Annotated in this window: 39 protein-coding genes (1 of these 39 cut by a window edge); 38 read left to right on the top strand and 1 reads right to left on the bottom strand. The window is 61.5% G+C overall.

Translation table 11 applies throughout. The features are described 5' to 3' along the window. Positions 1-342: 342 nt before the first annotated feature. On the bottom strand, positions 343-522 hold the full coding sequence (locus EC919_RS18915; protein WP_133775922.1) for a hypothetical protein: 180 nt from the start codon (positions 520-522) through the stop codon (positions 343-345). A 271-nt stretch (positions 523-793) separates the two neighbouring features. Here EC919_RS18915 and EC919_RS18910 point away from each other — a divergent pair, with 271 nt between their 5' ends. The 38 genes from EC919_RS18910 to fliM all read left to right on the top strand — a co-directional run. After that, positions 794-1,534 carry a flagellar basal body rod protein FlgF gene (locus tag EC919_RS18910; protein ID WP_133775921.1) on the top strand — a complete coding sequence of 247 codons (741 nt, stop codon included), beginning with the start codon at positions 794-796 and terminating at the stop codon, positions 1,532-1,534. A 47-nt stretch (positions 1,535-1,581) separates the two neighbouring features. Further along, entirely contained in the window at positions 1,582-2,370 is a 789-nt protein-coding gene (flgG, locus tag EC919_RS18905; protein ID WP_133775920.1) for a flagellar basal-body rod protein FlgG, read from the top strand. A gap of 97 nt (positions 2,371-2,467) precedes the next feature. Further along, on the top strand, positions 2,468-3,181 hold the full coding sequence (gene flgH, locus EC919_RS18900; RefSeq protein WP_065987267.1) for a flagellar basal body L-ring protein FlgH: 714 nt from the start codon (positions 2,468-2,470) through the stop codon (positions 3,179-3,181). 13 nt (positions 3,182-3,194) lie between these two features. Continuing rightward, a complete protein-coding gene (locus EC919_RS18895; protein WP_133775919.1) occupies positions 3,195-4,304 on the top strand; it encodes a flagellar basal body P-ring protein FlgI in 1,110 nt (369 codons plus the stop codon). Positions 4,305-4,316: 12 nt separating this feature from the next. After that, entirely contained in the window at positions 4,317-5,615 is a 1,299-nt protein-coding gene (gene flgJ / locus EC919_RS18890; protein ID WP_133775918.1) for a flagellar assembly peptidoglycan hydrolase FlgJ, read from the top strand. Positions 5,616-5,625: 10 nt separating this feature from the next. After that, a complete protein-coding gene (gene flgK / locus EC919_RS18885; RefSeq protein WP_133775917.1) occupies positions 5,626-7,668 on the top strand; it encodes a flagellar hook-associated protein FlgK in 2,043 nt (680 codons plus the stop codon). 13 nt (positions 7,669-7,681) lie between these two features. Next, a complete protein-coding gene (locus EC919_RS18880) occupies positions 7,682-9,271 on the top strand; it encodes a flagellar hook-associated protein 3 (protein ID WP_133775916.1) in 1,590 nt (529 codons plus the stop codon). Positions 9,272-9,392: 121 nt separating this feature from the next. Continuing rightward, positions 9,393-12,968 (top strand): glycosyltransferase, encoded by a 3,576-nt coding sequence (locus EC919_RS18875; RefSeq protein WP_133775915.1) that lies wholly within the window; start codon positions 9,393-9,395, stop codon positions 12,966-12,968. Positions 12,969-13,998: 1,030 nt separating this feature from the next. Continuing rightward, positions 13,999-16,893, top strand: coding sequence for a glycosyltransferase family 2 protein (locus EC919_RS18870; protein ID WP_243842291.1), 2,895 nt, complete (start codon positions 13,999-14,001; stop codon positions 16,891-16,893). Positions 16,894-16,918: 25 nt separating this feature from the next. Next, positions 16,919-17,920, top strand: coding sequence for a UDP-N-acetylglucosamine 4,6-dehydratase (inverting) (gene pseB, locus EC919_RS18865; RefSeq protein ID WP_133775913.1), 1,002 nt, complete (start codon positions 16,919-16,921; stop codon positions 17,918-17,920). Beyond that, a complete protein-coding gene (gene pseC / locus EC919_RS18860; protein ID WP_133775912.1) occupies positions 17,917-19,095 on the top strand; it encodes a UDP-4-amino-4,6-dideoxy-N-acetyl-beta-L-altrosamine transaminase in 1,179 nt (392 codons plus the stop codon). Before pseB ends, pseC begins: the two co-directional genes overlap by 4 nt. A 30-nt stretch (positions 19,096-19,125) precedes the next feature. Beyond that, positions 19,126-19,833: a pseudaminic acid cytidylyltransferase gene (pseF, locus tag EC919_RS18855; RefSeq protein WP_133775911.1), complete on the top strand. Its 708-nt coding sequence runs from the start codon at positions 19,126-19,128 to the stop codon at positions 19,831-19,833. Beyond that, positions 19,830-20,951 carry a UDP-2,4-diacetamido-2,4,6-trideoxy-beta-L-altropyranose hydrolase gene (gene pseG / locus EC919_RS18850; protein WP_243842290.1) on the top strand — a complete coding sequence of 374 codons (1,122 nt, stop codon included), beginning with the start codon at positions 19,830-19,832 and terminating at the stop codon, positions 20,949-20,951. The genes pseF and pseG overlap by 4 nt, the downstream gene beginning before the upstream one ends. A 70-nt stretch (positions 20,952-21,021) precedes the next feature. After that, positions 21,022-22,074, top strand: coding sequence for a pseudaminic acid synthase (gene pseI, locus EC919_RS18845; protein ID WP_133775910.1), 1,053 nt, complete (start codon positions 21,022-21,024; stop codon positions 22,072-22,074). Between the two features lie 1,205 nt (positions 22,075-23,279). Next, a complete protein-coding gene (locus EC919_RS18840) occupies positions 23,280-24,212 on the top strand; it encodes a ketoacyl-ACP synthase III (protein WP_133775909.1) in 933 nt (310 codons plus the stop codon). A 94-nt stretch (positions 24,213-24,306) separates the two neighbouring features. Further along, the gene (locus tag EC919_RS18835; protein ID WP_133775908.1) at positions 24,307-25,602 is read left to right on the top strand and encodes a motility associated factor glycosyltransferase family protein; all 1,296 of its coding nucleotides are present in this window, start codon (positions 24,307-24,309) and stop codon (positions 25,600-25,602) included. Further along, positions 25,599-25,847: a hypothetical protein gene (locus EC919_RS18830; RefSeq protein WP_133775907.1), complete on the top strand. Its 249-nt coding sequence runs from the start codon at positions 25,599-25,601 to the stop codon at positions 25,845-25,847. The genes EC919_RS18835 and EC919_RS18830 overlap by 4 nt, the downstream gene beginning before the upstream one ends. A gap of 170 nt (positions 25,848-26,017) precedes the next feature. After that, the gene (locus EC919_RS18825) at positions 26,018-27,265 is read left to right on the top strand and encodes a flagellin (RefSeq protein WP_243842289.1); all 1,248 of its coding nucleotides are present in this window, start codon (positions 26,018-26,020) and stop codon (positions 27,263-27,265) included. A 298-nt stretch (positions 27,266-27,563) separates the two neighbouring features. Further along, positions 27,564-28,415, top strand: a complete 852-nt coding sequence (locus EC919_RS18820) for a flagellin domain-containing protein (protein ID WP_133775906.1) — start codon at positions 27,564-27,566, stop codon at positions 28,413-28,415. A 73-nt stretch (positions 28,416-28,488) separates the two neighbouring features. Continuing rightward, positions 28,489-28,878: a flagellar protein FlaG gene (locus EC919_RS18815; protein ID WP_133775905.1), complete on the top strand. Its 390-nt coding sequence runs from the start codon at positions 28,489-28,491 to the stop codon at positions 28,876-28,878. A gap of 77 nt (positions 28,879-28,955) precedes the next feature. After that, the gene (gene fliD, locus EC919_RS18810) at positions 28,956-30,386 is read left to right on the top strand and encodes a flagellar filament capping protein FliD (RefSeq protein ID WP_133775904.1); all 1,431 of its coding nucleotides are present in this window, start codon (positions 28,956-28,958) and stop codon (positions 30,384-30,386) included. 120 nt (positions 30,387-30,506) lie between these two features. Continuing rightward, complete coding sequence (gene fliS / locus EC919_RS18805) at positions 30,507-30,902, top strand: flagellar export chaperone FliS (protein WP_133775903.1); 396 nt, start codon at positions 30,507-30,509, stop codon at positions 30,900-30,902. 11 nt (positions 30,903-30,913) lie between these two features. Then, the gene (gene fliT / locus EC919_RS18800) at positions 30,914-31,210 is read left to right on the top strand and encodes a flagellar protein FliT (RefSeq protein ID WP_133775902.1); all 297 of its coding nucleotides are present in this window, start codon (positions 30,914-30,916) and stop codon (positions 31,208-31,210) included. 169 nt (positions 31,211-31,379) lie between these two features. Then, entirely contained in the window at positions 31,380-32,855 is a 1,476-nt protein-coding gene (locus EC919_RS18795) for a sigma-54 dependent transcriptional regulator (protein WP_133775901.1), read from the top strand. 139 nt (positions 32,856-32,994) lie between these two features. Continuing rightward, positions 32,995-34,242, top strand: a complete 1,248-nt coding sequence (locus EC919_RS18790; protein ID WP_243842288.1) for a sensor histidine kinase — start codon at positions 32,995-32,997, stop codon at positions 34,240-34,242. Further along, positions 34,239-35,645 carry a sigma-54-dependent transcriptional regulator gene (locus tag EC919_RS18785; RefSeq protein WP_133775899.1) on the top strand — a complete coding sequence of 469 codons (1,407 nt, stop codon included), beginning with the start codon at positions 34,239-34,241 and terminating at the stop codon, positions 35,643-35,645. The genes EC919_RS18790 and EC919_RS18785 overlap by 4 nt, the downstream gene beginning before the upstream one ends. Positions 35,646-35,893: 248 nt before the next feature. After that, the gene (gene fliE / locus EC919_RS18780; RefSeq protein WP_133775898.1) at positions 35,894-36,223 is read left to right on the top strand and encodes a flagellar hook-basal body complex protein FliE; all 330 of its coding nucleotides are present in this window, start codon (positions 35,894-35,896) and stop codon (positions 36,221-36,223) included. Positions 36,224-36,237: 14 nt separating this feature from the next. Then, positions 36,238-38,016, top strand: a complete 1,779-nt coding sequence (fliF, locus tag EC919_RS18775) for a flagellar basal-body MS-ring/collar protein FliF (RefSeq protein WP_133775897.1) — start codon at positions 36,238-36,240, stop codon at positions 38,014-38,016. Then, on the top strand, positions 38,009-39,025 hold the full coding sequence (fliG, locus tag EC919_RS18770; RefSeq protein ID WP_065987292.1) for a flagellar motor switch protein FliG: 1,017 nt from the start codon (positions 38,009-38,011) through the stop codon (positions 39,023-39,025). Before fliF ends, fliG begins: the two co-directional genes overlap by 8 nt. Before the next feature lie 15 nt (positions 39,026-39,040). Beyond that, positions 39,041-39,856 carry a flagellar assembly protein FliH gene (gene fliH, locus EC919_RS18765; protein ID WP_133775896.1) on the top strand — a complete coding sequence of 272 codons (816 nt, stop codon included), beginning with the start codon at positions 39,041-39,043 and terminating at the stop codon, positions 39,854-39,856. After that, the gene (gene fliI / locus EC919_RS18760) at positions 39,846-41,204 is read left to right on the top strand and encodes a flagellar protein export ATPase FliI (RefSeq protein WP_133775895.1); all 1,359 of its coding nucleotides are present in this window, start codon (positions 39,846-39,848) and stop codon (positions 41,202-41,204) included. Before fliH ends, fliI begins: the two co-directional genes overlap by 11 nt. Before the next feature lie 6 nt (positions 41,205-41,210). Then, positions 41,211-41,660, top strand: coding sequence for a flagellar export protein FliJ (gene fliJ, locus EC919_RS18755; RefSeq protein WP_133775894.1), 450 nt, complete (start codon positions 41,211-41,213; stop codon positions 41,658-41,660). Positions 41,661-42,640: 980 nt separating this feature from the next. Beyond that, positions 42,641-42,943: an STAS domain-containing protein gene (locus EC919_RS18750; protein WP_133775893.1), complete on the top strand. Its 303-nt coding sequence runs from the start codon at positions 42,641-42,643 to the stop codon at positions 42,941-42,943. Continuing rightward, positions 42,943-44,652 (top strand): ATP-binding SpoIIE family protein phosphatase, encoded by a 1,710-nt coding sequence (locus tag EC919_RS18745; protein ID WP_133775892.1) that lies wholly within the window; start codon positions 42,943-42,945, stop codon positions 44,650-44,652. The genes EC919_RS18750 and EC919_RS18745 overlap by 1 nt, the downstream gene beginning before the upstream one ends. Before the next feature lie 29 nt (positions 44,653-44,681). Continuing rightward, positions 44,682-45,074 carry an Hpt domain-containing protein gene (locus EC919_RS18740; RefSeq protein ID WP_243842287.1) on the top strand — a complete coding sequence of 131 codons (393 nt, stop codon included), beginning with the start codon at positions 44,682-44,684 and terminating at the stop codon, positions 45,072-45,074. A 127-nt stretch (positions 45,075-45,201) separates the two neighbouring features. Continuing rightward, on the top strand, positions 45,202-46,638 hold the full coding sequence (locus tag EC919_RS18735) for a flagellar hook-length control protein FliK (protein ID WP_133775891.1): 1,437 nt from the start codon (positions 45,202-45,204) through the stop codon (positions 46,636-46,638). A 330-nt stretch (positions 46,639-46,968) separates the two neighbouring features. Beyond that, the gene (gene fliL, locus EC919_RS18730; protein ID WP_074892978.1) at positions 46,969-47,475 is read left to right on the top strand and encodes a flagellar basal body-associated protein FliL; all 507 of its coding nucleotides are present in this window, start codon (positions 46,969-46,971) and stop codon (positions 47,473-47,475) included. Between the two features lie 9 nt (positions 47,476-47,484). Then, a protein-coding gene (gene fliM, locus EC919_RS18725; RefSeq protein ID WP_133775890.1) for a flagellar motor switch protein FliM crosses the window boundary here: on the top strand, positions 47,485-48,218 show its 5' portion. 235 nt of this gene lie beyond the right edge of the window; only the first 734 of its 969 coding nucleotides appear in the window; its start codon is at positions 47,485-47,487; the stop codon falls past the right edge of the window.

Below are 48,218 nucleotides of genomic sequence, written 5' to 3'. Positions count from 1 at the left end.
TCCAGAATCCGTAGGAGCCGGCTTGCTGGCGAATGCGGCGTGTCAGGCGATTGATACGTGACAGGCACACCGCCTTCGCGGGCAAGCGCGCTCCTACAGTGGATCTCGGCAAGCCACAAATTTTGTGGAGGATACAGAATCCGTAGGAGCCGGCTTGCTGGCGAATGCTGAGTGTCAGGCGATTGATTCGTGTCAGGCATACCGCGTTCGCGAGCAAGCTCACTCCTACAGGTTTTGCGTCGAGCAGGGATATCCGGTTATGCCGAGATCATTGTAGGACCGGCTTTAGCCGGGAAGGCGGCGTGTCAGGCGATCAATCCGTCACAGGCGAAACGAAACAACTCAAATCGAACAATCCGACTTCACATACGCGGCGCTGATCCGCGTCCAGCCTTCGCCCGGGCTGGTCTGGGCGCAGACCGTTCGGTGGGCGCCCTGCCAGAGGAAATACGGGGCCTGTGCCGCCCAAGCGGCAAACGAGCCGGCAATCAATGTGAGGAGCAGGGCAATGCGCAGACCCATGACAGTTTTCCGTAGCGACTGAAGCGAATTCACAAAACGCTGCAAGTTTCGCACCCCATGGAGAGTTTTCTGGCGCTCGCTGCCGTCGGCTTGCAGGAAACCGGCAGTCTGCTGTCGCGCGGCGACGAAAACCGGACTCACGTCCATGGAAAGCGGCCGGAATCATTGAAGAATCAACGCTTTGTATCACCGTTGAAAAACTGGTTCGATTATTGCTATGACCTGTTCAGTACAGCTACAGGCGGCAAGCGTCTGTCGGAGGAGGAAGACTGTGGACAAGTTGCTATACGTGGCCATGAGCGGAGCGTCGGAAAACGCCATCGCCCAAAAGGCCCATGCCAACAACCTGGCAAACGTTTCGACCAACGGGTTTCAGCGCGACCTTGAGCAGGCGCGCTCGATGCCGGTGTTCGGTGAGGTCAACCCGTCCCGGGCGTACGCCATGAGCGAACGTCCCGGCACTGACTTCAGTCAGGGTGCGATGGTCGACACCGGCCGCGATCTGGACGTCGCCGTCAAAGGCAACGGCTGGATGGCGGTGCAGACAGCGGATGGCGGCGAAGCCTACACCCGCACCTCCAGCATGAACATCGACGCCCTCGGCGTGTTGCGTGATGGCAATGGTTTGCCGGTCATGGGCAACAGCGGGCCGATCGCCGTGCCTCCGCAGCAGCAGATCGAGATCGGCGCCGACGGCACGATCAGTGTTCGCTCGCTGGGCGAGAGCCCGCAGGTCATGGCCCAGATCGACCGCATCAAGCTGGTCAAGGGCGACCAGACGACCATGGAAAAAGGCCCCGACGGTCTGATGCACACCAAAAGCGGCAAGCCGGCCCAGGCCGATGCCGATGTGCAGGTCGAATCCGGGTTTCTGCAGGCCAGCAACGTCAACGCCGTTGACGAGATGACGTCGGTGCTGGCGCTGTCCCGCCAGTTCGAACTGCACATCAAGATGATGAAGACCGCCGAGCAGGATGACGAGTCGATGGCTCGCGTCTTGCAAATGGGCTAATGACTGACAGCTTGCGCCGATAAACAGGCGCTCGAGGAGATTCAAACATGCTTCCGGCACTCTATGTTGCTAAAACCGGTCTGGCCGCCCAGGACACCAACCTGACGACCATTTCCAACAACCTGGCCAACGTTTCGACCACCGGTTTCAAAAGCGACCGTGCGGAATTCCAGGACCTGCTCTACCAGATCAAACGTCAGCCAGGCGCTCAGTCCACTCAGGACAGCCAGCTGCCATCGGGCCTGCAGCTGGGTACTGGTGTGCGCATCGTCGGCACCCAGAAAAACTTCACCGCCGGCAGCCTGCAGACCACCAACCAGCCGCTGGACATGGCGGTCAACGGCCGCGGTTTCTTCCAGATCCGTCAGCCTGACGGCACCGTGGCCTACACCCGCGACGGCACGTTCCACCTGGACAGCAACGGCCAGATCGTGACCGCCAACGGCTACGCGCTGGAGCCTGCGATCGTCGTTCCGCAGGATTCGCAGACCTTCACCGTCGGCGAAGACGGCACTGTGTCGATTACTACGTCGGCAAACGCCGCGACGCCGCAGGTCATCGGGAATATTCAGACCGCCGATTTCATCAACCCGGCCGGGCTGCAATCCCAGGGCGGCAACCTGTACCTGGAAACCGCTTCCAGCGGCGCGCCGCAAGTGGGTACTCCGGGCCTGACGGGGCTGGGCGTGGTCAAGCAGAACACCCTGGAAAACTCCAACGTCAGCACCGTTGAAGAACTGGTGAACATGATCACCACCCAGCGCGCCTACGAGATGAACTCCAAAGTGATCTCCACCGCTGACTCGATGCTCCAGTACGTCACGCAGAACCTGTAAGCCGGTCTTGAAACACCTGATGTCCTGCTGCGAAACACCTGATCAATTACAAGGGGCGCCTGAAAAACGCCTGTTACACCGCGAGGTTTTAAGTGTCATGAAACGGCTCTCTGTATTGCGGCTTTCCCTGTTGGCAGCTCCTGTGTGCGGTATCGCGCTGCTGACCGGCTGCGTTGCGCCTGCGGCCAAACCCAATGACCCTTATTACGCGCCGGTGTTGCCGCGCACGCCGCTGCCATCAGCGGCCAGCAACGGTTCGATTTATCAGGCCGGTTTCGAGCAGAACCTGTACGGCGACCGCAAGGCCTACCGGGTCGGCGACATCATCACTATCACGCTTTCCGAGAAGATGGCCGCCAGCAAAGCCGCGAGCTCGGGGATCAGCAAGACCAGCAAAACCAGTCTGGGCCTGACCTCGCTGTTTGGCGCGGGCGTGAGCACCAACAACCCGGTCGGTGGCGGCAACCTCAGCCTGGACGCCGGCTACACCGGCGACCGCGCCACCAAGGGTGACGGCAAGGCAGCGCAGAGCAACAGCCTGACCGGCTCGATCACCGTGACCGTCGCGGACGTGATGCCCAACGGCATTTTGCTGGTGCGCGGCGAGAAGTGGATGACCCTGAACACCGGTGACGAACTGGTGCGCATCGCCGGCCTGATTCGCGCCGACGACATCGCCACCGACAACACTGTGTCGTCGACCCGCATTGCCGATGCACGCATTACTTATTCCGGTACAGGCGCGTTTGCCGATTCCAGTCAGCCAGGCTGGTTCGACCGATTCTTCCTCAGCCCGTTGTTCCCTTTCTGATAGCGGGATAGCCATGATCACGTTCAAGCAACTGATAGCGGCAGCGCTGCTGTTCACCACCGCACTCGGCGCCCACGCCGAGCGCCTGAAGGACATCGCCAGCATTTCCGGCGTACGGACCAACCAGTTGATCGGTTACGGTCTGGTGGTGGGGCTCAACGGCACGGGTGACCAGACCACCCAGACGCCGTTCACCCTGCAGACCTTTAACAACATGCTCTCGCAGTTCGGCATCAAGGTCCCGTCGGGTTCCGGCACCGTGCAGTTGAAAAACGTCGCGGCTGTGGCCGTGTACGCCGACCTGCCGCCGTTCGCCAAACCGGGTCAGCAGATCGACATCACCGTGTCGTCCATCGGTAACTCGAAAAGCCTGCGCGGCGGCGCGCTGTTGATGACCCCCATGAAGGGTATCGACGGCAACGTCTATGCCGTGGCCCAGGGCAACCTGGTGGTCGGCGGCTTCGATGCCGAAGGCCGCGACGGTTCGAAGATCACCGTCAACGTTCCGTCTTCCGGGCGTATCCCCGGCGGCGCATCGGTTGAACGTGCCGTGCCGAGTGGTTTCAACCAGGGCAACTCGCTGACCCTGAACCTCAATCGCAACGACTTCACCACCGCCAAGCGCATCGTCGACAAGATCAACGACATGCTCGGCCCTGGCGTTGCTCAGGCGCTGGACGGCGGCTCTGTGCGGGTCACCGCGCCGCTGGACCCCAACCAGCGTGTTGATTACCTGTCGGTGCTGGAAAACCTGGAAATCGATCCAGGCCAGACGTCGGCCAAAGTCATCATCAACTCGCGGACCGGCACCATTGTCATCGGCCAGAACGTCAAGGTCTCGCCGGCAGCCGTTACCCACGGCAGCCTGACGGTGACCATCACCGAAGACCCGATCGTCAGCCAGCCGGGTGCGTTCTCCAACGGCCAGACCGCTGTGGTCCCGCGTTCGAAGATCAACGCCCAGCAGGAAATGCACCCGATGTTCAAGTTCGGCCCGGGCACCACGCTGGATGAAATTGTCCGCGCGGTTAACCAGGTGGGTGCAGCCCCAGGCGACTTGATGGCGATTCTCGAAGCACTGAAACAGGCTGGCGCGTTGCAAGCCGACTTGATCGTGATTTAAGAGGCAGACTCAATGAGCATTCCAAGCGGCGGCGTTTCGTCAGGTGATTCAGGTGCGTACACCGACCTCAATCGTCTGACGGCCATGAAAACCGGTGATCGCGACAGCGAGGGCAACCTCAAGAAAGTCGCGCAGGAATTCGAGTCGCTGTTCGTCAGTCAGATGCTCAAGGCCATGCGTTCGGCCAACGAAGTGCTGGCCAAGGACAACCCGATGAACACCGCGGCGACGCGGCAGTATCAGGACATGTATGACCAGCAGCTGTCGGTGAGCATGTCTCGCGAAGGCGGCGGTATTGGTCTGCAGGACGTGCTCATGCGTCAGCTGTCGAAAAACAAGGGCACTGAAGTTGCACCGGCCAGCACCGGGCTTGTGTCCGGCGGCAAAACGGAAGCGAAGGTCGACGGCAAAGCCGATGCGCCTGCGCAGACCGGCCTGGCCACGCGCATCGCTCAGCGTCCGCTGTGGGCCACCCGTTCGGTCGCCGCGCCCGCCGCAGCCGATGGCACCGTGCACAACGACGTCGCCGCGCTGAATTCCCGTCGCCTGTCGCTGCCGAGCAAACTCAGCGACCGCATCCTGGCCGGCATCGTGCCGACCACTGCCACAACCCCTGCTGCAGGCCAGGACGCGAGCGCCGGCGCCACCACACTGAAGAACCGCATTGCCGTTTCCAATGCCGTGGCCGCCGCGAAGAGCGCAGGTTCTCAGAACAATGGCGACTGGACTGTCGGGCCGCAGTACGCCGCTGACGCCGACGCTTATGTGCGCAGCCGCGTGCAGACGCCGCTGGCGCCGGGCAAGAGCGCCTTCGCCAACCGTGATGATTTCGTCGCCACGATGATGCCCCTGGCCAAGGACGCTGCCGCCCGTATCGGCGTCGATCCGAGCGTGCTGGTGGCCCAGGCTGCGCTGGAAACCGGCTGGGGCAAATCGATCATGCGTCAGTCCGATGGCGGCAGCAGCCACAACCTGTTCGGCATCAAGGCCCAGGGCGGCTGGAAAGGGCCGGAAGCCCGCGCCATCACCAGCGAGTTCCGCGACGGCAAGATGGTCAAGGAGACCGCGGACTTCCGCGCCTACGACTCGTACGCCAGCAGCTTCCACGACTTGGTGAGCTTCCTGCAGAACAACAATCGCTATCAAGAAACCCTGAAATCCGCCGATAACCCGGAACAGTTTGTGAAAGAGCTGCAGAAGGCCGGCTACGCAACCGACCCGTCCTATGCCAGCAAGATTTCTCAGATAGCGAAACAGATGAAGAGTTACCAGACCTACGCATCCGCCTCGGGCTCTTCCACGACTTTATAAGGTTTGAACCATGTCACTGATCTCAATCGGGCTTTCGGGACTCACCGCCAGCAGCGCAGCATTGACGACGATCGGCAACAACACTGCCAACGTCGACACGCAGGGCTACTCGCGTCAGCAAGTGATGACCACCGCCGGGGCTCAGCAGAATATCGGTGTCGGTTTCATCGGCACCGGTACGACGTTGTCCGACGTGCGCCGCATCTACAACGGCTACCTCGATAACCAATTGCAGACCAGCACATCGCTCAACGCCGACGCCACCGCGTACCTGGGCCAGGCCAGCAAGCTCGACTCGATCCTGTCGGACAGCTCCACCGGCGTCAGCACCGTGCTGGCGAAGTTTTTCACCGACCTGAGCGCCCTGGCCTCCAAGCCGACTGACACAGCTGCCCGTACGACGTTTCTGACCAGTGCATCGGCGCTGGCCGGTCAGTTCAACACCATCTCGGCGCAGATGAAGGACCAGAACGCCAGCATCAATACCCAGCTGACCACGGCAACAGGGCAAGTGAACGCCCTGGCATCGTCCATTGCCACCCTTAACAAGCAGATCACCGAGGCGCAGTCTTCCGGCGGTCAGCCCAATACGCTGCTTGATTCGCGCACCGAGGCGGTACGCCAGCTCAACGAACTGGTCGGCGCCAAGGTCGTTGAAACCAACGGCAGCTATGACGTTTATATCGGCACCGGCCAGCCGCTGGTCACCGGCACCACCGCCAACACACTGAGCGCAGCGCCCAGTGACAGCGACCCCAGCGTGTATGCGCTGAAACTGAAATATCAGAATAGCGTCGTCGACGTTTCAAGCGTGGTGACCGGCGGCTCGCTGGGCGGGCTGCTGCGTTATCGCAGCGACGTGCTGCAGCCAGCCGCCAGCGAACTGGGCCGTCTGGCGGTGGTCGCTTCCGATCAGATCAACACCCAGCTCAACCAGGGCGTGGACGCCAACGGCGACTTCGGCATTAACCTGTTCGCCAGCGTCAATGACCCCAGCCTGACCAGCCAGCGCAGCCTTGCCAACACGACCAACGATCAGTCTTCGGGCAACTTCGCGGTGTCCATTGCCAACAGCGGCGCGCTGCAGACCAACGACTATCAGGTGACCTTCACCGATGCCAGCGGTCAGTACAGCGTCAAGCGTCTGCCGGACGGCAAGGACATGGGTTCGTACAACACCAGCGCCACCACCGCGCCGGTCATCGACGGGTTCTCGCTGAAATTCAACGGCACCTCTACCGAGGGTGACAGCTTCAAGATCAGCCCGACCAAGACCGGTGCCGACGGCATCAAGGTCGTGATGACCGACCCGAAAGACATCGCCTCGGCCAGTCCGCTGACCGGTAGCGCTCTCGTGAGTAAAGGCTCGGGGACGTTCACCCAGCCCGTGTTGTCGACCCAGGCCGACATCTATAACCCGACCGCGACGGCCGATCTGCGTAACGCGCTCACCGCCTCGACGCCGATGCGTTTGCTCATGGGCGATGTCACCAATGGTGCTCAAGCCTATTCGCTGGTCGATGCGCAGGGCGCGGCGGTCAAAGACAAATCCGGGAATGCGATCACCGGCTCGGTGGTGCAGGGCCAGTCCAACGACATCAGTCTGGAAGTGGGTTACACCGACTCTTCGGGTGCTGCGCAGTCGTTCAAGTTCGGCATGACCCTCGCCGGAAAGGCCAACAGCGGCGACACCTACAGCATCGCCATGACCGGCGCCGGCTCTTCGGACAACCGCAACGCGACCTCGGTCGGTACCCTGCAGACCAAACAGACCCTGGACAGCGCCGCCGGCAACGGCACGGGCATGAGCCTGAGCGGTGCCAACGCCAACATGATCACCACGGTGGGCAGCAAGGCGGCCCAGGCCAAGAATGACACCACGGCGACCACTGCCGTGCTGACCCAGGCCAAGAGCGCACGCGACAGCGTTTCCGGTGTGTCGCTGGACGAAGAAGCCGCCAACCTGGTCAAGTATCAGCAGTACTACACCGCGTCGTCGCAGATCATCAAAGCCGCTCAAGCCATTTTCAGCACGCTGATCAACAGTCTTTAAGGAATCGTAATCCATGCGTATCTCAACGACCCAGTTTTACGAAACCAGCGCCTCGAACTACTCGCGCAGTTACGCCAACGTCACCAAAACCGGTGACGAAGTGGCCAGCCAGGTCAAGCTCAACACCGCCGGTGATGATCCGGTCGGCGCGGGCCGTGTGCTGCAGTTGCAGCAGCAGGGCACGATGCTCAATCAGTACAAATCCAACATCGATACGATCAATACCACCGTTGTGCAGACCGAGACGGCCTTGACGTCGATCACCTCGGCGATTCAGCGCGCACAGGAGCTGGTACTGGGGGCGGCGAACACCTCGTTCACCGACAAGGATCGCCAGGCCAACGCCTCCGAGCTCAAGGAGTTGCAGGGGCAGATTCTCGGCCTGATGAACAGTCAGGATGCCGACGGCAGCTATCTGTTCTCCGGGTCCAAGGGCACCACCGCGCCATATTCCGTGAGTTCCGACGGTACCTACAGCTATCAGGGCGACCAGACGCGCAATCTGCTGGCTGTTGGCAGCGGCATTTCCATGGCCAGCAACACCACCGGCTGGGATGCATTCGAACAAGCGACCAACACCACGCGCACCTCGACGACCCTGGTCGCAGGCGCTGATGACGGCGTGATCTCGTTGTCCGGCGGCAGCGTCAGCAATGCCGCCACCTACGACACCAGTTTCACCGCCGGCCAGCCGTACAAGATCTCTTTCACCAGCAGCACGGCGTACACGATCCTCGACAAGAACAACCAGGATGTGACGGGCGAGGCGACGTCTACCGGCAAGTTTGCGTCCACCAGTTCGGCCAACCAGCCCATCACCTTCCGGGGTCTGGAACTGAACCTGAACATCAACCTGACCAAGGATCAGTACGCAGACTCCACGGCTGCAGACGCAGCCGTGAAGGGTCACACCTTCGAGCTCGGCGTCTCCCCCAGCACCGTGAGCACCTCGCGGCTGCCGGCCAACACCTCGACCGATGTGATCACCAGCTCCGTGGTGACCGACCAGGCCGCGTTCGACAAAACCTTCCCGTCGGGCGGCGCTGTCGTGCGCTTCACGGATGCCACCAACTTCAGTCTGTACGCGGCGCCCTATGACCCGGCGACCAGCAAAGCGGTGTCCACCGGCACGCTGAGCGGCAACACGGCAACGGCCTCCGGCGTGACCTTCACCTTCAGCGGCACGCCGCCGGCGCTGGCTGCGGGTGACCAGTTCACCGCGCAGTCCTCGACCCAACAAAGCCAGAACGTGCTGAACACCTTGTCCAAGGTCATCACGGCGCTCAACGGCAAGGTCGATGGCGATCCGATTGCCCAGCAGAAACTGCAGGCGACCATGACGTCCACCATCGGTAACCTGAAAAGTGCGGCCGAGCAGATCATCAATGCCACCAGCGAAGGCGGTGCCCGGGCCAAAACGGCGACCGAACAGGGCGTGACCAACCAGACCATGATCGACAACGGCACCACCGAATCGGGCACGATCACCGCGTCCGACCCGGTCGATGCCATCGCCCGTCTGACCCTGCAGAAAACCATGTTACAGGCGTCGCAGCTGGTGTTTACCCAGCTGTCTGCGCTGAACCTGTTCAGCAAGTTGTAATCGGCCCAGCGGCGGGCGGCACCTGATCAACAGGGGTCGCCACCGTTGAGCGTCAACCGTATTGTCAGCGGTTAATGCCGATCCTTTCCCCGGGGAACGGCGCCGCTCGTGAGTCCCGCCCGTGAATTCAGTTCCCCTCGTCAGCCTCGTCATTCCCGCCTACAACCCGCGCTTTTTTCAGCGAGCCCTGCTGGATGCCTTGGCCCAGACCTATCGGCCCTTTGAAGTGGTGGTCTGCGACGATAGCCAGACCGACGAGATCCAGCGCTTCGTTGAACAGCACCTCGACTCAAGCCCGGTCAAGCTGCGTTACGTGCGCAACCCCAAGCGTCAGGGTTTCGTCGGCAACCTGCTGGTGTGTCTGCACGAAGCGCGGGGCGAATTCATCAAGTTTTTCTGCGATGACGACCGGCTGTTTCCCGCGGCCGTCGCGCGTCAGGCCAGCATTCTGGTGGAGCATGACGACGTCAGCCTGGTGCTGGCCCAGCGTTACTTCTGCGATCCCCAGGACATTCAGTTGCCGGTGCGCATCGAGAATGCCCCGCTGGCCGAGTCCAGTTCGGTGTTCTACGGGGCGGATCTGCTTTCCGTATTTGATATTTCGCCGACCAACTTTCTCGGCGGATTCAGCAGCTCATTGATGCGCCGCAGCGACGTGCAGGTGATTTTGCCGGCGCTCAGGGAAGTCGGCGAGGGCTTCACCGCGCTGGTGGATTTCGTGCTCTACGTGTGCCTGCTCAAGCGCGGCAACATGGTCATGCTCAACGACGTACTCAGCGCCGAGCGCCTGCACCCTGACCGTTTGAGCCGCCAGCAGTGGGTCAAGGACCTGATCACCGACGAGCGTCAGTGGCTGGGCAAGATGCTCAAGGCGCGGACCGGCGAAAACGCTCCCGAATATGGCTGGGTGCGCTTTGTGCCGCTGACCGAGGCGCTGGAGCAGCCCCGTGTCTGGCAAGAGCTGCCCCTCAGCCGCATGCTCGGTGATCGTCAAGCGTCATTGCCGTGGCGAGTCGGCACCGACAGCGAAAGTTTTGCCGAGCTGTACCAGCAGTGGTTGAGTTTCCGCACCCTGTTTGGCGCAGATCGCCTGCGGGTTGCCGATAACGTCGCGACCTGGCCGTTGCAGCCGAAGATGGTCGCAGTGGTGCTCGACGAGCATGCCAGCGCCGCCGGTGTGGCCCTGACCCTGGCCAGTCTTGACGCGCAGTTGTATGCCGCCGAACTGACCCTGGTGCTGTCCAGCGCCTGTGAAGCGCCCGTGCTGGATGGCCGCGTGTTCACTTTGCCGCTGCAGCCCGACTGGCTGGCGCAACTCAATGATCTGCTGCCCCAGCTCGAGCGCGGCGACTGGTGTTACCTGCTGCGGGCGGGGGATCGGCTGACCGATTGTGCGTTGCTGATCCTCGCCGAACGCGTTGCCCATTCGCCGGACGTGCTGTGCCTGTACGGCGACGAAGGCGCATTGCATGAAGGCGAATCGGCCGAGCCGGTGTTTCGCCCTGACTTCAACCTCGACCTGCTGCGCAGTTATCCCTACGTCGGCCGGGTGCTGGCGTTTCAGATCGACGCGCTGGTCAGGGTTGGCGGTTTCGATTCCGGGTACGGCGAACTCGCGCCCCACGACGCCATCTGGCGCCTGACCGAAACCCACGGCGTGGTGGTTGAGCACGTTTCGGAAATCCTCGTCGAGTCGCAGTTTTCGTTTCAGGCGTGGCTGGCGCAGGATGAGCTCATGGCGCAAAACGCCCCGGTGCTCGGCGCGCATCTGCAACGCATGGGCATCGCCCATCAGCTGCGCGAAGTGGAAGGGCAGTGGGTCAATCACATTGATTATTTGAGCGACGCGCGTCCGCTGGTGTCGATCATCATCGTCCATCAGGACCAGCTGGCGGCGTTACAGCGCTGCGTTGAGTCGCTGTTGTCGAAGACCACTTACGGTCACTTCGAAGTGCTGATTGTCGACTGCGCCAGCCAAAATCCGGAGGCCAGGTCCTGGCTGGCGGACATGCAGCAGATCGGCGGCGACACGCTGCGCGTGCTGCATTACGAAGGGCAGGGCAACGGCGCCGATGTGCGCAACTTCGCCGCCGACCATGCCCGCGGCGAGCACTTGCTGATGCTCAGTGTCTATGCGGTCATCGCTGACTCCGCGTGGCTGGGCGAGCTGGTCAATCATGGCCGGCGTGAGGAAGTGGGCGTGGTCGGCGCCAAGCTGTTTACCCCGGAAGGCCACATTCTCCAGGCCGGTCTGATTCTGGGTTACCACGGCGCGGCCGGCCCTGCGTTTTTTGGCGAGCCACTGCACGCGCCCGGTCATCTGCTGAGATTGCAGGCGGCCCAGGACCTGAGCGCGGTGGGCGGCCATTGCCTGCTGGTGCGCCGCGCCTTGTTCGAGCAGCTCGGCGGCCTGAACAGCACCGAGTTCAGCGGCAGCCTGAGCGAAGTGGATTTTTGCCTGCGCGTGCGGGAGTCCGGCCATTTGGTGGTCTGGGCACCGCGTGCCGTGCTGGCGATCGGTGCCTCGACACCGGCGGAACAGGTGCGCGATAAACAATCCCAGGTCGACGATCAACACGCCTTCTACAAACGCTGGCTGCCGATCCTCGCCCGTGACCCGGCCTACAACCCCAACCTGCGCCTGACCGGTTCGTTCTACAGCCTGGAACCGGGCCTGAAAAAAGGCTGGAACCCCTATTCATCGCGGCGTTTGCCCAATGTGCTGGCGATCCCGGTCAACAGCACGGCGGTGGGTCACTACCGCGTGTCCCAACCGTTTCTGGAGCTGGAAGCCGACGGCCGCATCGAAGGGCGGATGAGCTATGACCTGCCGTCGATCATCGACCTGGAGCGTCAGTCGCCGGACGTGATCATCGTGCAGTGCCGCTACAGTCAGAATTCCATCGATCAGGTCGCCAGCCTCAAGGCGTACTCCAACGCCCGGCGCATTTACGAGCTGGACGACTACGTGATCAGCGTGCCGAAAAAGAACGGCCATCTGCGCAGCATGCCGTCGAACATGGAAGCGATGGTGCGTCTGGGCACCAGCCTGTGTGATCGGGTGGTGGTCTCGACCGTGACGCTGGCCGATGCGCTGTCGGGAATGCACCACGACATCCGCGTTGTTCCGAACATGCTGGCTTCACAGCTCTGGACCGGCCTGCGCAGCCAGCGCCGCACCTCGAAAAAACCTCGGGTCGGTTGGGGTGGCGGGACCAGCCATGGCGGTGATCTGGAGATTATCGCCGAGGTCGTGCGCGAGCTGGCCGATCAGGTCGAGTGGGTGTTCTTCGGCATGTGCCCCGAGTCGCTGCGCCCCTATGTGCACGAGTTTCATCCGTCGGTAGGCTTGCTGGCCTATCCGGCGAAGCTGGCGGCGTTGAACCTCGACCTCGCGCTGGCACCGCTTGAGCACCACATCTTCAACGACTGCAAAAGCAACCTGCGCCTGTTGGAATACGGGGCCTGCGGCTATCCGGTGATCTGCACCGACACCCGGGCTTACGACGGTTACCTGCCGTGCACCCGCGTGATGACCAACAGCACCGCCGAGTGGCTGGAAGCGATCCGCATGCACCTGGCCGACCCGGACGCCAGCTACCGCATGGGCGACGAGCTGAAAGAAGTGGTCATGCGCGACTACGTCCTGCGCGGCGACAACCTTCAGCACTGGGTCAACGGCTGGCTGGCAGAATAAACGCGGTGCGACGCCCGGCGCCTTCCCGGCTAAAGCCGGTCCCACTGAACCCGCGCTCACCCCAATCCCACTGACTGCACACGCTGCTTTAGTGGGACCGGCTTTAGCCGGGAATAGGCCAGCATGTGCACCCTCAATCCTGCGGTGTGACGAATGACCGGTGGGAGCGTGCATTTGCGTTGATTGGCGCTGGCATGATCTCACTGGACGGATGCATCTCTCTGTAGGAGCCGGCTTGCTGGCGAACGCGGTTGATCGGTCACTGCCGCTTCGGCTGGTCCCACGCATTCGCCAGCAAGCCGGCTTCTACAGACCTCATACCCGCCGCCCATTCTCCGTGTCTGCTTCCCGGCTAAAGCCGGTCCTACATCCGCGTTCACCCAAACTGGCTGCACACGCTGCTTTCGTGGGACCGGCTTTAGCCGGGATGGGGCGAGTGCGTGCGACGCAAGAATTCATGATGCGGCGCTAATCGGTGTAGGAGCGCGCTTGCCCGCGAAGAGGCCATTACATCCGACGCATATTGATCGTCTTTGCCTACGCCTTCGCGGGCAAGCGCGCTCCTACATTGGGTTTGCAGCGTCTCACTACTCACGGTTGTCTGCACGATCCGTCGGAGCCGGCTTGCTGGCGAACGCGGTTGATCAGTCACTGCCGCGCTGTCTGGTCCAACGCATTCGCCAGCAAGCCGGCTCCTACAGACCTCATACCCGCCGCCCATTCTCCGTGTCTGCTTCCCGGCTAAAGCCGGTGCTACATCCGCATTCACCCAATATCACTGCTGCACACGCTGCTTTAGTGGGACCGGCTTCAGCCGGGAAGGGGCCCGCATCTGCACCCTCGATTTTATGGTGTGACGAATAACGCGGACTCGGCCAAAGCCAGCCCTACCCATGGCGCGCTGTCCCGCCATCCAGAGTTGGCGTGCTTCCTGCTTCGTCTCCCCGATATCGCCATTGATCATCTTTTTGACGCTTGGCCGCATCACAGGGAAAACGTAATGCACTGTCCTCCATCTTCGGGAAACACCATGCCGCTCGATGCCCAATTGACTCTTGTGGTCCTCACCCATGATCGGCCCGCCCTGCTGCGCCGGACATTGCAGTACTACAGTTCGTCTTCGGCCCATGTGCTGGTGCTGGATGCTTCTTTGCAGTCAGCCGCCGACATCGCCGCGCTGTTCCCGCAGGTGGATTACCGCCACGTGCCGCAGTTCGCCGAGACCGGGGTCCAGAGCAGGATCGCCCATGGCGTGACCCAGGTGACCACGCCGTTCATGGCGTTTGTGGGCGACGAAGATTTTCTGATGCATGACGCGTTGGCCCGGTCGGTGGAGTTCCTTGCCGCCAACCCGGACTACGGCCTGTGCCACGGGTATTGCCTGATGTACCAGGCCCACGGCGACAAAGTCGAATACTTGCGCCGCGACAAAAAGGGCCAGGAAGATTTCGCCGCCGACAACAGCGGCGAGCGCGTCCTGAGCTTCATGGACCACTATATTCCGCCGTTCTACGCCGTCACCCGCACGGCGTTGCTGCAACAGTGGTTTGGCGCACTGCCCCAAGGCATCAGCGGCGAACTGCAAGAGTTCGGTCACGCGTATTTCCTGCTCTCGGCCGCCAAGGCGCGGACCTTGCCGATTCCTTACGTGGTCCGCGAACTCCACCACCGGCTCTCCGACCGCCCGACCCATATGCTGAAAAAGCTGAGTGACAGCGATCCGTCAGCCGTGCTCGAACGCCATGAATTCGCCGGTTTTCTGGCAGATCTGACCACGGTCGCCGGCGAGCTGAATGCAGACGCCGGCATCGAGCACGTCAAAAAAGCCTACGCCGCCCTGCAGGCCTGCCTTGAGGATCAGCGCTCCCTGGGTTTGACCAGCATCGTGGTGTCGCGCTGGAACGACGTGTTCAAACCGGCGGACCGCCAGTTCGGTCCTCGTCAGTTCGTTGAAATGCCGTTTTACAACCAGGCCTTTTTCGACGTGCTGACCGAGATCGAGTTTCTGATCCACGCCCTGCCAGCCGGCAAACTGCAGATGGAACAGCTCGAAGGCACTTGGGTTCAGCAAGAACTGCTGCTGCGCACCCACGGCAACGACAATCCCGAAACCATCGCCAACCGGATGTGGGAAGCGATGGCCCTGAACATCTTCAACCCGCACATCGTCGAGCCGCTCGCCGGCCTCATGGCGCGCCAGGGTGACCCTGAAGAAGCGCTGGAAATGTCGCGCTGGTTGCAGCGCCTGAATTCAGTCCACCGCGAAGACCATCGCGTGACCCTGGCCAACATGCCGTCGGGCCAGTTGTTGAAGTGGCTGGACGCACGCCAGCCAAGCCCCGGTGACGCACAGGCCATCCTCAGCCGCATCGACAGCCTGGGCAGCGGGCCGCAGTTCGGCATTCTGTTGCTGGACCTCGACGATGACATGAACAAACTGCAGGTCACCCTGGACAGCCTGGTGGAAGGCCACTGCAAGACCTTCAAGGTCGTGGTGTTCACCAGCGGCGAGCCACCGGCGGCGACCAGTGCGCAAAACACCCTGCACTTCGTCAAGGTCAGCAAGAGCAACTGGGTCGATAAGGTCAATCAGATCGCCCGCCAATCGACCTGCAACTGGCTGATGCTGGCCGAAGCCGGTGATGCCTTCACATCGGGCGGCCTGTTACGCGCCTCGCTGGAACTGCAGGCCGCGCCTGACTGCCGCGCGGTGTTCGCCGATGAAGTCCAACGCGAGGCCAGCGGTGCGCTGGTCCATGTCATGCGCCCTGGCTTCAACCTCGACCTGCTGCTGAGCAACCCGACGCTGATGTCCCGTCACTGGCTGGTCCGCCGCGATGTGCTGGTCGAGGCCGGCGGTTACTCCGCCGACTTCGCCCAGGCCGCCGAATTCGAACTGCTGCTGCGCATCATCGAGCAGGGCGGCATGGGCTGGCTGGCGCATCTGGACGAACCGCTGCTGGTCACCGACGCGCAACCGCTGGAAGAAAACCCTCAGCAACGTCTGGCCCTGACCCGGCACCTGAACAATCGCGGTTTCAAGGCCCAGATCAGTCCGGCGGCACCCGGCACCTGGCGCATCGACTACCGCCATATTCAGCGCCCGCTGGTGTCGATCCTCGTCCATGGCGTTGACGACCTGCCGGTGCTGCAGCGTTGCCTGGCCAGTGTCCTGCTGCGCACGCGCTACGCGAATTACGAAGTGCTGATCGCGGACGACCACAGCGTGTCGGCAGAGCTCAGCGAATGGCTGGGTCGCCAGCACAAAGGTCGCGTGCGCGTGATTGCCATGGATCAACCGTTAAGTCGGTCCGCGCTGATCAACGCGCTGCGCGAGCAGGCTACTGGCGAATACCTGGCGCTGCTCTCGGCCCACGGCGAAGTCATCAGCCCGAACTGGATCGACGCCTTGCTCAATCAGGCGATGCGCCCGGAAGTCGGCGTGGTCGGCGCCAAGCTGATTGAACGCAACGGCACGGTCAGTCAGGCGGGTTTGATTCTCGGCATGAACGGCGGCGTGGGTTCAGCCTTCATCGGCGAAGCGAAAGACGCGGCCGGCTACATGAGCCGTTTGCTGCTCGACCAGAATTATTCGGCGGTGTCCGACGCCTGCCTGATGGTCCGCTCGGCGCTGTTCGACGACGTTGGCGGCCTGGATCAAGGGCATTTCGCCGACGCCTTCGCCGATGTGGACCTGTGCCTGAAGGTGGCCGAGGCCGGGTACCTGACGGTGTGGACGCCTCACGTGCAGTTCGTGCATTCGGGCGCATTGCCCGACGCGCCCCAGACGCTGGCGGCGCTGCAGGACAAATGGTCAGGGGCGTTTGCCCAGGACCTGGCGTACAACAAGAATCTGCAACTGACCGGCAAGGGCTTCACCCTCGCTCAGGCCGACGGTGCCAGTTGGGCCGAGCTGCTCGCTTAAGGCCTTCGGGTTAAAGGACTACGTCATGTTCAACGGCAAATCAGTGTTCATCTCTGGCGCGACCGGCTCGTTCGGTCGCATGTTCATCCGCTCGCTGCTGGCGCGTTATCAGCCCCGGCGCGTGGTGGTGTTCTCTCGCGATGAACTCAAGCAGTACGAAATGCAGCAGGAATTCAACGCCCCCTGCATGCGCTATTTCCTCGGCGACGTGCGCGATGCCGACCGCTTGCAGCAGGGCATGCGCGGTATCGACTACGTGGTCCACGCGGCGGCGCTCAAGCATGTGCCGGCGGCGGAATACAACCCGACCGAGTTCATCCGCACCAACGTCAATGGCGCGGAAAACATCATCTCGGCGGCCATCGCCAACGGCGTGAAGAAAGTCGTCGCCCTGTCCACCGACAAGGCCGCCAGCCCGATCAACCTGTACGGCGCCACCAAGCTGCTGTCGGACAAACTGTTCGTCGCCGCCAACAACATCGGTGGCGAAGAGCAGACGCGGTTTTCCGTGGTGCGCTACGGCAACGTCGCCGGCTCCCGGGGGTCGATCGTGCCGTTCTTCAACAAGCTGCTGGCCGGTGGCGCGGCTGAGTTGCCGATCACCGATCCGCGCATGACGCGGTTCTGGATCACCCTCGACCACGGCGTGGATTTCGTCATGCAGAGTTTCGAGCGCATGCACGGCGGCGAAGTGTTCGTGCCGAAGATTCCGTCGGTGCGCATCGTCGATCTGGCCCAGGCCATGGCCCCCGACCTGCCGCACAAGATCGTCGGCATCCGTCCCGGGGAAAAACTGCACGAGTTGATGGTGCCCCAGGACGACGCGCGCATGACCCTGGAATTCGACGATCACTACACCATCGTGCCGTCGATCCGCTTCAACAACGTCGATACCGACTTCGCTGTTGACGCAACGGGCGCGCAGGGCAAGGCGGTTCACGACGAGTTCGAATACCGTTCCGACACCAACCCGGACTTCCTGTCGATCCGCCAGATCGGCGAGCTGCACGCTGACGTACAGCCATGATTCCGTACGGCAGGCAGAGCGTTGATCAGGCCGATATCGACGCCGTCGTCGAGGTGCTCAAGTCCGACTGGCTGACCCAGGGCCCGACCCTCGAGCGCTTCGAATCCGCCATGGCCGCGCGCTGTGAAGCAGGCTTTGCGGTGGCGGTGTGCAACGCCACGGCGGCGCTGCACGTTGCCTGTCTGGCGGCCGGACTGGGGCAGTGCGACTGGCTGTGGACCAGCCCGAATACGTTTCTCGCGTCGGCCAACTGCGGGCGCTATTGCGGCGCCGATGTGGATTTTGTCGACATCGATCCGCTGACTTGGAACCTCGACACCAACGCCCTGGCGCGCAAGCTTGAAGCCGCCGAATCAACCGGCAGGCTGCCCAAGGTGCTGGTCGCGGTGGCGTTTTCCGGCCAGAGCTGCGACATGCGCGCTATCAGCGAATTGGCTCGACGTTACGGCTTTGTCGTCATCGAAGACGCCTCCCACGCGGTCGGTGCCCACTACGCAGGGCGGCCAGTAGGCTGTGGCGAATACGCCGACATGACGGTGTTCAGCTTTCATCCGGTAAAGATCGTGACCACCGGCGAAGGCGGCATGGTGCTGACCAATCGCCCTGAGCTGGCCGAACATTTGCGCCGCCTGCGCAGCCACGGCATGACCCGTGATCCGGCGCAGATGGACGAGCCGAGCCACGGTCCCTGGTATTACCAGCAAGTTGAACTGGGCTTCAATTACCGCATGACCGACATGCAGGCGGCGCTGGGGCTTTCGCAGATGAACAAGCTGGACGGCTTTCTTGAGCGGCGGCGGGAGCTGGTGGCGCGTTATCAGACGCTGCTGGCCGACCTGCCGCTGACCTTGCCGACTACTCAGGCCGAGGCCGAGTCGGCCTGGCACCTGTATGTCGTGCGCGTGCAGACCGACCTGCTTGCGGTGAGCCATCTTCAGGTGTTCGAAGGGCTGCGCGCGGCGGGCATCGGCGTGAACGTGCATTACATCCCGGTTCATCTGCAGCCCTATTACCGCGACCTGGGCTTCAAACCGGGTGACTTCCCCGAGGCCGAAGCCTATTACGCCCAGGCCATCAGCCTGCCGCTGTACCCGGCGATGACCGACGCGCAGCAGGATTACGTCGTCGATCAGCTTCGCCGTTTGCTCGGCGAAACGCGCCCGGCGGCCACTTGATGCGAACGAACCCATGACAGACCCAAAGGCATGAGCGCCGTCGCCATCATCCCCGCACGGGGTGGCAGCCAGCGCATCCCGCGCAAGAACATCAAGCTGTTCAACGGCGAGCCGATGATCGCGTATTCCATTCGCGCCGCGCTGGCGAGCGGGGTGTTCGATCAGGTTGTCGTCAGTACCGACGATGAAGAGATCGCCGACGTCGCCCGCAGCTATGGCGCTGACGTGCCGTTCATGCGCCCGGCGGACCTGGCCGATGCTTTCACCGGAACGGCGGCGGTGATTCAGCATGCGCTTTGTAACCTGGACGCCCTTGATCAGCGCTTCGATTACGCCTGCTGCATTTACGCCACCGCGCCGTTGTTGCAGCCGCGTTATCTGCGTCAGGGCCTGGAAGCGCTCGACGCGGCGCCGGAAAAATCCTATGGGTTTTCGGTGTGCAGCTTTGGTTTCCCGGTGCAGCGTGCACTGTTGATCAACCGCGACGGCAGCCTGAGCGCGATGCACCCGGAGTTTCGCAGCGTGCGTTCCCAGGACCTGCCCGTCGCCTATCAGGACGCCGGCCAGTTCTACTGGGGCCGCAGCGAGGCCTGGCGGCGCGGCGACACGGTGTTTTCCGAACTGAGCCTGCCGGTGATCCTGCCCCGGCATCTGGTGCAGGACATCGACAGCCCGGAAGACTGGCTGCGCGCGGAATACCTGTACGCCGCCCTCAAGGCCGGCGGGGAACTGCAATGATGCGCGCGCTGATCCGCGCCGACGCCTCGGTGACCATCGGCAGCGGCCACATCGCCCGCTGCCTGACCCTGGCCAATACGCTGCGCAACGACGGCGCCGATGTGCGCTTTGCCTGCCGCGAATTGCCGGGGCATTTGCTGCAGCGGCTGGCGGATCAGGGCTATGTCACCTATGCGCTGCCCGCACGCTATAACGCTGAAGAAGATCAGGACATCGAAGCCGCATTGCCCTGGCAGGCGGACCTGTCTGCCTTGGCCGAAGAGCTTGAGGATGAGCCACAGTTTGACTGGCTGATCGTTGATCATTACGGGCTGGATGCGCGCTGGGAAAAGGCGGCGCGCGGTCTCGCCGATCGGGTCATGGCGATCGACGATCTGGCCAACCGGCCCCATTCGGTCGAAGTGTTGCTCGACCAGAATTACAGCGCCCAGGTGCTGGATCAGGCCTACGCCTCTTGGGTCGGGCCTGAGTGCCAGACCTTTCTGGGGCCGCGCTTTGCCTTACTGCGTGACGAGTTTCAGTGCGAAGCCATCGCGATCAAGCCGCGGGTCGAGCGAGTGCTGGTCAACTTCGGCGGCTTCGATGCGGCCGGGCAGGTGTACGCCACGATGCTGGCGCTTCAGCCCTTCGAGGATCTCCAGGTGGATTTCGTCGCCGGTCTGCATAACCCGAATTGGCAGGCGATGAGCGAGCTGGCGGCCTCCCGACCTGAATGGCGGTTACACACGCTGACGGGGGATTTTTTTGCGCTGATGCAGGCGGCCGATCTGTTTATCGGCGCTGGCGGCGGCACCACCTGGGAGCGCGCGGCGTTGGGGTTGCCGACGATCTGTATTTCGGTGGCGAACAATCAGCAGCTCAATGCGCAATTGCTGGCCGGAGCGGGGGTGCATCTGTATCTCGGGCCCCATGTGCAGCTTGAGGCCGGGCGTTTGCGTGATGCGATCGGGCAGCTTTGCGGTGATGCGGTTTTACGCCGGTCGTTTGCCGAACAATCGAGGTTGTTGGTGGATGGCCGAGGTGCCCGGCGTATCGCTGATGTCTTGGCGGCACCGATTAACGCAGACAGCCCCGACACAGTCAGTCTCGACACAGTCGCAACGGGGCAGGGCGTATGAGCCGCTGCCCGTTCCTATTTTTATCGTTTGGCCTTGTGCCGACCGACGTCAATGCAGCGAGTGAGCAACGATGAATTCTTTCAAGATCGGTTCGCGAACCATCGGCCCCGACGCGCCGCCGTTCATCATTGCCGAGATGAGCGGCAACCATAATCAGTCGCTGGATCAGGCGTTGCGCATCGTTGAGGCGGCGGCCAAGGCGGGCGCCCATGCCCTCAAGCTACAGACCTACACCGCCGACACCATGACCCTGGACATCGCCGAGGGCGAGTTCTTCATCAAAGACCCCAACAGCTTGTGGGCGGGCACCTCGCTGTATGCGCTGTATGAACAGGCGCATACGCCGTGGGAGTGGCACGCGCCGATCTTCGCCCGGGCCAAAGAACTGGGGTTGCTGGCGTTTTCCACGCCCTTCGACGAGACCGCCGTGGACTTTCTCGAAAGCCTCGACGTGCCGGCCTACAAGATCGCCAGCTTTGAAAACACCGACATCCCGCTGATTCGCAAAGTGGCGACCACCGGCAAACCGATGATCATTTCCACCGGCATGGCCAGCATCGCCGAGCTGGACGAAAGCGTACGCGCGGCGCGGGCCGCCGGCTGCAAGGATCTGGTGCTGCTGAAATGCACCAGCACCTACCCGGCAACACCGGCCAACAGCCACGTGCGCACGATTCCACATATGGCCGGGTTGTTTGGCTGTCAGGTGGGCTTGTCCGATCACACCATGGGCGTCGGCGTGTCGGTGGCGGCGGTGGCCATGGGTGCGACAGTCATCGAGAAACACTTCACCCTGGACCGCGCCGATGGCGGGGTCGACGCCAGTTTTTCCCTGGAACCGGCAGAAATGGCCAGCCTGGTCATCGAAACCGAGCGGGCCTGGCAAGGCATGGGCCACGTCCAATACGGCGCCACCGAAGCCGAACAGAAATCGCTGCAATACCGCCGCTCGTTGTACGTGGTGCGAGATATCGCCGAGGGCGAAGCTTTCAGCGCAGACAATATCCGCGCCATCCGCCCCGGCCTCGGCCTGGCGCCGAAACACATCGATGCCGTGCTCGGGCGCACAGCCCGGCACACGCTGAAACGCGGTTCAGCGTTGAGTTGGGATGTAGTCGGTTAGGCAGATTCGACCACGTCGCCCACCAATCCCCTGTAGGAGCGCGCTTGCCCGCGAAGAGGCCGTTACATCCGCTGCATCTCCAGCGACTGGAATACCGTCTTCGCGGGCAAGCGCGCTCCTACAGGATCTTCGTCGCATCCAGCTGCCATGGCTGACGTTCAGTCCGTAGGAGCCGGCTTGCTGGCGAAGACGCCGGTACATCCGCTGCATCTCCAGCGACTGGAGTACCGTTTTCGCGGGCAAGCGCGCTCCTGCAGGATCTTCGTCGCATCTAGCTGCCATGGCTGACGTTCAGTCCGTAGGAGCCGGCTTGCTGGCGAAGACGGCGGTACATCCGCTGCATCTCCAGCGACTGGAGTACCGTTTTCGCGGGCAAGCGCGCTCCTGCAGGATCTTCGTCGCATCCAGCTGCCATGGCTGGCGTGGAATCCGTAGGAGCCGGCTTGCTGGCGAAGAAGCCGGTACATCCGCTGCATCTCCAGCGACTGGAATACCGTCTTCGCGGGCAAGCGCGCTCCTGCAGGATCTTCGTCGAACCTTGCTGCCATGGCTGGCGTGGAGTCCGTAGGCGCCGGCTTGCTGGCGAAGAAGCCGGTACATCCGCTGCATCTCAAGCGACTGGAATACCGTCTTCGCGGGCAAGCGCGCTCCTACAGGATGTTCGTCGCATCCAGCTGCCATGGCTGACGTTCAGTCCGTAGGAGCCGGCTTGCTGGCGAAGGCGTCTGGGCAGTCACCTTGGCGGTGGATGATAGAACGGGTTCGCCAGCAAGCCGGCTCCTACAAATGTGACGCGTCGCTCCCCGGATTTGCGCCTGACACCGAATCGATGTAATTGGCACTACCCTCCCGGACGACTGGCATACACACCTTGCAGGAGCGCGCTTGCCCGCGAAGAAGCCCGTTACCCGCCACAATCCCGTGACATCTTCATGTCAATTACCTGTCTGAGCAGCGATCTGATATTGCACAGCACCCGTCGGTCAGCTAAAAGCTTGTAAAACTTTTGGTGACCTGTGGGTCATAACGGGCATCTTCACTGTATCGTGTTGGCGGGCCGTGACGTCGTCGGGCTGATGCCAGAGCGATTCTGGTGTCGCTTTGGCGTGTACGCCGCCTTTTTTTCAGGCCGCAAGCCCCGGATTTTCAACGCCCCGCCTAACCGCGCCGGGTGATGTTCAGCAGTTTTTTATTGGGAAGCCATGATGATTGGCATCAAGAGCATAGCGAGTTATGTGCCCACAGCCGGCGTCGACAATTACGCCCAGGGTGCCAAATTCGGAAAGGATGAAGACTTCATCCTTGGCAAGATCGGTTCTGCTTTTCTGCCGCGCAAAGACGACAGCCAGGAAACCTCGGACCTGTGCGTCGAAGCAGTCAACCAGCTGTTCGCCAACAACCCCGGGCTGTCACGGGATGCCATCGACGCACTGATCGTCGTCACCCAGAACGGCGACGAGGAAGGCCTGCCGCACACGGCCGCCATCGTCCAACACAAACTCGGCCTGCCGACACACATCGCCGCGTTCGACATTTCCCTCGGCTGCTCGGGTTACGTCTACGGCATCTATGCGCTGAAAGGCTTCATGGAAGCGACCGGTTTGAAAAACGGCCTGCTGGTCACCGCCGACCCGTATTCGAAGATCGTCGATCCGGAAGACCGCAACACCACCATGCTCTTCGGCGACGCCGCCACGGCGACCTGGATGAGTGACGACGCGCCATGGCAGCTGGGCAAATCCAAATTCGGCACCGACGGCTCGGGCGCAGAGTTCCTCAAGACCACCGACGGCGCGTTCTACATGAACGGGCGTCAGGTCTTCAACTTCGCGCTGGTCAAAGTGCCTGCGCACCTCAACGAATTGCTCGAAGAGTCCGGCCTGCAATCCTCCGACGTCGATGCGTTCTGCATCCACCAGGGCAGCGCGGCCATCGTCGATGCGGTCGCTCGCCGGTTCGAAGACGGCAAGTCGCCGGAGAAATTCGTCAAGGACATGCTCGAGACCGGCAACACCGTGTCTTCCAGCATCCCGCTGCTGCTGGAAAAACACGTCATGAACGCCACGTGGAAACGCATCGCGGTCAGTGGTTTCGGCGTGGGCTTGTCGTGGGGCTCGGCGATCCTTTATCGTCCCTGACAACGAGTCACCACCCAGCCTGCACAACGGCGACGCTGATTTCTCAGGTCGCCGTTGTGCTTTCTGCACTTCTCAGGGAACAAGGACTGTCGTCATGAGCGAGTCTTTCCAGCGCAACCTCGCCGTGATCGAACAGCGCTGGCCCGACGTAGCCCAGCGATTGCGGGCTGAAAACATCGAATCCATTCCTGCGCAGCTGATCGAAGGCCGACAAACGACCCTCAGCATCGGCGGCATCCAGCTCACCAGCCGCCATGATCGCCTCGCCGAAGCGCAAACCCAGGCACAAAGCCTCCCCGCCAATATCCCCGTCGTGCACCTTTACGGTACCGCCCTCGGCGATCTGCAGCGGGTAATGCTGGCCGACGCTTCCCTGCAGACGCTGCACGTCCACATCCTCAATGGCGCGCTGTTCGCCCTGGTGCTGCAACTGCTGGAGCACGACGACTGGCTGTCCGACCCGCGGGTGCACCTCGCGTACGCCGATGCCCAGAGCGAAATTTATCTGCCCTTCTTCGCGCTGCCCGCCGAGCTGGTGCTGGCCGACGACAGCAGCGCACGGATCCGCGATCGGCTGGTCAGCGAAGTGCATGTCGAGTTCAACAATCAGGCCTTCGCCGGCGATACCCCCGACAACGCGCGCCTGCTGGAGCAGGGCAGAGCGCTGCTGCAACGGGACACTGATGTCGCCGCGTTGTTCGGCACTCAATCCGGGTGCGAGGTGTTCGTCATCGCCACGGGGCCGAGTCTGCAACAGCATTTGCCACGCCTGTTGAGCACGTCTAACAGCGCCAATCGGCCGCTAATCATTTGTGTCGACACCGCCTACGTGCCGCTGCGCAATCAGGGCATCAGGCCGGACGTGGTGGTGAGCATCGACCACCGCATCACCCCGCGGCATCTACCCGCCGAGGATTCGGCGCACATCGCGCTGGTCTATGTGCCGGGCCAGGACGCCGAGATGCTGCAAAGCTGGCAAGGCCCGCGCTACGTCGGCTATTCCAGCAGCCCGCTGTATGCCCGGCTGCGCGAGCAGATTCCCAAGGCCACCCTGCACGTAGGCGGCAGCGTCATTCATCCGGCCGTGGATCTTGCCGTCAAAATGGGCGCCGCGCGAATCACCCTGTTCGGCGCCGACTTCGCCTTCCCCGGCGGCAAGACCCACACTGGCTGGCAGGACGGCGACCTGGGCCCTGCGCTGGGGATCGCCAAACACTGGGTCCGCGACGGTCGCGGCAACAAGGTCAAGACCCAGCTGAATTTCCGCAGTTACCTCATCGAACTCGAACGCTTCATCGCCCGCCACCCGCAGGTCACGTTCCTCAACACCAGCCGCGACGGTGCCTTGATCACCGGCGCCGACTTCGACCCGGACTGGACCGCGCCATGACCCTGCCTCAGCACGTTGTAGAAGAAGCCCGCAACTGCGCGAAGCTGTTCCGCCTGGGCCGGGATATTGAAGGGGCCTTGAAAATGGTCGACCTGATTGATCGGTCGCTGCCGTTGATGGACGGGGCTACTCCCGAAAGACAGGCTGAATGGGGGAGGATGCTGAGTGCGATTCTGGCGTGTCAGGAGCGGCAGGATTGGTTGGGGGTGGCGGATTGGCTTGAAGTCGAGTTTCTTAAAGTCTGACACTTTCCCATCGTCGGGAGGTTAAAGAAAACTCCTACATTAGTTTCGGTTTAATCTGAATTAAGCGGCCCGCAGAGGCCGTTTTTTTATGTTTTTTTAATATTCAGTCTGCTTAATGACTTAGCAATTTTATTCCCCTTCAACTGTCGTGATGGCTCGGCCTTTGCGCCATGTTTGTCGTTAAAGCCAATGTGCAGATCGTCGATAGCTGGACTGTAGGTTCTCCGGGAGAAATGGACTTCCCCGAAGTTAGAGAACCCTCCGTTTCTATCAACGAGGAATTCAAAATGGCTTTAACCGTAAATACCAATATTGCGTCGCTGTCTGTTCAGCGGAACTTGAACCGGTCTTCCGATTCGCTGAGTACCGCCATGACACGTTTGTCTTCCGGGCTGCGGATCAATACCGCCAAGGACGATGCCGCTGGGTTGCAACTTGCCACTCGACTCACCACCCAGATTCGTGGCATGACAGTCGCCACCCGTAATGCCGGGGCGGCTATATCCATTATTCAAACGGCTGAAGGCGCGCTGGATCAGTCCTTGAATAACTTGCAGCGGATGCGCGACCTCGCGGTGCAAGCTGCCAACGGTGATAAAGGGCCGAAAGAAAGAGATGCCCTGAATGCCGAGTTTCTTAAACTGACAGCCGAAGTGTCCAGGACTGCCAAAGGTACAACGTTCGGCGCTGAGTTAAATTTGCTGGATGGTAGTGCGGGGGAGCTCAGCTTCCAGATTGGCGCCAATGTGGGCGCTACCGAGAAGATTAGCCTTACTCTCAGTGATGATTTTTCATCCGAATCAATCTTTGTTGCGACTGAAGATCGGGCGGCTGTTGCTGCAACTGCCACACACTCGGGGTCGGCGGCGATTGTCAAAGGTGCTTACACGCCGCTATCAATCGACGGCAGCGGGTCGAGAAACATAGTCAATACCGTCACGCCCCAGATGGCGACTGACATTGAGACGGCGAAGACCGGGCTCATTGCAGCCGAGGCCACGTTTGCCGGCATCCAGACGCCGACACAAGCCGATGTCGACACCCTCAACCTTGCCAAAAAGGCAGTGACTGACGCTGAGAAAATCCTTGGTGATGCGAAATCAGCAGATGAAGCTCTCAACAAACCCGCTCGCACCGAAAACATCGAATACACCATCAAGGCCATTGACGCCGCGATCGGCAAGATCAATTCCGCGCGCGCCGATCTGGGCGCCAATCAGAACCGCATGATGAGCGCCATTGAAAACCTCCAGAACATGACCAAGAACGCCACCGCGTCCCGAGGCCAGATCGAAGATGTCGACTTCGCTGCTGAAACCGCGGAGATGACCAAACAACAAACCCTGCAACAAGCCTCCACGGCAGTCCTGGCCCAAGCCAACCAACTACCGGCAGCCGTCCTGAAGCTCCTCCAATAACCAACGGCCTCTATAGATAAGGCCCACCAAAACCCGGGCGCGCCGCAGGGGGCGCCCGGGTTTTTGAGAACTGGTTAACAAATCGCCGGGTCAGGTTAAAGCTTCCAGGGGTTGCGCCGAAACGTTGTGTATCCCCGGACAACAAACTGCGGGGGTGGCGCTCTGGTGGCAAATAAATTTGAAAAAGCCCTCAAGCTCCTGGCAACCGCGACGATAAACATTACGTAGGTTCTCTAGGCCACACCCGGCGCTTGCCAGGGCCGGATAGCCGCAGCAAACAACTCACGAGGAATTCATCATGGCTTTAGGCGTAAACACCAACGTAGCTTCCCTGGCTGTTCAGAAGAACCTGTCCAAAGCTTCCGATGCACTGTCGACTTCGATGACTCGTCTGTCTTCCGGTCTGAAAATCAACAGCGCTAAAGACGACGCAGCCGGCCTGCAGATCGCAACTCGCGAAACTTCGCAAATCCGCGGCCAGACTGTTGCCATCAAGAACGCCAACGACGGTATCTCGATCGCTCAGACCGCTGAAGGCGCTCTGCAAGAATCGACCAACATTCTGCAGCGTATGCGTGAACTGGCTGTTCAGTCCCGAAACGACACGAACGGTACTGCTGACCGTACCTCGCTGAACGCCGAATACGGCCAGATGTCTGACGAACTGACCCGTATCGCTGATTCGACCAACCTGAACGGCAAGAACCTGCTGGACGGCTCGGCTAGCACCGTGACTCTGCAAGTCGGTTCCAACACCGGTACTTCGAACCACATCGACCTGGTCCTGACCGGCAGCTTCACTGCTTCGGCTCTGGGCGTTTCGAGCGGTACAAGTTCGATCAGCGGCGGCGACAACACCACTGCCCACACCAACGTTGACGCCGCTATCTCGGCAATCGACGCTGCACTGGCACAGATCAACAGCACCCGTTCGAGCCTGGGTGCTTCGCAGAACCGTCTGACCAGCACCATCTCCAACCTGCAAAACGTTAACGAAAACGCCACTGCTGCACTGGGCCGTATTCAAGACACCGACTTCGCTGCTGAAACCGCTAACCTGACCAAACAACAGACTCTGCAACAAGCTTCCACCTCTGTTCTGGCCCAGGCTAACCAGCTGCCATCCGCTGTTCTGAAACTGCTTCAGTAATAACGGCTAGAGTTTTGGCGGGGGAGTATGCTTGCGTGCTCTCCCGCTTTTTACTTTCAAGAGGTGAGTGGACATGGACATAAGTAACAGGATGAATGTGTCTTATCCAGTGATCCAGTCGTTGCCCGCGGTGCCTGTGGTTGCTGACAAGCCAGCCGTGGCGCCTCAAGTCGTTCCTGCTCCGGCCGCTTCATCGCCGTCAGGCACATCGACAAGTAAAGACTCAGATCCGGAAAAGAAAACCGAAGAGCTGCAAGCGGCCGTCAAGCAAATGGAAAAGTTTTTTCAGTCCGTTCATCGCAACCTGGAATTCTCCATCGACGACAAGTCCGGCAAAGTGGTAGTGAAAGTGATCGCCACGGAAACCGGTGAAGTGGTGCGGCAATTGCCGTCTGCTGAGGCGTTGAAACTCGCCGACAGTCTGAAGAACGCAAACAGCCTGTTGTTCGAAGCAAAAGTTTAAATGGCATGAAACGTGAACGCGGCACTTCGGTGTGGCGTGCTCGTCAAAATGCCGACTACAACTGAAAGGAGACTCACATGGCTAGTCCAATTACCCCCTCCACCGGCCTCGGCTCGGGCCTGGCAATCGGTTCTATCGTCGAGGCGCTGGTCAACTCCGACAAGCTGGCCAAGCAGACCCAGATCACCACCCAGACCAAGCTGGTCACCACCAAAATCTCCGGCATCGGCACGCTGCAGAGCGCGATGACTGCGTTTCAGACCGCGCTTACCAATCTTGGCAAAACCGACACGCCTGCCTTCGCCGGCTATGCGGCAAAAGCTTCTGACGCGACCATGCTGACCGTTACGTCCGATAACTCGGCCGTGCCCGGTACTTACACCATCAAAGTAGGCAACCTCGCCACAAGCTCCAGTGTCGCCAGCGCTTCGTTCTCAGGCGGGTCCACCAGTGCTATTCCGAGTGGCGATTTGACCCTCACTCAAAATGGCATTGACACCAAGATCACCATCCCGACCGGCGCTACCCTGGCGTCGGTGGCCAAGCAGATCAACGCACAAAGCTCGACGTCGAACATCAGCGCCAACATCATCACCGATGACAATGGCTCACGGCTGGTGTTCAGCTCGACAGTGACGGGTAAAGGCACCGACATTACGGCCTCCAGCACGACGTCCAGTGAATTCAACATTGTTGCCGGCGCTGCGCTTGACCCGAAAAGCACCACCAGCGCCGGCTACATCGATAAGCAAGCTGTCGACGCCAGCCTGACGGTCAACGGCCTGAGCATCACCAGTGCCAGCAACACCATCGACAAGAGCCTCGGCGGCGTGTCCATGACACTGGTGGGGGGAACGGGTACTTCGACTGTGACGGTGTCGGCGAACAACGATGGCCTTAAAGCCTCGCTGCAAACCTTCGTCGATGCCTACAACACAGTCGTCAAAGCCGTGGGCACTGTCACCAAGGCGACGGTAAGCGATACCCCCGACAAAACCACCGGAGCAACGGTCACTCCGGCTGCGTTGACCGGCGATGCGATGCCACGCTCGATTCTTGCAGCAATCCGCGATCAGTTGGTGACGACCGGTGCCCCAGGTGGCGTTTCCGTACTCTCGCAGTTGGGCATCACCACCGGTCAATCCGACGGTACGCTCAGCCTTGATGCTACGAAGTTCACTGCCGCGATGAATCAGGGTCTGGCGGGCGACGTGCAGCAACTGTTCAGCGGCACGGACAGCACCAACGGCTTGCTCTCGCGGATGCAGGCTGCCATCACGCCTTACACCCAGACCGGCGGTATTTTCGACACGCGCACCACCAGCCTCAACAAGCAGCAGACCGATCTGACAAACCAACAGGCTGCCCTCGACCTGCGCGTGACGACGCTGACCGCCACCCTGACCGCCAAATACAACGCGATGGACTTGCTGGTGGGGCAGTTGAAAGCCTCGGCGACGAGCATCACCTCGTTCTTTGACTCGCTCAATGCCCAGCAAAGTGGCTGACCGTTGACGAGTTGATCAAGACCCGGCCTCCAGTGCCGGGTTTTTGGCATCTGGCCTTAAAGTTTTTCCGGCCCGTGTCGATACCCTCACTATAGAAACTTCGTTGCGCGAGGTAAGACAATGAACCGTATGGCAGCCCTTCGTCAGTATCAGAAGGTCAACTCACATGCCCAGACCGCAGTGGCCACGCCGCACCGTCTGGTACAGATGCTGATGGAAGCCGGCCTGGACCGTATCGCCCAGGCCAAGGGTGCCATCGAGCGTAAAGACATCCCCGCCAAAGGGCTGTTGATTGGCAAGGCGATTGAAATCATCGGTGGCCTGCGCGAAGGTCTGGACATGGAAAAACAGGCTGAAGCCCTGGCCCATGTCGACAACCTGTACGTCTACCTGATGAAGCGTCTGGCGGAAGCGAACATCAAATCCGATCCGAAGATCCTCGACGAAGTCAGCGGCCTGCTGACCACGGTCAAGGAAGGCTGGGATGCGATCGGCGATCAGCAACCCGTGCTCTGAAGGAGAAACCCATGAGCGCTGCACTCAAGCGAATCGAAGAAACCCGTGAAGCCTTGGTCGATGCCCTCGAGCAGCGTGACTGGGAGGCAATCGGCCAGCTCGATATGGCCTGCCGGGCCTGCGTCGATGAGGTCATCAGCCAGGCGAGCAACGATGAGCCTGAACTGCGCAACAATCTGGAAGAGCTGCTAGGCGTCTATCGCAAGCTTATTGACGTTGCTGTGGGCGAACGTCAAGCGATCGTCGACGAAATGTCGCAGATCCAGCGAGCGAAAAGCGCGGCAAAGGTTTACCATCTGTTCGGTTGACACTTGGTCCATAGCCAAAATAAGTACGCCATAAATTTGACTGTGTACGGTTTTTTGACTTAACTAGTGAAGTTCACTAATTTCGGTGATTGACACGTCTCAACGGACGATACGAAAGCCAAGCTTGCCCGTGATCGGGCATCGAGTTGACTAGGGAAGTTGCTATTGCATGTGGCGTGAAATCAAAATCCTGCTGATCGATGACGATAGCCAGCGCCGCCGTGACATGGCGGTGATCCTGAATTTTCTGGGTGATGAGAACCTGTCCTGCTCCAGCACAGACTGGCAGCAAGTCGTGGGTTCGTTGACATCCACCCGAGAAGTGCTTTGCGTGCTGGTCGGCAGCGTGAACGCCCCGGGCAGCCTTCAAGGCCTGCTCAAAACCGTGGCCGCGTGGGACGAGTTCCTCCCGGTCCTGCTGATGGGCGAGAATTCCTCGGCCGAACTGGCGGACGATCTGCGCCGCCGGGTCCTCTCCACCGTCGAGATGCCGCCCAGCTACAGCAAACTGCTGGATTCCCTGCACCGCGCCCAGGTCTATCGCGAGATGTACGACCAGGCCCGTGAACGTGGGCGTCAGCGCGAACCCAATCTTTTCCGCAGCCTCGTCGGCACCAGCCGTGCGATTCAGCACGTTCGCCAGATGATGCAGCAGGTCGCCGACACCGACGCCAGTGTGCTGATTCTCGGTGAATCCGGGACCGGCAAGGAAGTTGTCGCACGGAACCTGCATTACCATTCCAAGCGCCGCGATGCGCCGTTCGTGCCGGTCAACTGCGGCGCGATCCCGGCCGAGTTGCTCGAAAGCGAATTGTTCGGCCACGAGAAGGGCGCTTTCACCGGCGCCATCACCAGCCGCGCAGGGCGCTTCGAACTGGCCAACGGCGGCACGCTGTTTCTCGATGAAATCGGCGACATGCCGCTGCCGATGCAGGTCAAGCTGCTGCGCGTCCTGCAGGAACGCACCTTCGAGCGCGTGGGCAGCAACAAGACCCAGAGCGTGGACGTGCGCATCATCGCCGCGACGCATAAAAATCTTGAAGACATGATCGTGATCGGCAGTTTCCGCGAGGATCTCTACTACCGCCTGAACGTGTTCCCGATCGAAATGGCGCCGTTGCGTGAGCGGGTGGAAGACATTCCGCTGCTGATGAACGAGCTGATTTCGCGCATGGAGCATGAGAAGCGCGGTTCGATCCGCTTCAACTCCGCCGCCATCATGTCCCTGTGCCGTCACGGCTGGCCGGGCAACGTCCGTGAGCTTGCCAACCTCGTCGAGCGCATGGCGATCATGCACCCGTACGGTGTCATCGGCGTCTCTGAGCTGCCGAAGAAATTTCGCTACGTCGACGACGAAGACGAGCAACTGGTGGACAGCCTGCGCAGCGATCTCGAAGAGCGCGTTGCCATCAACGGCCATGCGCCGAACTTCGCCAACAGCGCGTTGCTGCCGCCTGAAGGTCTGGACCTGAAGGACTACCTTGGTGGTCTGGAGCAGGGGTTGATTCAGCAGGCGCTGGACGATGCCAACGGGATCGTGGCACGCGCCGCCGAACGTCTGCGTATCCGCCGCACCACGCTGGTGGAGAAAATGCGCAAGTACGGCATGAGCCGTCGCGAAGGCGACGAACAGGTCGAAGACTGACTGTCGATTGACGCGTCAAAAATAAACCGCTGATTTTTCAGCGGTTTTTTTTCGGCACGGGGATTGCTATGTCTCTTGGAACATACCGTTTACTGACGGTTCGCTACCCGAGAGATCAACTATGCCCCAGGCCGCTCAGATGTCTTCCGAACCCTCTTTAGCCATTGGTTCGTTAGTGCAGCAGTCCCCGGAAGTGGCAAGCAGGCAAGGGCTTGAACAGGCCTTCGCGCTGTTCAGCCAGATGTCGACTCAATTGACCGATTCCTACGGCCTGCTGGAAGCGCGGGTCACCGAGCTCAAAGGCGAACTGGCCGTGGTCAGCGCCCAGCGCATGCAGGAGCTGGCGGAGAAGGAACGTCTGGCCAACCGCTTGCAGCATCTGCTCGATCTGCTGCCCGGCGGCGTCATTGTGATCGATGGCACCGGCATGGTTCGCGAGGCCAATCCCGCGGCGCTCGATCTGCTGGGCGAGCCGTTGATCGGCATGCTCTGGCGCAACGTCATCGCCCGCTGCTTTGCGCCCCGTGAGGATGACGGCCACGAAATCTCCCTGAAGGACGGGCGCCGGTTGTCCATTGCCACTCGTTCTCTGGACGCCGAACCAGGTCAGCTTGTGCTGCTCAACGACCTGACCGAAACCCGTCATCTGCAAAGTCAGCTGGCGCGTCATGAGCGTTTGTCATCGCTGGGCCGCATGGTTGCCTCCCTTGCCCATCAGATACGCACGCCGCTGTCCGCTGCCATGATTTACGCCAGCCATCTGGCTGAACAGGCGTTGAACGTCGAGACCCAACAGCGCTTCGCCGGGCGGCTCAAGGAGCGCCTGCACGAGCTCGAGCATCAGGTCCGCGACATGCTGGTGTTTGCCCGTGGGGAGCTGCCCCTGACGGACCGGGTGACGCCGGCCGCGCTGGTCGCCGCCCTCGAATCCGCCGCCCAGACCCATGTGCGTGACGTCGCCGTGCGCTGGCAGTGCGACAGCCCGACGGGTGAATTGCTGTGCAACCGCGACACACTGGTCGGCGCGCTGCTCAACCTCATTGAAAACGCCGTCCAGGCCAGTGCCGGACAGAGTGACGGGCGGCGCCTCATCAAGATTCATGCTTACAGCCGCGGCACCACGTTGCGCCTCTGTATCAGCGACAGCGGCAGCGGCATTGAGCCGGCGGCCCTGGCCCGCATCGGTGAGCCATTCTTCACCACCAAAACCACCGGCACCGGCCTCGGGCTGGCCGTGGTCACCGCCGTGGCGCGGGCGCACCAGGGGCGTGTCGAATTCCGCTCGCGGCCAGGCCGTGGCACCTGCGCCATCGTGTCGTTGCCCTTGATTCCTGGCGCCGGGACTGGGCCTGGCACGTTGGCAATAACGGCAGGTGAACGCTCATGACCATCAATGTGCTGCTGGTCGAGGATGATCCTTCCTTGCGTGAAGCACTGGGGGAAACCCTGGCGCTGGCCGGCCATGCCTATCAGGCGGTCGGGTCGGCGGAAGAGGCGTTGATTGCCGCTGCCGATTCGGCGTTCAGCCTGGTGGTCAGCGACGTCAATATGCCCGGTATGGACGGTCATCAATTGCTCGGCCAGTTGCGCAGCCGCTACCCGCAACTGCCGGTACTGCTGATGACTGCCCACGGCACCGTCGACCGCGCCGTCGATGCGATGCGTCAGGGCGCGGCCGATTATCTGGTCAAACCGTTCGAGCCCAAGGCGCTGGTGGCATTGGTGGCTCGCCATGCATTGGGTCGCCTCGGGCCGGCCGATGGCGAGGGGCCGATTGCGGTCGAGCCTGCCAGCGTGCAATTGCTCAGCCTCGCCAGCCGTGTTGCGAAGAGCGATTCGACGGTGTTGATTTCAGGCGAGTCCGGCACGGGTAAAGAAGTGCTGGCGCGTTTCATCCATGAGCAATCGCCCCGTGCCGGCAAGCCGTTTATCGCGATCAACTGCGCGGCCATTCCGGACAACATGCTCGAAGCCACGCTGTTCGGCCACGAGAAAGGATCGTTTACCGGCGCCATTGCTTCCCAGGCCGGCAAGTTCGAGCAGGCCGAAGGCGGCACCATTCTGCTCGACGAGATTTCCGAAATGCCCATGGGCCTGCAGGCCAAGCTGTTGCGTGTGCTGCAGGAGCGGGAAGTGGAGCGGGTCGGTGCACGCAAGCCTATCGAACTGGACATCCGTGTGCTGGCGACGACCAACCGCGATCTGGCCGGCGAAGTAGCGGCCGGGCGCTTCCGCGAAGACCTGTTTTATCGACTGTCGGTGTTCCCGCTCGCGTGGCAATCCTTGCGCCAGCGTCCCGCCGACATTTTGCCGCTGGCCGAGCGTCTGCTGGCCAAGCACGTCAATAAAATGAAGCATGCCCCGGTGCGGCTGTCGGCCGAAGCGCAGCAGTGCCTGGTCAGCTATGCCTGGCCGGGCAATGTCCGCGAGCTGGACAACGCGGTGCAGCGGGCGCTGATTCTGCAGCAGGGCGGGGTGATTCAGGCCGAGGACTTCTGTCTCGCCGGGCCGATCACCTTCGCCGCCGCGCCGACGCCTCAGGTGTCGGCAGTCGCGGCCGGCGCCATGGAAGTGTCGCCCGATACGGTCAGCGGGGATGGGGCCGGCGCCTTGGGGGAAGACCTGCGGCGCCGGGAGTTCCAGATGATCATCGACACCCTTCGGGCCGAACGCGGCCGTCGCAAGGAGGCCGCTGAACGCCTCGGTATCAGCCCGCGTACGTTGCGCTACAAGCTGGCGCAGATGCGTGATGCGGGGATGGATGTCGAAGGGTTTCTGTTTGCCTCCTGAACCTGCCTGAAAGATCTCTGGAAGCCGGCTTGCTGGCGAATGCTGAGGGTCAGACGCATCGTTTTTACCTGACCCGTCGCGTTCGCCAGCAGGCCGGCTTCTACGTTTATGTGTCCGTTTAAATACCCGTCCGAACACTTTCATCAAACGTGGCACATGGCCGCTATTGGTCTGGCACCCTTGTTGCTAATGCTTAGGTAACCGCTGAATCCGTGTCAAAAATTTGCGGCCCTTTTGAGAGAAACGTCATGACCCAAGGTGTTGAATTTAATCGCTTGATGTTGGACATGCGCTCCATGCAAATGGACGCCATGGCTCAGCCCAAGGCCATCGCAGCGCCAGAGCAGGCCGGTGCGAGCAGTTTCGCTGACATGCTTGGCATGGCGGTGAACAAGGTCAACGACACCCAGCAGGCGTCGAATCAGCTGTCGAGCGCCTTCGAGATGGGCAAGAGCGGCGTGGACCTCACCGACGTGATGATCTCCTCGCAGAAAGCCAGCGTGTCGTTTCAGGCGCTGACCCAGGTACGCAACAAGCTGGTTCAGGCGTACCAAGACATCATGCAAATGCCGGTTTGAGGACGATTTAAGTCATGGCCGAAGCCGTCGTCGACAACGTACCCGCCAAAACGGGTACGCCAGGAAGCAAGCCGCCGATGTTCGGCCTGGCCTTCCTGCAGAATCTCTCCGAGATGACCATGCTGCGTCAGGTCGGCCTTATGGTCGGTCTGGCTGCCAGCGTGGCGATTGGTTTCGCCGTCGTGCTTTGGTCGCAACAGCCGGATTACAAGCCGCTCTATGGCAGCTTGTCGGGCGTCGACACCAAGCAGGTGATGGACACCTTGGCTCAGGCCGACATTCCCTACACCGTCGAGCCTAATTCCGGCGCGCTGCTGGTGAAGTCCGATGACCTCTCCCGCGCCCGCATCAAGCTGGCCGGTGCCGGTATCGCCCAGAGCGACGGCAACGTCGGTTTCGAAATCCTCGACAAGGATCAAGGCCTGGGCACCAGCCAGTTCATGGAGGCCACTCGTTATCGTCGCGGCCTGGAAGGCGAGCTGGCGCGGACCATCTCCAGCCTCAATAACGTCAAGGGCGCCCGCGTTCACCTGGCGATTCCGAAGAGCTCGGTGTTCGTGCGTGACGATCGCAAGCCCAGCGCTTCCATTCTGGTTGAGCTGTACGCCGGTCGTTCGCTGGAGCCGGGTCAGGTGCTGGCGATCATGAACCTGGTTGCCACCAGCGTGCCGGAACTGAGCAAGTCGCAGATTTCCGTCGTCGATCAGAAGGGCAACCTGCTGTCCGATCAGGCCGAGAACTCCGAGCTGTCCATGGCCGGCAAGCAGTTCGACTACACCCGCCGCATGGAAAGCATGCTGACCCAGCGTGTGCAGAACATTCTGCAGCCAGTGCTGGGCAATGACCGCTACAAGGCAGAAGTGTCGGCAGACGTTGATTTCAGCGCCGTCGAATCCACCGCCGAAAGCTTCAACCCGGACCAGCCTGCTTTGCGCAGCGAGCAGACGGTCAACGAACAACGCTCCAGCAGCAGCGGTTCAGGGGGCGTACCGGGTGCACTGAGCAACCAGCCGCCTGGCCCGGCGACTGCGCCACAGAACGCCGCCGCCGGTGCAGCCGGTGCCGCGGGCGCCATCGCCCCGGGCCAGCCGCTGCTGGACGCCAACGGTCAACAGATCATGGACCCGGCCACCGGTCAGCCGATGCTGGCGCCGTACCCGGCCGACAAGCGTAACCAGTCGACCAAGAACTTCGAGCTCGACCGTTCCATCAGCCACACCAAGCAGCAGCAGGGCAAGGTCAATCGCCTGTCGGTTGCGGTGGTGGTCGATGATCAGGTCAAGGTCAACCCGGCCAATGGCGAAACGACGATGGTGCCGTGGACCGCCGATCAATTGGCGCGCTTCACCCGCCTGGTGCAGGACGCCGTCGGCTTCGATGCCAGCCGTGGCGACAGCGTCAGCGTGATCAACGTGCCGTTCTCCACCGATCGCGGCGAAGTGATTCCGGACATTCCGTTCTACTCGCAGCCATGGTTCTGGGACATCGTCAAACAGGCCATGGGCGTGCTGTTCATCCTGGTGCTGGTGTTCGGTGTACTGCGTCCGGTGCTCAAGGGCATCACCAATCCGCAGAGCAAGCGCCTCGACGGCGACTCCGAGCTGGGCGGCATGATCGGGATGGACGGTGAATTGGCAAATGACCGCGTCAGTCTGGGCGGTCCGCAAAGTATTCTGTTGCCGAGCCCTACCGAGGGCTATGACGCACAGCTCAACGCAATCAAGAGCCTTGTGGCCGAGGACCCGGCGCGTGTAGCCCAGGTCGTCAAAGAATGGATCAACGCTGATGAGTGATAGAGCTGCTGCGCTTAAATTGACCCGCGTGGACAAGGCCGCGATTTTGCTCCTCACCCTGGGTGAGACGGACGCCGCCCAGGTCCTGCGCCACATGGGCCCCAAAGAGGTTCAGCGAGTGGGCGTGGCCATGGCGCAGATGCGCAATGTGCACCGCGAGCAGGTCGAGCAGGTGATGAGCGAGTTCGTCGACGTGGTCGGCGATCAGACCGGCGTCGGCATCGGCTCGGACGGCTATATCCGCAAGATGCTCACTCAGGCGCTGGGCGAGGACAAGGCCAACGGCCTGATCGACCGGATCCTGCTGGGCGGCAACACCAGCGGTCTCGACAGCCTGAAGTGGATGGAACCGCGCGCGGTGGCCGACGTCATCCGTTTCGAGCACCCGCAGATTCAAGCGATCGTCGTCGCCTACCTCGACGCCGATCAGGCCGGTGAAGTGCTCAGCCATTTCGACCACAAGGTGCGCCTGGACATCATCCTGCGCGTGTCGTCGTTGAACACCGTGCAGCCGGCGGCGCTGAAAGAATTGAACCAGATCCTCGAGAAGCAGTTCTCGGGCAATGCCAACACGTCGCGTACTACCCTGGGTGGTATCAAGCGCGCGGCGGATATCATGAACTTCCTCGACAGCTCCATCGAAGGCCAGCTCATGGATTCGATCCGCGAAGTGGACGAAGACCTGTCGACGCAGATCGAAGACCTCATGTTTGTCTTCAACAACCTGTCCGACGTCGACGACCGTGGTATTCAGGCCTTGCTGCGCGAAGTCTCCTCCGATGTGCTGGTACTGGCATTGAAGGGCTCCGACGACGCCATCAAAGAAAAGATTTTCAAGAACATGTCCAAACGTGCCGCCGAACTGCTGCGCGACGACCTGGAAGCCAAAGGCCCGGTTCGCGTCAGCGATGTGGAAGGCGCCCAGAAAGAAATTCTCACCATTGCCCGTCGTATGGCGGAGGCCGGGGAGATCGTCCTTGGCGGCAAAGGTGGCGAGGAAATGATTTAAGCGTAGGTGCCGTTGATGTCCAGCTCCGATAAAGCACCACCCAGTGAGCTCATCCGCGCACAGGATCTGCGCGGGATTGACGTCTGGGCCTTGCCCAGCTTCGACCCGCACGTGGAAGCACCCGAGCCGGAACCTGTGGTTGAGGAAGCCGAGCTCGCCGAAAGCGAAGAAGTACCGCTGGAGGAAGTCCAGCCGATGACCCTGGAAGAGTTGGAGAGCATCCGTCAGGACGCCTACAACGAGGGGTTTGCCATCGGCGAAAAAGAGGGTTTCCACAGCACCCAGCTCAAGGTTCGTCAGGAAGCGGAAGTGGCCCTGGCGGCCAAGCTCGACAGCATGGAAATTCTCATGGGGCATCTGTTCGAGCCCATCGCTGACCAGGATGCGCAGATCGAGAAATCGATGGTGTCACTGGTCGAGCATGTGGTCCGCCAGGTCATCCAGCGCGAGCTGAAAACCGACTCCAGCCAGATTGGCACGGTGCTGCGCGAAGCGTTGCGGCTGTTGCCGATGGGCGCGGCCAACGTGCGCATTCTGATCAATCCGCAGGACTTCGCGCTGGTCAAAGCCATGCGTGAGCGTCACGAAGAAACCTGGCGCATTCTCGAGGACGATACGCTGCAGCCGGGCGGTTGCCGGGTCGAGAGCGAGCACAGCCGCATCGACGCCACGGTCGAGGCGCGGATCAGTCAGGCCCTTGGCAAAATGTTCGATCAGTTGCACGAGCAGGCCCTGCACCCGGCGCCGCCCGATGTGACCATCGAACTGGAAGAGGCGATCCAGAGCGCCGAGAAAACCACTTACCCGCTGGGTGCTGTCGATGCGCCTTGAACGCACCAGTTTCGCCAAACGCCTGAGCACCTACCCCGAGGCCATTTCCCTGCCTGCGCAGCCGATCGTCGAAGGACGTCTGCTGCGCATGGTCGGCCTGACCCTCGAAGCCGAAGGCCTGCGCGCCGCCATGGGCAGCCGCTGCATGGTGATCAACGACGGCAGTCATCATCCGGTTGAGGTTGAGGCCGAAGTCATGGGCTTCTCCGGCGGCAAGGTGTTCCTGATGCCGGTCGGCAGCGTCTCCGGCATTGCGCCGGGCGCCCGCGTCGTGCCGCTGCCGGACACCGGCCGTTTGCCCATGGGCATGACCATGCTCGGCCGCGTCCTCGACGGCGCCGGTCGCCCCCTCGACGGCAAGGGCGGCATGAAAGCCGAGGACTGGGTGCCGATGGACGGCCCGACCATCAACCCGCTCAATCGCAACCCCATCAGCCAGCCGCTGGACGTGGGCATCCGTTGCATCAACGGTTTGTTGACGGTCGGCCGCGGTCAGCGTCTGGGCCTGTTCGCCGGTACCGGCGTGGGCAAGAGTGTACTGCTGGGGATGATGACCCGCTTCACCGAGGCCGACATCATCGTCGTCGGGCTGATCGGCGAGCGGGGCCGCGAGGTGAAGGAATTCATCGAGCACAGCCTGGGCGAGGAGGGCCTCAAGCGCTCTGTCGTCGTGGCCTCTCCGGCGGATGACGCGCCGTTGATGCGTCTGCGCGCGGCGATGTATTGCACGCGCATCGCCGAATATTTTCGCGACAAGGGCAAGAACGTCCTGTTGCTGATGGATTCGCTGACCCGTTTCGCCCAGGCCCAGCGGGAAATCGCCCTGGCCATCGGCGAGCCGCCTGCGACCAAGGGTTATCCGCCGTCGGTGTTCGCCAAGCTGCCCAAGCTGGTAGAGCGCGCCGGTAACGCCGAGGCGGGCGGTGGCTCGATCACCGCGTTCTACACGGTTTTGTCCGAAGGCGACGACCAGCAGGACCCGATCGCCGACTCGGCCCGAGGCGTGCTCGACGGCCATATCGTGCTGTCGCGGCGGCTGGCCGAAGAAGGCCATTACCCGGCCATCGACATCGAAGCGTCGATCAGCCGGGTGATGCCGTCCGTGGTCGATCCGCAGCACATGGTTCAGGCGCAGTATTTCAAGCAGTTGTGGTCGCGTTATCAGCAGAGCCGCGATTTGATCAGCGTCGGTGCCTACGTGGCCGGCGGCGATCGCGAGACTGACCTGGCGATTTCGCTGCAGCCGCAGTTGGTGAAGTATTTGCGCCAGGGCTTGCAGGAGAACGAGAGCATGCAGAGCAGTGAGGAGCAGTTGGCGAAGATTTTCAATCCTCAGGCTGGCGGTTAACCGGTCATGGCCCTCAGTCGCGCAGCCCGTCTGGCGCCAGTGGTCGAGATGGCCGAAAAGGTCGAGAAGGCCGCGGTGCAGCGCCTGGGGCATTTTCAGGGGCAGGTGCGGCTGGCCGAGACCAAGCTGGGTGAGCTGGACAAGTTTCGCTCTGATTATCAGCAGCAGTGGATCGACAAGGGTGCCTATGGGGTGTCGGGTCAGTGGCTGATGAATTATCAGCGCTTCCTCAATCAGTTGGAGACGGCGGTGGCGCAGCAGCGTCAGAGTCTGGCGTGGCATGAGAATAATTTGAACAAGGCGCGCGGCGAGTGGCAGAAGGCGTATGCGCGGGTGGAGGGGCTGCGGAAGCTGGTGCAGCGGTATATCGATGAGGCGCGTGCGCTGGAAGATAAACGCGAGCAGAAATTGCTGGATGAGCTGGTGCAGAGGTTGCCCAGGACTGAGCAGTTTTAAGAGCTTGAGGTCAAGATCAAGATCAAAGGCATCTGCCTGGGGGCAGATTGTTTCGCCTCCGGCGAGTTACTTTTAAAAAGCACTAAAAGTAACTAAAAGTGCCTGCTCCCGGTTTGGCCCTCCTGCGTCGGGTTCCCTCGCTCCGGTCTTGCTCCGTGGGCCCGCGCCGAACGGACATCCATGTCCGCAACGGCGCTCTCGCCGCATCCATGCGGCTCGGCCCACTGCGCAAAACCTGCGCTCGGCCTGCACCCAAGTCGCGTTTTGCGGTGTCTGGACCTTTTGTGTAGGAAGAGCAAAGGCAAAAGCAAAATCAACGGTAGGGCTGAGGGGTATTGGTGATTGATCGGGCTGGAATCCCCGGCGCTTCTGGGCTACCGCGTTGAAGGTGGGTATGAGATCTGTAGGAGCCGGCTTGCTGGCGAACGCGGTTGATCTTCACTGCTGTGGTGCCTGCCCGGACGCATTCGGCAGCAAGCCGGCTCCTACAGGGAAATTGCATCCGATCATTGAGAATGTACGAAAGGCCACCAAAACACCGCGTCCCCCTGTGGGACCGGCTTTAGCCGGAAGGCTTTTGATCTGCATTTGATCTTGATCTTCAAACACAGAAAGCCCAAACACCGCCAATCGCGACTTGGGTGCAGGCCGAACGCAGACGACGCGGAGTGGGCCGAGCGGCATGGATGCCGCGAGAGCGCCGTCAGGACATGGATGTCCGTTCGGCGCGGGCCCACGGAGCGTCGTCGAAGTGAGGGTATTCCGACGAAGGAGGAACCCAACCAGGAGCAAGCACCCTTGGCTGCTCTTTAAAACCGAGAGGGGGGTGCTTTTCCAAGTAACTCGCCGAAGGCGAAATGTCTGCCGTTAGGCAGACGCTCTTAATACCGAATGCCAAGTAAAAGCTAACCATTTGCCACGCCTCACAAGGGCTGCTAAAACTCAAGCGTCTGGCGCTGTTTCATACAAGGAATTTGCCAATGTCAGTTAACTCCGAACGTTCCGCCGATGGCCAAGAGCTGATCATCATCATCAAAGGACGCTTCGACTTTTCGACGCACCAGGATTTCCGCGGTGCCTACGAAAATGAAACCCAGGCCAAACGCTACACGGTTGACCTGAACGGCACGACTTACCTCGACAGTTCGGCGCTGGGCATGCTCCTCCTGCTGCGTGACCATGCCGGTGGCGACAGAGCCCAAGTCCAACTGGTCAACTGCAACGCCGAGGTTCACAAAATCCTGACCATCTCCAATTTTTCCAAACTCTTCAAAATCGCCTGATGATTTCGTCTGCCTCCGATCGCCTGACGGTCCTCATCGCCGATGACAACGTCAGCGACCGGATGCTCCTGTCCGCCATCGTCAGCCGCCAGGGCCATGACGTCCTGACCGCCAGCGACGGCGCCGAAGCGGTCGGGCTGTTCGAGCGCCGGCGGCCGCAACTGGTACTGATGGACGCCATGATGCCGGTCATGGACGGTTTCGAAGCGGCGCGCCAGATCAAGACACTCGCGGGTGACGCGCTGGTGCCGATCATCTTTCTGACGTCGCTGACTGAAGGCGAAGACCTCGCCCGTTGCCTCGACGCCGGCGGTGACGACTTCATTGCCAAGCCCTACAACCAAGTGGTGCTGGCCGCCAAGATCAACGCCATGAACCGCCTGCGCGTGTTGCAGGAAACCGTCCTGCACCAGCGCGACCTGATTACCCGCCACCATAAATACCTGCTCAACGAACAGCGCGTGGCCAAGGCGGTGTTCGACCAGATCGCCCACTCCGGGTGCCTGAGTTCGCGCAACATCCGTTACCTGCAATCGCCCTACGCGCTGTTCAACGGCGACCTGCTGCTGGCGGCGTGGTCGCCGTCCGGCAACATGCATTTGCTGCTGGGGGATTTCACCGGCCACGGTTTGCCCGCAGCGGTGGGAGCAATGCCGCTGGCCGAAGTGTTCTACGGCATGACCGCCAAGGGTTACGGCTTGCCCGAAACCCTGCGGGAGATGAACGCCAAGCTCAAACGCATCCTGCCGGTCGACATGTTCTGCTGCGCCGCGCTGCTGTGCCTGAACTTCAAGCAGCAACTGGTCGAGGTCTGGAACGGCGGCCTGCCGGATGGGTATCTGCTGCACAGCGACGGCCGCGCGCATACGCCGCTTATCTCGTCGAACGTGCCCCTGGGTGTGTTGAGCGCCGGCAGCTTTGACGACAACACCCAGGTGTACCCCTTTGGCCCGGGGGATCGGGTCTTTCTGCTGTCCGACGGCGTTGTCGACAGCACCGGTCAGGACGGCGAACTGTTCGGCGCCCGGCGTTTGCAGAACGTGCTGGTGAGCAACCGCAACCCGGCGCTGCTGATCGAAGAAGTGCAATGGGCCCTGGCGCGGTTTCGTGGCCAGGCGCGGGATGACGTGAGCATGGTCGAAGTGGCCTTCACCGAGCCTGACGCGCTCGGCCCGCCCTCGGTCATCTACACCGACAGCGGGGATTCCAGCCCGCTGGATTGGTCTGCCTCGTTCGAGTACCGCGCGGCAACCCTCAAGCGCTTCAACCCGCTGCCGTATCTGTTGCAGCTAGTGCAGGAGGTCCATGGCTTGCGCGGGCAAAGCAGCGAGCTGTATATCGTGCTGTCGGAGCTGTACAGCAATGCGCTGGAACATGGCGTCCTCGGGCTCGACTCGGCGCTGAAACGCGACGCCGCAGGTTTTGGGCTTTACTATCAGCAACGCGCCGAACGCCTCGATCGTCTGGAAGACGGTTTTATCCGCATCGATTTTCAGATCGTTCCGGACGGCGAGGGCGGTCGCCTGACGGTGCGGGTGCAAGACAGCGGTGCCGGTTTCGATTCCGATCGCGTGCTGGCGCTGCCGCCGGCGGTCACCCAATTATCCGGGCGCGGCCTTGCGCTGGTGCGGCAACTCAGCGACCGTTGTCAGTGGTCCGATGATGGCCGGACGGCCAGCGTGGAATTTGCCTGGGAGGGTCTGGCATAATCCGCGCGTCTTGATCAAGGAGTGAACAAGTGTCGAATAATCCCGTGGACTTCAACGTGCTCAGCACGCTGCGTGAAGTGATGGAAGCTGAATACCCGGCGCTGCTGAAGGTGTTCATTTCCGATTCCGTCAACCGCGTCAACGACATGGCCCTGTTGTTGCGTGACCCTTCCTTTACTGCCGCCTCTACCGCCTCGCTGCAACGCCTCGGCCTGATGGCCCACAGCTTCAAGGGCAGCACCGGCAATATGGGCGCCACCCACTTGTCCGAACTCTGCCTGCAACTGGAAGAACAGGGGCGCGGGTTAGTGGCTGCGGACGACGCCCGGATCAGGCTGCTGGTGTCCGAGATCAAGGAGGAATTCTGCGCCGTCAGGAAGGTTTTCGAAGACGAGCTGCAGCTCTGCCATGCCAGCCACTGAGCATGGTCTCCCAATCGGGCTTTCCACCCGGCTTTCACCCTGAAGCCCGCTTTTAATCCAGCCATCCGGCGCACTTGGCCCGCCATTTGCTTTGTCTCTCTGCAATTGTGCTTTTGCGGAGATTCACATGGCCCTCGCCAACAACCCATTACTGACGGCTTTGACAGCGGCCAAAGTCCAGAAAGCCGGGAATACCTCCCCGGTAAAGGCGCCGGACCCCGTCAAGCACAACACTTCCAGCTTCTCTGACGTGTTCGCCAGGCAGGCGCCGGTCAAGTCCCAAAGTGCGGATAACACACCGGCAAAGGCGGCAAGCGCCAAGAGTTCGGCAGCTGACGACAAGCCCGCCGCCAGCCATACGTCTGCCGCTGACAACAAGACCGTTGCCGATAACGGCAATGGCTTGCCTGCCAAGCCGGTGAACGGCAAGGCCGACGATGAGGCGGGCGCTGGCAAAGGCAAGGATGACGACAAAGATGATGCCTCCGACAGCGGGCAGGACCCGACGGTGGCGGATGCACCTGTGGCCGATCCCGCGCCGGACCCGACCCTGGCCGTCACGCCGCCGGTTCCGGAGCCTGTGGCCGTCACGCCTCCCGTCCAACCTGCGGTGGATCCGGCGCTCCTCGCCGGCGCGCTGCCGGTGATGCCGCCGCCTGCGGTGCAAGCGCCGACCGACGCAACTGAGGCAACCGACGCCGCCGGCGACGGTTTCGATCCCTCCGCCGATCCCCTGGAAGGCTTGACCGCCGTGCAAGTCGCCCTGGAAAACAAGGCGCAGCAGACGGCCCAGAATAACGGTGTACATGGCGACGGCAAGGGCGGGGGCAAGCAAGACCCGAGCGCCGATCCTTCACAACTGCTGGCCACTAATCTGGCGGCGCTGGGCGACCAGCCCGTGGACAAGAGCACCACCGAAGGCGGCGGCGACAAAGCATTCAGCGGCCTGCTGGCTGATGGCCTGAAAGATGTGAAAGCCGCCACCAGCGATACGCGGGTGGATAACTTCGCTGATCGACTGGCGGCCTTGTCCCAGGCCGCTCAGGTGAAAAACACTTCGGCGTCGGCCCCGGCCACGCCGCTGCTCAACCAGCCACTGGCGATGAATCAGGGGGGATGGACCGAAGGCGTGGTCAACCGCGTGATGTACCTGTCGAGCCAGAACCTCAAGCAGGCGGACATCCAGCTGGAGCCCGCTGAACTGGGCCGTCTGGACATCCGCGTCAATATGGCGGCGGACCAGCAGACTCAGGTCACGTTCATGAGCGCCCATGTCGGCGTGCGTGAAGCGCTGGAAAGCCAGATGTCCCGGCTGCGTGATTCCTTCGTCCAGCAGGGCATGGGGCAGGTCAACGTCAACGTCTCCGACCAGTCCCAGGGCTGGCAGCAACAGGCTCAGCAACAGTCGGGCGGCGACGGTCAGCGCAACGGCGGCAGCAGCCGCGTCAACGGCGCCGGTGGTAGCGACCTCATCGCCGACGGCGCCCCGGTGGACGCTGCCTCGGCAGCCGCCAGCGCGCCGCTGACCGTTGTGGGTTCCAGCGCGGTCGATTATTACGCCTGACCAGGCGGCAAGCCTGCTTCTACGGGACGGAAAACGGGTTCCGCTTCTGCCGCAGGCGTAGGAGCGCGCTTGCCCGCGATCTGCTGCGCAGCGGCAGTAAACCGGTGAGTGCGATGTGTCAGCTTCAAACGCATCGACAGGTTTTACGACTGCTGCGCAGCCGATCGCGGGCAAGCGCGCTCCTACGCCCTTCGGACAGAATCCAAAGCCAACATCGCGGTTTCAACCGCGAGGCACAATCAGCCGACCCCTCTCGCCAACTCTGGCACAACCCTTGCTCTTCCTCTGTCACGCAACACCGAACCCCTTGGATAGTGACGGATTATTGGCATGGCGAAGAGTGACGACGCAGCAGTGGCGGACCCTGCGAAAAAGGGCAAGTTAAAGGTCATCATCCTCATTGTGGTGGGGCTGCTGCTGGCCATAGGTGTGTCGGTAGGCGCGACCTGGTTCATCATGCACAAGGCCGAGAGCAAGCCCGATGCAGCCGCCATTGCGGAAGCGGCGAATGCCAAAAAAGAGGCGATCTTCGAACCGCTGACGCCGCCCTTCGTCGTCAACTACAACGTCAACGGCCGTCAGCGCTACATGCAGGTGAGCATCACCTTGCTGGCCCGTGACAAGGCCGACCTCGAAGCGTTGAAAGCGCACATGCCGGTCATCCGTAATAACCTGGTGATGATGTTCTCCGGTCAGCCATTCGATACCATCGCAACGCCGGTGGGTATGGAAATGCTGCGCCAGAAGGCTGCAGCCGTGGTCCAGGAAGTGGGCCAGAAAGAGCTGAGCAAGAGCGTGATCGAACAGGTACTTTTCACTAACTACGTACTGCAGTAGGACCACGACATGGCCGTGCAAGACCTGCTGTCCCAGGATGAGATCGACGCGCTGCTGCATGGCGTCGACGACGGTCTGGTACAGACCGATAGTGTTGCCGAGCCTGGCAGCGTAAAGAGTTATGACCTCACCAGTCAGGATCGCATCGTTCGTGGACGCATGCCGACCCTGGAAATGATCAACGAGCGTTTCGCCCGCTACACCCGCATCAGCATGTTCAACCTGCTGCGCCGCTCCGCCGACGTGGCCGTGGGCGGGGTGCAGGTGATGAAGTTCGGCGAGTACGTGCACTCGCTGTACGTGCCGACCAGTCTCAATCTGGTCAAGATCAAGCCCCTGCGCGGCACCGCGCTGTTCATCCTCGACGCCAAGCTGGTGTTCAAGCTGGTGGACAACTTCTTTGGCGGCGACGGCCGTCACGCCAAGATTGAAGGGCGTGAATTCACCCCGACCGAACTGCGCGTGGTGCGCATCGTGCTGGATCAGGCCTTCATTGATTTGAAGGAAGCCTGGCAGGCGATCATGGAAGTCAACTTCGAGTACATCAACTCGGAAGTGAACCCGGCCATGGCTAACATCGTCGGCCCGAGCGAAGCCATCGTGGTCTCCACCTTCCATATCGAACTGGACGGCGGTGGCGGCGATCTTCACGTGACCATGCCGTATTCGATGATCGAGCCGGTACGCGAAATGCTCGACGCCGGTTTCCAGTCGGATGTCGACGATCAGGACGAACGCTGGGT

Source organism: Pseudomonas graminis (genome assembly GCF_004364335.1).
Taxonomy (GTDB): domain Bacteria; phylum Pseudomonadota; class Gammaproteobacteria; order Pseudomonadales; family Pseudomonadaceae; genus Aquipseudomonas; species Aquipseudomonas graminis_D.
Note: the sequence above shows the minus strand (reverse complement) of the source record. Positions and strands in the feature narration are given on the sequence as shown.

Bases quoted from the DNA above. Each gene is read 5' to 3' on its own strand.
- EC919_RS18825 (WP_243842289.1), top strand. From the start codon at position 26,018: ATGTTTGTCGTTAAAGCCAATGTGCAGATCGTCGATAGCTGGACTGTA.
- pseF (WP_133775911.1), top strand. From the start codon at position 19,126: ATGAGCGCCGTCGCCATCATCCCCGCACGGGGTGGCAGCCAGCGCATC.
- EC919_RS18835 (WP_133775908.1), top strand. From the start codon at position 24,307: ATGAGCGAGTCTTTCCAGCGCAACCTCGCCGTGATCGAACAGCGCTGG.
- EC919_RS18880 (WP_133775916.1), top strand. From the start codon at position 7,682: ATGCGTATCTCAACGACCCAGTTTTACGAAACCAGCGCCTCGAACTAC.
- fliG (WP_065987292.1), top strand. From the start codon at position 38,009: ATGAGTGATAGAGCTGCTGCGCTTAAATTGACCCGCGTGGACAAGGCC.
- fliT (WP_133775902.1), top strand. From the start codon at position 30,914: ATGAGCGCTGCACTCAAGCGAATCGAAGAAACCCGTGAAGCCTTGGTC.
- EC919_RS18895 (WP_133775919.1), top strand. From the start codon at position 3,195: ATGATCACGTTCAAGCAACTGATAGCGGCAGCGCTGCTGTTCACCACC.
- pseG (WP_243842290.1), top strand. From the start codon at position 19,830: ATGATGCGCGCGCTGATCCGCGCCGACGCCTCGGTGACCATCGGCAGC.
- EC919_RS18790 (WP_243842288.1), top strand. From the start codon at position 32,995: ATGTCTTCCGAACCCTCTTTAGCCATTGGTTCGTTAGTGCAGCAGTCC.
- flgJ (WP_133775918.1), top strand. From the start codon at position 4,317: ATGAGCATTCCAAGCGGCGGCGTTTCGTCAGGTGATTCAGGTGCGTAC.
- EC919_RS18795 (WP_133775901.1), top strand. From the start codon at position 31,380: ATGTGGCGTGAAATCAAAATCCTGCTGATCGATGACGATAGCCAGCGC.
- pseI (WP_133775910.1), top strand. From the start codon at position 21,022: ATGAATTCTTTCAAGATCGGTTCGCGAACCATCGGCCCCGACGCGCCG.
- EC919_RS18840 (WP_133775909.1), top strand. From the start codon at position 23,280: ATGATTGGCATCAAGAGCATAGCGAGTTATGTGCCCACAGCCGGCGTC.
- fliF (WP_133775897.1), top strand. From the start codon at position 36,238: ATGGCCGAAGCCGTCGTCGACAACGTACCCGCCAAAACGGGTACGCCA.
- fliJ (WP_133775894.1), top strand. From the start codon at position 41,211: ATGGCCCTCAGTCGCGCAGCCCGTCTGGCGCCAGTGGTCGAGATGGCC.
- fliH (WP_133775896.1), top strand. From the start codon at position 39,041: ATGTCCAGCTCCGATAAAGCACCACCCAGTGAGCTCATCCGCGCACAG.
- EC919_RS18870 (WP_243842291.1), top strand. From the start codon at position 13,999: ATGCCGCTCGATGCCCAATTGACTCTTGTGGTCCTCACCCATGATCGG.
- EC919_RS18735 (WP_133775891.1), top strand. From the start codon at position 45,202: ATGGCCCTCGCCAACAACCCATTACTGACGGCTTTGACAGCGGCCAAA.
- EC919_RS18745 (WP_133775892.1), top strand. From the start codon at position 42,943: ATGATTTCGTCTGCCTCCGATCGCCTGACGGTCCTCATCGCCGATGAC.
- pseB (WP_133775913.1), top strand. From the start codon at position 16,919: ATGTTCAACGGCAAATCAGTGTTCATCTCTGGCGCGACCGGCTCGTTC.
- fliS (WP_133775903.1), top strand. From the start codon at position 30,507: ATGAACCGTATGGCAGCCCTTCGTCAGTATCAGAAGGTCAACTCACAT.
- pseC (WP_133775912.1), top strand. From the start codon at position 17,917: ATGATTCCGTACGGCAGGCAGAGCGTTGATCAGGCCGATATCGACGCC.
- flgH (WP_065987267.1), top strand. From the start codon at position 2,468: ATGAAACGGCTCTCTGTATTGCGGCTTTCCCTGTTGGCAGCTCCTGTG.
- fliE (WP_133775898.1), top strand. From the start codon at position 35,894: ATGACCCAAGGTGTTGAATTTAATCGCTTGATGTTGGACATGCGCTCC.
- EC919_RS18750 (WP_133775893.1), top strand. From the start codon at position 42,641: ATGTCAGTTAACTCCGAACGTTCCGCCGATGGCCAAGAGCTGATCATC.
- EC919_RS18820 (WP_133775906.1), top strand. From the start codon at position 27,564: ATGGCTTTAGGCGTAAACACCAACGTAGCTTCCCTGGCTGTTCAGAAG.
- EC919_RS18815 (WP_133775905.1), top strand. From the start codon at position 28,489: ATGGACATAAGTAACAGGATGAATGTGTCTTATCCAGTGATCCAGTCG.
- fliL (WP_074892978.1), top strand. From the start codon at position 46,969: ATGGCGAAGAGTGACGACGCAGCAGTGGCGGACCCTGCGAAAAAGGGC.
- EC919_RS18915 (WP_133775922.1), bottom strand. From the start codon at position 522: ATGGGTCTGCGCATTGCCCTGCTCCTCACATTGATTGCCGGCTCGTTT.
- EC919_RS18830 (WP_133775907.1), top strand. From the start codon at position 25,599: ATGACCCTGCCTCAGCACGTTGTAGAAGAAGCCCGCAACTGCGCGAAG.
- EC919_RS18785 (WP_133775899.1), top strand. From the start codon at position 34,239: ATGACCATCAATGTGCTGCTGGTCGAGGATGATCCTTCCTTGCGTGAA.
- fliD (WP_133775904.1), top strand. From the start codon at position 28,956: ATGGCTAGTCCAATTACCCCCTCCACCGGCCTCGGCTCGGGCCTGGCA.
- flgG (WP_133775920.1), top strand. From the start codon at position 1,582: ATGCTTCCGGCACTCTATGTTGCTAAAACCGGTCTGGCCGCCCAGGAC.
- fliI (WP_133775895.1), top strand. From the start codon at position 39,846: ATGCGCCTTGAACGCACCAGTTTCGCCAAACGCCTGAGCACCTACCCC.
- flgK (WP_133775917.1), top strand. From the start codon at position 5,626: ATGTCACTGATCTCAATCGGGCTTTCGGGACTCACCGCCAGCAGCGCA.